Annotated in this window: 49 protein-coding genes (2 of these 49 cut by a window edge); 16 read left to right on the forward strand and 33 right to left on the reverse strand. The window is 64.8% G+C overall.

Annotated elements, in window-relative coordinates:
* Both ML401_RS32040 and ML401_RS32045 read left to right on the forward strand, forming a co-directional pair.
* A protein-coding gene (locus tag ML401_RS32040) for an SDR family NAD(P)-dependent oxidoreductase (RefSeq protein WP_285808050.1) crosses the window boundary here: on the forward strand, positions 1-33 show its final stretch. 669 nt of this gene lie to the left of the window's left edge; only the last 33 of its 702 coding nucleotides appear in the window; the start codon falls outside the window, past its left edge; its stop codon occupies positions 31-33.
* A 119-nt stretch (positions 34-152) separates the two neighbouring features.
* The gene (locus ML401_RS32045) at positions 153-983 is read left to right on the forward strand and encodes an enoyl-CoA hydratase (RefSeq protein WP_211415780.1); all 831 of its coding nucleotides are present in this window, start codon (positions 153-155) and stop codon (positions 981-983) included.
* A gap of 59 nt (positions 984-1,042) precedes the next feature.
* Here the strand turns inward: ML401_RS32045 and ML401_RS32050 are convergent, their stop codons facing one another.
* Together ML401_RS32050 and ML401_RS32055 are read right to left on the reverse strand one after the other, a co-directional pair.
* Entirely contained in the window at positions 1,043-1,666 is a 624-nt protein-coding gene (locus tag ML401_RS32050) for a GNAT family N-acetyltransferase (protein WP_212067806.1), read from the reverse strand.
* 68 nt (positions 1,667-1,734) lie between these two features.
* Complete coding sequence (locus ML401_RS32055; protein ID WP_194404574.1) at positions 1,735-1,938, reverse strand: DUF1127 domain-containing protein; 204 nt, start codon at positions 1,936-1,938, stop codon at positions 1,735-1,737.
* Positions 1,939-2,048: 110 nt separating this feature from the next.
* Between ML401_RS32055 and ML401_RS32060 the strand changes: the two genes are divergently transcribed.
* Both ML401_RS32060 and ML401_RS32065 read left to right on the forward strand, forming a co-directional pair.
* The gene (locus tag ML401_RS32060; RefSeq protein ID WP_194404575.1) at positions 2,049-2,948 is read left to right on the forward strand and encodes a transcriptional regulator GcvA; all 900 of its coding nucleotides are present in this window, start codon (positions 2,049-2,051) and stop codon (positions 2,946-2,948) included.
* A gap of 140 nt (positions 2,949-3,088) precedes the next feature.
* A complete protein-coding gene (locus ML401_RS32065; protein WP_194404576.1) occupies positions 3,089-4,420 on the forward strand; it encodes an MFS transporter in 1,332 nt (443 codons plus the stop codon).
* A 51-nt stretch (positions 4,421-4,471) separates the two neighbouring features.
* On the opposite strand, the gene ML401_RS32070 is transcribed toward ML401_RS32065, so the two are convergent.
* The 3 genes from ML401_RS32070 to ML401_RS32080 are packed head-to-tail and all read right to left on the reverse strand — an operon-like array spanning position 4,472 to position 7,077.
* The gene (locus ML401_RS32070; protein ID WP_211415777.1) at positions 4,472-4,885 is read right to left on the reverse strand and encodes a Rieske (2Fe-2S) protein; all 414 of its coding nucleotides are present in this window, start codon (positions 4,883-4,885) and stop codon (positions 4,472-4,474) included.
* Positions 4,885-5,994 (reverse strand): amidohydrolase family protein, encoded by a 1,110-nt coding sequence (locus tag ML401_RS32075; RefSeq protein WP_285808053.1) that lies wholly within the window; start codon positions 5,992-5,994, stop codon positions 4,885-4,887. The genes ML401_RS32070 and ML401_RS32075 overlap by 1 nt, the downstream gene beginning before the upstream one ends.
* A gap of 24 nt (positions 5,995-6,018) precedes the next feature.
* The gene (locus ML401_RS32080) at positions 6,019-7,077 is read right to left on the reverse strand and encodes an amidohydrolase family protein (RefSeq protein ID WP_285808054.1); all 1,059 of its coding nucleotides are present in this window, start codon (positions 7,075-7,077) and stop codon (positions 6,019-6,021) included.
* Positions 7,078-7,220: 143 nt separating this feature from the next.
* Here ML401_RS32080 and ML401_RS32085 point away from each other — a divergent pair, with 143 nt between their 5' ends.
* Positions 7,221-7,703: a CinA family protein gene (locus ML401_RS32085; protein WP_285808055.1), complete on the forward strand. Its 483-nt coding sequence runs from the start codon at positions 7,221-7,223 to the stop codon at positions 7,701-7,703.
* A 56-nt stretch (positions 7,704-7,759) separates the two neighbouring features.
* Here the strand turns inward: ML401_RS32085 and ML401_RS32090 are convergent, their stop codons facing one another.
* The 12 genes from ML401_RS32090 to ML401_RS32145 form a co-directional block, all read right to left on the reverse strand.
* Positions 7,760-8,056 (reverse strand): DUF1488 family protein, encoded by a 297-nt coding sequence (locus tag ML401_RS32090; protein ID WP_246776362.1) that lies wholly within the window; start codon positions 8,054-8,056, stop codon positions 7,760-7,762.
* A 58-nt stretch (positions 8,057-8,114) separates the two neighbouring features.
* A complete protein-coding gene (locus ML401_RS32095; RefSeq protein ID WP_285808057.1) occupies positions 8,115-9,584 on the reverse strand; it encodes an AMP nucleosidase in 1,470 nt (489 codons plus the stop codon).
* 87 nt (positions 9,585-9,671) lie between these two features.
* Entirely contained in the window at positions 9,672-11,006 is a 1,335-nt protein-coding gene (locus ML401_RS32100; protein ID WP_211415772.1) for an HlyD family type I secretion periplasmic adaptor subunit, read from the reverse strand.
* A complete protein-coding gene (locus ML401_RS32105; protein WP_194404583.1) occupies positions 11,003-12,751 on the reverse strand; it encodes a type I secretion system permease/ATPase in 1,749 nt (582 codons plus the stop codon). Before ML401_RS32105 ends, ML401_RS32100 begins: the two co-directional genes overlap by 4 nt.
* 260 nt (positions 12,752-13,011) lie before the next feature.
* Positions 13,012-13,281 (reverse strand): GlsB/YeaQ/YmgE family stress response membrane protein, encoded by a 270-nt coding sequence (locus tag ML401_RS32110; RefSeq protein WP_194404584.1) that lies wholly within the window; start codon positions 13,279-13,281, stop codon positions 13,012-13,014.
* Positions 13,282-13,394: 113 nt separating this feature from the next.
* Complete coding sequence (locus ML401_RS32115; RefSeq protein WP_259217747.1) at positions 13,395-14,372, reverse strand: ABC transporter ATP-binding protein; 978 nt, start codon at positions 14,370-14,372, stop codon at positions 13,395-13,397.
* Positions 14,369-15,784: an amidase gene (locus ML401_RS32120; protein ID WP_285808058.1), complete on the reverse strand. Its 1,416-nt coding sequence runs from the start codon at positions 15,782-15,784 to the stop codon at positions 14,369-14,371. Before ML401_RS32120 ends, ML401_RS32115 begins: the two co-directional genes overlap by 4 nt.
* Positions 15,781-15,978 carry a hypothetical protein gene (locus ML401_RS32125; RefSeq protein ID WP_211415770.1) on the reverse strand — a complete coding sequence of 66 codons (198 nt, stop codon included), beginning with the start codon at positions 15,976-15,978 and terminating at the stop codon, positions 15,781-15,783. Before ML401_RS32125 ends, ML401_RS32120 begins: the two co-directional genes overlap by 4 nt.
* A complete protein-coding gene (locus tag ML401_RS32130) occupies positions 15,975-17,036 on the reverse strand; it encodes an ABC transporter ATP-binding protein (RefSeq protein ID WP_285808059.1) in 1,062 nt (353 codons plus the stop codon). Before ML401_RS32130 ends, ML401_RS32125 begins: the two co-directional genes overlap by 4 nt.
* 2 nt (positions 17,037-17,038) lie before the next feature.
* Positions 17,039-17,941, reverse strand: coding sequence for an ABC transporter permease (locus tag ML401_RS32135; protein ID WP_194404589.1), 903 nt, complete (start codon positions 17,939-17,941; stop codon positions 17,039-17,041).
* Between the two features lies 1 nt (position 17,942).
* Positions 17,943-18,896 (reverse strand): ABC transporter permease, encoded by a 954-nt coding sequence (locus tag ML401_RS32140; RefSeq protein WP_211415768.1) that lies wholly within the window; start codon positions 18,894-18,896, stop codon positions 17,943-17,945.
* A gap of 197 nt (positions 18,897-19,093) precedes the next feature.
* Complete coding sequence (locus tag ML401_RS32145; RefSeq protein WP_285808061.1) at positions 19,094-20,752, reverse strand: ABC transporter substrate-binding protein; 1,659 nt, start codon at positions 20,750-20,752, stop codon at positions 19,094-19,096.
* A 200-nt stretch (positions 20,753-20,952) separates the two neighbouring features.
* Between ML401_RS32145 and ML401_RS32150 the strand changes: the two genes are divergently transcribed.
* Positions 20,953-22,548, forward strand: a complete 1,596-nt coding sequence (locus tag ML401_RS32150; RefSeq protein ID WP_285808063.1) for an ABC transporter substrate-binding protein — start codon at positions 20,953-20,955, stop codon at positions 22,546-22,548.
* A 122-nt stretch (positions 22,549-22,670) separates the two neighbouring features.
* On the opposite strand, the gene ML401_RS32155 is transcribed toward ML401_RS32150, so the two are convergent.
* Complete coding sequence (locus ML401_RS32155) at positions 22,671-24,902, reverse strand: CHASE2 domain-containing protein (protein WP_211415765.1); 2,232 nt, start codon at positions 24,900-24,902, stop codon at positions 22,671-22,673.
* Between the two features lie 131 nt (positions 24,903-25,033).
* Positions 25,034-31,267, reverse strand: coding sequence for a VCBS domain-containing protein (locus ML401_RS32160; RefSeq protein WP_285808065.1), 6,234 nt, complete (start codon positions 31,265-31,267; stop codon positions 25,034-25,036).
* Between the two features lie 655 nt (positions 31,268-31,922).
* Here ML401_RS32160 and ML401_RS32165 point away from each other — a divergent pair.
* Both ML401_RS32165 and ML401_RS32170 read left to right on the forward strand, forming a co-directional pair.
* Entirely contained in the window at positions 31,923-32,651 is a 729-nt protein-coding gene (locus ML401_RS32165) for a transglutaminase-like cysteine peptidase (RefSeq protein WP_285808066.1), read from the forward strand.
* Positions 32,652-32,741: 90 nt separating this feature from the next.
* Entirely contained in the window at positions 32,742-33,854 is a 1,113-nt protein-coding gene (locus tag ML401_RS32170) for a lysozyme inhibitor LprI family protein (RefSeq protein ID WP_285808068.1), read from the forward strand.
* A gap of 175 nt (positions 33,855-34,029) precedes the next feature.
* Here ML401_RS32170 and ML401_RS32175 read toward each other — a convergent pair whose 3' ends face one another.
* The 6 genes from ML401_RS32175 to ML401_RS32200 form a co-directional block, all read right to left on the reverse strand.
* Positions 34,030-35,229: an ABC transporter substrate-binding protein gene (locus ML401_RS32175; protein ID WP_194404595.1), complete on the reverse strand. Its 1,200-nt coding sequence runs from the start codon at positions 35,227-35,229 to the stop codon at positions 34,030-34,032.
* Between the two features lie 139 nt (positions 35,230-35,368).
* Complete coding sequence (locus ML401_RS32180) at positions 35,369-37,207, reverse strand: long-chain fatty acid--CoA ligase (protein WP_211415761.1); 1,839 nt, start codon at positions 37,205-37,207, stop codon at positions 35,369-35,371.
* 91 nt (positions 37,208-37,298) lie between these two features.
* Complete coding sequence (locus tag ML401_RS32185) at positions 37,299-38,087, reverse strand: ABC transporter ATP-binding protein (RefSeq protein ID WP_194404597.1); 789 nt, start codon at positions 38,085-38,087, stop codon at positions 37,299-37,301.
* Between the two features lie 3 nt (positions 38,088-38,090).
* Positions 38,091-38,849 (reverse strand): ABC transporter ATP-binding protein, encoded by a 759-nt coding sequence (locus ML401_RS32190; RefSeq protein WP_211415760.1) that lies wholly within the window; start codon positions 38,847-38,849, stop codon positions 38,091-38,093.
* Positions 38,846-39,997: a branched-chain amino acid ABC transporter permease gene (locus ML401_RS32195; RefSeq protein ID WP_285808070.1), complete on the reverse strand. Its 1,152-nt coding sequence runs from the start codon at positions 39,995-39,997 to the stop codon at positions 38,846-38,848. Before ML401_RS32195 ends, ML401_RS32190 begins: the two co-directional genes overlap by 4 nt.
* A gap of 5 nt (positions 39,998-40,002) precedes the next feature.
* The gene (locus ML401_RS32200; RefSeq protein WP_194404600.1) at positions 40,003-40,878 is read right to left on the reverse strand and encodes a branched-chain amino acid ABC transporter permease; all 876 of its coding nucleotides are present in this window, start codon (positions 40,876-40,878) and stop codon (positions 40,003-40,005) included.
* 261 nt (positions 40,879-41,139) lie between these two features.
* On the opposite strand from ML401_RS32200, the gene ML401_RS32205 reads away from it, so the two are divergent.
* From ML401_RS32205 to ML401_RS32225, 5 genes are all read left to right on the forward strand, one after another.
* A complete protein-coding gene (locus ML401_RS32205; RefSeq protein ID WP_212067790.1) occupies positions 41,140-41,889 on the forward strand; it encodes an ABC transporter ATP-binding protein in 750 nt (249 codons plus the stop codon).
* Complete coding sequence (locus ML401_RS32210) at positions 41,886-43,412, forward strand: permease (RefSeq protein WP_259217758.1); 1,527 nt, start codon at positions 41,886-41,888, stop codon at positions 43,410-43,412. Before ML401_RS32205 ends, ML401_RS32210 begins: the two co-directional genes overlap by 4 nt.
* A gap of 109 nt (positions 43,413-43,521) precedes the next feature.
* The gene (locus ML401_RS32215) at positions 43,522-44,337 is read left to right on the forward strand and encodes an MBL fold metallo-hydrolase (RefSeq protein WP_285808071.1); all 816 of its coding nucleotides are present in this window, start codon (positions 43,522-43,524) and stop codon (positions 44,335-44,337) included.
* A 65-nt stretch (positions 44,338-44,402) separates the two neighbouring features.
* Positions 44,403-44,924 (forward strand): hypothetical protein, encoded by a 522-nt coding sequence (locus ML401_RS32220; protein ID WP_285808072.1) that lies wholly within the window; start codon positions 44,403-44,405, stop codon positions 44,922-44,924.
* Between the two features lie 111 nt (positions 44,925-45,035).
* Entirely contained in the window at positions 45,036-46,088 is a 1,053-nt protein-coding gene (locus ML401_RS32225) for an amidohydrolase (RefSeq protein WP_285808073.1), read from the forward strand.
* A gap of 81 nt (positions 46,089-46,169) precedes the next feature.
* Here ML401_RS32225 and ML401_RS32230 read toward each other — a convergent pair whose 3' ends face one another.
* Entirely contained in the window at positions 46,170-46,625 is a 456-nt protein-coding gene (locus ML401_RS32230; RefSeq protein WP_194404606.1) for a cupin domain-containing protein, read from the reverse strand.
* A gap of 236 nt (positions 46,626-46,861) precedes the next feature.
* On the opposite strand from ML401_RS32230, the gene ML401_RS32235 reads away from it, so the two are divergent.
* A complete protein-coding gene (locus ML401_RS32235) occupies positions 46,862-47,416 on the forward strand; it encodes a hypothetical protein (protein WP_285808074.1) in 555 nt (184 codons plus the stop codon).
* An 89-nt stretch (positions 47,417-47,505) separates the two neighbouring features.
* On the opposite strand, the gene ML401_RS32240 is transcribed toward ML401_RS32235, so the two are convergent.
* Positions 47,506-48,762 carry an aminopeptidase gene (locus ML401_RS32240; protein ID WP_194404608.1) on the reverse strand — a complete coding sequence of 419 codons (1,257 nt, stop codon included), beginning with the start codon at positions 48,760-48,762 and terminating at the stop codon, positions 47,506-47,508.
* Positions 48,763-48,858: 96 nt separating this feature from the next.
* On the reverse strand, positions 48,859-50,235 hold the full coding sequence (pcaB, locus tag ML401_RS32245) for a 3-carboxy-cis,cis-muconate cycloisomerase (protein ID WP_285808075.1): 1,377 nt from the start codon (positions 50,233-50,235) through the stop codon (positions 48,859-48,861).
* Positions 50,236-50,699: 464 nt separating this feature from the next.
* Between pcaB and ML401_RS32250 the strand changes: the two genes are divergently transcribed.
* On the forward strand, positions 50,700-52,259 hold the full coding sequence (locus ML401_RS32250) for a winged helix-turn-helix domain-containing protein (protein WP_285808076.1): 1,560 nt from the start codon (positions 50,700-50,702) through the stop codon (positions 52,257-52,259).
* Between the two features lie 53 nt (positions 52,260-52,312).
* On the opposite strand, the gene ML401_RS32255 is transcribed toward ML401_RS32250, so the two are convergent.
* The 4 genes from ML401_RS32255 to ML401_RS32270 all read right to left on the reverse strand — a co-directional run bounded on the left by ML401_RS32255 (position 52,313) and on the right by ML401_RS32270 (position 55,349).
* Positions 52,313-53,044, reverse strand: coding sequence for a hypothetical protein (locus ML401_RS32255; protein WP_285808077.1), 732 nt, complete (start codon positions 53,042-53,044; stop codon positions 52,313-52,315).
* Positions 53,045-53,130: 86 nt separating this feature from the next.
* On the reverse strand, positions 53,131-53,850 hold the full coding sequence (locus ML401_RS32260) for a hypothetical protein (protein WP_194408465.1): 720 nt from the start codon (positions 53,848-53,850) through the stop codon (positions 53,131-53,133).
* 136 nt (positions 53,851-53,986) lie between these two features.
* Positions 53,987-54,235 carry a hypothetical protein gene (locus ML401_RS32265; RefSeq protein ID WP_194404612.1) on the reverse strand — a complete coding sequence of 83 codons (249 nt, stop codon included), beginning with the start codon at positions 54,233-54,235 and terminating at the stop codon, positions 53,987-53,989.
* A gap of 139 nt (positions 54,236-54,374) precedes the next feature.
* A complete protein-coding gene (locus tag ML401_RS32270) occupies positions 54,375-55,349 on the reverse strand; it encodes a nitronate monooxygenase family protein (RefSeq protein WP_285808078.1) in 975 nt (324 codons plus the stop codon).
* A 109-nt stretch (positions 55,350-55,458) separates the two neighbouring features.
* On the opposite strand from ML401_RS32270, the gene ML401_RS32275 reads away from it, so the two are divergent.
* A complete protein-coding gene (locus tag ML401_RS32275; RefSeq protein WP_285808079.1) occupies positions 55,459-57,021 on the forward strand; it encodes an AMP-binding protein in 1,563 nt (520 codons plus the stop codon).
* Between the two features lie 325 nt (positions 57,022-57,346).
* Here ML401_RS32275 and ML401_RS32280 read toward each other — a convergent pair whose 3' ends face one another.
* Positions 57,347-57,671, reverse strand: partial view of a thioesterase family protein gene (locus ML401_RS32280; RefSeq protein WP_285808080.1) — the 3' portion only. 449 nt of this gene lie beyond the right edge of the window; only the last 325 of its 774 coding nucleotides appear in the window; the start codon falls outside the window, past its right edge; its stop codon occupies positions 57,347-57,349.

The raw sequence follows: 57,671 nt of genomic DNA on the forward strand, positions 1-57,671 counted from the left end.
CTCGAACTGCGGCCCTGGGTGGAAAAGTTTTGAGGGCGAGCTGCCGTAGGGTGGGCAAGGCGCAAAGCGCCGTGCCCAAGATCTCCTCGAAATTGCGTAAAAGACGTGGGCACGCTTCGCTTTGCCCATCCTACAGAAGTCAGGGAGGCGATATGACCACCGAAACCACCATCGACACCGGCACCAATGAGCTCCTCTGCGTCATCCGTGACCGCGTCGCCATCATCACGCTGAACCGACCGGAGGCGCGCAATTCTCTGTCGGATGCGCTGACGCCGGCGCTGCGCACGATGATCCGGAGCTGCGGCGAGGATCGCGACGTCGGCGCGCTGCTGCTCACCGGCGCGGGCGATGCCTTCTGCGCCGGCGGCAACGTCAAAGGCATGGGCGCGCATCGCGACCCGAAGAAGCTGGAGATGTCGCTGGAGGATCGTATCGCCGATCTGCAGGAGCGGCAGCGGCTGCTCACGGGCGCGCTGGTGTCGGTGCGCAAGCCGACCATCGCGGCGCTGCCCGGCCCCGCGGTCGGCGCCGGGCTTGCCATCGCCATGGCCTGCGACATCCGCATCGCCGCGCAATCCGCTTTCGTTGCGACCGGCTATGCCCGCATCGCGCTCTCCGGCGATTACGGCATCGCCTGGCTGCTCACGCGCCTCGTCGGCACCGCGCGGGCGCGCGAATTGATGTTCACCGGCGACCGCGTCGATGCCGCCCGCGCCGAGGCCATCGGCCTCGTCAACCGAATCGTGCCCGACGACAAATTGCAGGCTGAGGCGTTTGCATTGGCGAAGTCGCTCGCCGAAGGCCCGCGCCTCGCGCTGCGCTACATGAAGGACAATCTCGACGAGGCCGTGCTGTTCGACTTCGAGACCGCCCGCGACCACGAGGCCGAGCGGCTGGTCCGCCTGACCACGACCGCCGATCACAAGGAGGCGGTGCAGGCGTTCATCGAGAAGCGCAAGGCGGTGTTCACGGGGAAGTAGGCGTTGGAACCACAAAAAAAGCCCGGCTCTGTTTGACCAGAGCCGGGCTCTCAGTGGTGTCAGGCCGAGGCTGAGGGGCGTTCGGCCTGACGGGAAAGCGCGGCGAGGCGCCAGCTCGCACAGGGAATGTCTTTCGGTGCGACCGAGATCTCCTTGTCGAAGCGCACCAGCTTCCAGTCATCGGGGTGATTGACGAAGGCGAAGCCGGATTTGCGGGCGAGCGAGACCATGGTCTCGTTGGAACGCAGCGTCTCGCCGAACATGTGCTCGGCGCCGAGCGCAGCCGCGCGGCATTCGAGATTCTTCATCAGCGCGGTGGCGATGCCGCGGCCCTGCCAGCGGTCGCCGACCGACAGGCCGAATTCGAGCGTCGCGGTTTCCGGGTGCAACGCGTAGCGCGCTTCGGCGACGATGGTCTCGAAGCCGTCGACCACCAGGGTCGCGACGACAGTGAAGCGATCGCGCTCACCGATGTCCAGGAAATCGCGCAGCAATCCTTCCGGCAATTCGCTGATGGCGCCGAAGAAACGGTTGTAGCGCGAGCGGGTCGAGAGCGAACGGAAGTAATGCTGCAGCTCGTCGGTGTCGCGCGGCTCTGCGAAGCGCACGTTCAGCGCCTCGCCATGCCGGGTGCGCAACGTGTCCGAATATTGCTTCAGGTCTTCCAGGCGGAGAGTGCTCATGACATGCCCCAAAAAGAAAAGGGACCGCCGGCGCCCCTGTGCTCAGGCGGCGCCGGCCTGGCGGCCAATCAGGCCCGCCAGAAGGGTTTGTCGGCCTCATAGGCGATGTCGCTCCAGGACAGTCCGACGTCCTGGAGATCACGCGCGGTCCATTGGGTGAGCTCGCGCCTGTTGCGATAGCGCTCGTGCCACAGATGGAGGGTCTCGCTGACCTGCTGGATCAGGCCTGGCGCATGATGATTTGTCATCGAGGTGTGGGTCAAAGTAGACATCTTGAGCTCCTAGAGCTAACTTGACCGCTAATATCTGCTTCCTACCGCACTGCGACAAACGACAATTTGTACCCGTTCGCATGAAATAACGTCATGTATCCTGCTGCCAAATGACTGCCAGATTGCCGTCCCTGAACGGCCTGCGGGCGTTCGAGGCCGCCGCGCGCCATCTCAGCTTCACGCTGGCGGCCGCCGAGCTGAACGTGACGCAGACCGCGATCAGCCATCAGATCCGCAGGCTCGAGGAGGAGCTCGGCATTCGCCTGTTCATCCGGCAGAACCGCGCGCTGGCCCTGACGCCGGAGGCGCGCGACTATCTGCCGGGCGTCCGCGCCGCCTTCAACGACCTCCGGCTTGCGACCGACCGCCTCTTGCGCAAGGACGACGACAAGGTACTGACGGTGTCGACGCTGGCCTCGCTCGCGGCAAAATGGCTGCTGCCGCGGCTGACGGATTTCCAGGAGCAGCATCCCGGCATCGACGTCCGCATCACCACGTCGACCAGTCTCGTCGATTTCCAGCGCGACAATGTCGATGCGGCGATCCGCTACGGCCGCGGCCAATGGCCGGGCCTGCGTGCCGACTGGCTGATGGCGGACGAGTTGTTTCCGGTGTGCAGTCCTTCGCTGCTGCGCGGCGACAAGCCGCTGCGCCGTCCTGAAGACCTGCGAGACCATCCGCTGCTGCACACCTCAAACGCCAACAGCGACGACTGGCGGCTATGGCTGACCGCAGCGGGCCTGCCGGCCGACATCGCAAAGCACCCCGGCATCACCTTCGACATGATCTTCATGACCATCCAGGCCGCCATCGACGGCATCGGCGTCGCGATGGGACGGACCTCGTACGTCCGGGACGACATTGCCAAGGGCCGGCTGGTAGTCCCCTTCAAGATCGCGCTGCCGACCGATGCCGGCTTCTACCTGGTCGCGCCGGAAGGCCGCCGGGAGGCGCCGAAGCTGACCGCCTTCCGCCAATGGCTGATTGCTGCGACGCAAAATAAGGCCTGAAAAATCAGCAGCTTCCTCCGCAAAACGGATTGACTCGTCGCGCCCCGCGCGGGAAGAGGCGTGGCAGATTGTCGCAGTCTGTCGCCTGACCGTGAGATGACGTCCCGGTCCGGCCACGCCTTTCCCAGGGGAGTAACGCCATGGCTGGACCGGCCACCTCGACCAATCCGCCCGCGATCAAGTCGCGCATCGGCGCGATCCTGCGCGCAACATCAGGCAATTTCCTCGAGCAGTTCGACTTCTTCCTGTTCGGCTTCTATGCCGCCGCCATCGGCAAGGCGTTCTTCCCGTCCTCCGACGAGACCGCGTCCCTGCTCAACACGTTCGGCGTGTTCTGGCTCGGCGCCTTGATGCGGCCCGTCGGCGCGATCGTGCTCGGGGCCTATATCGACCGGATCGGCCGCCGCCAGGGCCTGATCGTCACGCTCGGCATCATGGCCTTCGGCACCGTGGTGATCGCGTTCTGCCCGAGCTATGCGACCATCGGCATCGCGGCGCCGGTCATCGTGCTGATCGGCCGCCTGCTGCAGGGCTTCTCCGCCGGCGTCGAGCTTGGCGGCGTCTCGGTGTATCTCGCCGAAATCGCAACGCCCGGCAATCGCGGCTTCTACACCTCGTTCCAATCGTCGAGCCAGCAGGTCGCGATCTTCGTGGCCTCGATCCTCGGCTACATCCTGTCCGAGGTGATGCCGGCCGACACCGTCGCCGCGTGGGGCTGGCGCATTCCCTTCTTCGTTGGCTGCCTGATCATTCCCCTGATCTTCGTCCTGCGGCGGACGCTCGAGGAGACGCCGGCCTTCCTCGCCATGAAGAAGCACCCGACGGCGAGCGAAGTGTTCGCCTCCGCGCTCGCCAACTGGCGCATCGTCGTGCTCGGCATGATGATCGCGATCCTGACCACGACGACGTTCTACTTCGTCACCGTCTACACGCCGACCTTCGGCAAGACCGTGCTGAAGCTGTCGACGCAGGACGCGCTGCTGGTCACGTTGCTCGTCGCTGTCACCAACTTCTTCTGGAATCCGGTCGGCGGCGCGCTCTCCGACCGCATCGGCCGCAAGCCGGTGCTGATCGCGATCGCCAGCCTGTCGCTGGTGACGGCCTATCCGGCGCTGCACTGGCTGGTGGCGGCGCCGAGCTTCGGCAAGCTGCTCGCGGTCGAGATGATGTTCTCGTTCTATTTCGGCGTCTACAGCGGCACCATGCTGGGGGCGCTGGTTGAGATCGTGCCGGCGCATGTGCGCACCACCTGCTTCTCGCTCGCCTTCGCGCTCGCCGCCGCCTTGTTCGGCACCTTCACCCCGCTCGCCTCGACCTGGCTGATCGAGCGCACCGGCGACAAGGCCTCGCCCGGCTTCTGGCTGATGTTCGCCGCGCTGCTCGGCATCATCGCGGCGTCGACGGTGTATCGCGGCGGCGGCAAGGCGGTGCCGACTTATGATGCGGTGGCGGAGCCGGTTGCGGGGCATTAGCTGGATGTCGTTCCGGGGCGCCTCGCATCGTCCCGGAATGACGGCCAGCGCTTACAGCTCCACCACCACGTAATCGCTCTCGACCCGTACCGGGATCGTCTCCGCGACATACGGGCCCTTCACCACGCTCGCGCCCGGTTCGACATGGGCTGGATAGGCCCTCACGCGGAAGCGGCGGGGGTCGCAATAGGATTGGCCGGTGCGGATGTCGAACTCCCAGCCGTGCCAGGGGCAGCGGATGATCTCCCCGAGCTTGGTGTATTCGATCTCACCGGGCTCCCTTGACTGGGCAAGGCCAATCAACGGGCCTTCGCACAGCGCCGCGCCCTGATGCGGGCAGCGGTTCATCAGGCCGAAATATTCGCCCTTGATGTTGAAGACCGCGATCGGCCGTCCGTCGATCTCGAGGAATTTTCGCGTTCCCGGTGGCAGTTCATCCACGGCGGCAATCACATGACGCGCCATCAAGCAAGTCCATACAGCTTCTGCGCATTGCCGAGATAGAATGCCGCCCGGTTATCCTCGCTGACACCCGCCGGCAGAACGCGCGACGGCTCGTCGTAGTCCCAATGCGGATAGTCGGTCGCGAACAACAGCCGGTCCCAGCCGATCCAGTTGATGACGTCGAACAGATCCTCGCGCCTTTCGGGATCCTCCATCGGCTGCGTGGTCCACCACACCTGCTCGCGGATATATTCCGAGGGCGGCCGTTTGACATGCGGGACTTCGCTCCTGAGCCGCTGCCAGGCCTTGTCGAGCCGCCAGGCCAGCGACGGCGCCCAGCCGAAGCCGGCCTCGATCATCACCATCTTCAGTTTCGGGAAGCGCTCGAACACGCCTTCCAGCACGAGGCTCGCCAGCGCCGATTGCTGGCACTGCGAATGCCCCACCATCTCCTCGATGTAATAGGACGGCCAGCCCGAAGGCGTGATCGGATTGCCGCCGAAGCCGAAGGCGTGAACGCCGACAGGAAGCCCCGCTTCTTCCGCGGCCTGATAGATCGGCCAGTAGCGGCGCTGACCGAGCGGCTCGACATTGCGGCTGAGCAGCAGCACCTGCACGAAATTCTTGTCGCCGGCGCGCTCGCGAATCTCCGCAGCGGCTGACAGGCCGTCCTCATTGCCGACGACGATGGACGCCTTCAGCCGCTTGTCCTTGCTGGTCCATTTGTCGATCTGCCAGTCGTTGATCGCCGAGCACAGCGCAGCCGACAGCTCGTGATTGCGGATGCCCTGACCGGTGTTGAGCGGATTGAGCACGCCCAGCTGCACGTTGTTGGGATCGAGCAGCTGCTTCTGCATGAAGGACAGCGAGGAGCCCTGCGGCCCTCCCTCGGGCGGATAGGCGTCGCGGCGCGAGGCGTTGGGCTGGGCCTTCGGGTAGGGCGGGCCTTCCGTCATGCCCTGATAGGCATGGACGCCGTAGACTTCGAGATGATGCTGCCAGCGTTTGGCGAGATAGGGATAGAGCTCGGTGCGGGTGGCGCGCGCCGGATGGATGTCGCAGTCCGCGATCGCGGTTTTGACGGTCAGTGGGGAAGCGGCTTCTTGGTTCTCGCGGAACTGGATATTCATCGCCTTGCCTCCTCTGGCAGCGGCTCATTTCAGGCGGGGATAGGTTGCATGCGGATTGTCGATCATGATCTTGCGCACGAGATCGGGGGACAGACCTTCGGGCAGCGCATCCTGGCCGTCGAATTGCCAGTGCGGATAGTCCGTGGAGAATAAGACCAATTCGTCGGACTGCATATGATCAAACAGGCGATTTAATGTCGCCTCGTCCGGCGGTGCATCAAACGGCTGTAACGAGAAGCGGATGTTGCTGCGCACAATGTCCAGCGGCGCACGATCGACCCAGGGCGTTTCCATCCGCACCCCGCGCCAGAATTTGTGCAGGCGCCAGAGATAGGGCGAGATCCAGGAGACACCCGACTCCAGCAACACCATTTTCAGCCGCGGATATTTGGCGAACACGCCTTCGACGATCAGGCTGGTGAGCTGGGTCTGGAACGCCTGGGCCTGACCGACATAGTCCTCGATGTGGTAGGAACCCCATCCCACGGCGGTCGGCGGATTGTGATAGGCGGAACCCGCGTGGATGCCGATTGGCAGTTCCAGCCGTTCCGCGGCCTCGTAGATCGGCCACAGCGCGCGCTTGCCGAGCGGGGTGTCGCCCATGACCAGCATCAGTACTTGAACGAAGCGCTTGTCTTGCGCACAGCGCTCGATCTCGGCCACGGCCTTCTCGACGCCTTGCGTGGGAATCACGATCGAGCCGCGCAGCCGCGGATCGCGATCGAGCCACTCCTTCACGAGCCAGTCGTTCAGCGCGCGGCAGAAGGCCGCCTGCATGTCCTCGGAGAACACCATCTGCACGCCGTAAAGCGGATTGCAGATGGCATAGCTGAGCTGGAACGGATCGAGCACATGACGCTGCATGTCCTCCAGGTTCTCGCCGGGCTTGCCGCTCTCGGGGCGCCAGTCCGGTCGCGCCGTGATCGGCGACCTCTCCGGGTAGGATTGCGAGATGAGGTCGACCATGCCGCGCGTCGTCACCTGATCGCGCCAATAATCGGTCAGGTAGGGCAGCAGGCTGGTCAGATGCGGCACGGCCGGATGCACATCGCAATCCACCCCGCCGGCGATCAGGGACGCCATGACGTCTCCCTTCTCACGTTTCCTCGCACGTCTTTTTGTCCCCGCCATTCAAGCAGGCCTGCCGGTCGCCCGCAACTCGGCCAGAGCTGCTGGCATATGCTAGGAAGGCGCAGCTCGGTTGCGGGGACATCGGAGGTTCAGGAATGAAAGAGCTCGTCGGCATTGCGGAACAGGTTGCCGCCAAACTGATCGCGCGCAAACAGACCATTGCGGTGGCGGAATCCTCCACCGGCGGCCTGATCGCGGCGACCCTGCTCGCGGTGCCCGGCGCGTCCGCCTATTTCCTCGGCGGCGCGGTGGTCTACACCCGCGATGCCCGGCGCGTGCTGATGGATATTTCGGACGAAGGAATGAGGGGCTTTCGCTCTTCATCCGAGCCCTACGCGCAGCTGCTGGCCGGGCGGATGCGAACGCGCTTTGGCAGCGATTGGGGCCTGTCCGAGACCGGCGCCGCCGGCCCCACCGGCAACCGCTATGGCGATGCCGCCGGCCATAGCTGCATGGCGGTTGCGGGGCCTGCGTCAGAGGTGATGACGCTGGAGACAGGCAACAACGACCGGTTCGGCAACATGCAAATGTTCGCGGCGACGGCGCTGAGGTTGTTGTTGAGGAAGCTGGGGGAGTGACGCTGGCGCGGGATTCCCCGCCTTCGCGGGGAATGACAGCAGAGAGTATGGCGACGTCACCGCCCCAAATGCCGCATGAAGATCCGCACCACATAGCCCTGCACTCGCGGCGCCTCGTCATAGATATCCGACGCGATCCGCTCGATGGTCTCGCGCAGCGACAGGAATTGCGCCTGGCGGGCGCTGCTTTCGGTGCCCTGCATGCCCGCGAGCTCGTCCATCGCCGCGTCGCTGATCTGGCATTGCACCGCCTCGCCGTCGTTCAGCATGGTGAAGCGAAAGGCCAACCGTTCAAGGTCATGGCCAATGATCTTGTCGCGCGTCAGTGGCATCAAGTCGTCCCGGTCGAGCACCCCCGCCGGACAATGCTGAAAATCGCTCCGATTGTCAGCAGCAAAGAGCAATCTTGCCCTACTGGAACGCGACTTCGGCGAAACTGCGGAGCTTTCGCGAATGCAGCCGCTCCGATTCCTGCTGCTTGAGCCGCTCCAGCGCCTTCAGCCCGATCTCGAGATGCTGGCCGACGCGGCGGCGGTAAAACTCGCTGGCCATGCCCGCGAGCTTGATCTCGCCGTGCAGCGGCTTGTCGGAGACGCAGAGCAGCGTGCCGTAGGGCACGCGGAAGCGGTAGCCATTGGCGGCGATCGCGGCCGATTCCATGTCGAGCGCAACGGCGCGCGATTGCGACAGGCGGCGGATCACTTCGGGTCCGGAGATCTCCCAATTGCGGTTGTCGACGCTCGCCACCGTCCCCGTGCGCATCAGGCGCTTGAGCTCGAAACCTTCGAGGCCGGTGACGTCCTCGACCGCCTCTTCGAGCGCGACCTGCATCTCGGCCAGCGCCGGGATCGGCACCCATAGCGGCAGCTCGCGGTCGAGCACGTGATCCTCGCGCACGTAGCCGTGCGCGAGCACGTAGTCGCCAAGCCGCTGCGTGTTGCGCAGGCCCGCGCAATGGCCGAGCATCAACCAGGCATGCGGGCGCAGCACGGCGACGTGGTCGGTGACGTTGCGCGCGTTGGATGGGCCCGTGCCGATGTTGATCAGGGTGATGCCGCGGTAGTGCGGCGCGACCAGATGGAAGGCCGGCATTTGCGGTGCGCGAATAGGCGCGGTGCCGCTGATGGCGCCGCCATTGCGCATGATGATGTTGCCTGGCGCGACGAAGGATTCGAGGCCGGCCTCACCGGACTGGAGCCGCTCCTGGCAGGCCTGCGCAAAGGCGTCGACATAGAACTGGTAGTTGGTGAAGATGACGAAGTTCTGGAAATATTCGGGATCGGTGCCGGTGTAATGATAGAGCCGGCGCAGCGAGTAATCGATGCGGGCGGCGCGGAACAGCGACAGCGGCTCGGGCGCGCCGGGCTTGAGCTCGAACGTGCCGTCGGCGATGGAATCGTCCATGGTCGAGAGATCAGGCACGTCGAACGCATCGCGCAGCGATCGCGTCACGGGCGAGTTCTCGCTGGTAGTGATGGCGGCCTCGATGTTGATGTCGCGGCGATAGGCGAAGTGGATCGGGATCGGCTCGTTGGACTCACCGATCTCGACGGGCACGCCGTGATTCTGGATCAGGAGTCCGATCTGCTCGACGAGATAGCTGCGGAACAGATCCGGCCGCGTCACGCTGGTTTCATGCACGCCGGGCCCGGCGACGAAGCCGTAGGCGAGACGCGAATCCAGCCGCGCATGCGTCGCGGTGGTGATGCGCACGAAGGGATAATAGGCCCGCACCCGCGTCGTGATCGCCTCACCGCCGACATAGGCCTCGAACCGGTCGCGCAGGAATTTTGTGTTGCGCTCGTAGATCTCCTCGAGGCGGGCGACGGCAAGGGATGCGTTGGAGAAGGATTCGGTGGCTATGGCGGGGAGAGATTGCATGGTTCGACCGGCCGGGTTTCTGTTTGCAATGCCAGTATAGCAAACTGGCGGCCAAATCGTCATTGCGAGAGGACGCGCTTTCGCGCGTCACTTCTCCCTGAACGCCCGCATCAGCTGGTCGTGCAGCGGCTTCATCAGATAGGACAGCATGGTGCGGTCGCCGGTCTGGACGAAGGCTTCCACGGGCATGCCGGGAATCATCTTGACGTCGCCGAGGCGGGCGATCTCTTCGGCCGGCATCGTGACGCGGATGGTGTAGTAGCTCTGGCCGGTGCGCTGGTCGGTGGTGACGTCGGGCGAGACGCGGCTGACGAGGCCATTGAGCTCGGGCGTCGTGCGCTGGTTGAAGGCGGAGAGGCGCAGCAGCGTCTTCTGGCCGATCTGGAGCTTGTCGATGTCGACCGGGTTGACCTTGGCCTCGACCTGGAGATCGTCCGCCTGCGGCACGATCAGCATGAGCGCGTCGCCGGCGGTGACGACGCCGCCAACCGTGTGCACATTCGATTGCAGCACCATGCCGTCCTGCGGCGCGCGGATGTCGATGCGGCGAAGCTGGTCTTCAGCCGCGACCTTGCGCTCGATCAGCTCGCCGATCTTGTCGTTGGTCTCGCGCAGATCCTTGGAGACCTCGCTCACCACGTCCTTGTCGACCTGGATGATCTGCAGCTCGGTCTCGGTGATCTTGCCCTTGGCCTGCGCGCGCGAGGCGATGTACTGCGCGCGCTCGCCGTTGAGGCGCGCCGAGTCGCGTTCGAGCTGGGTCAGGCGCGAGATCTGCACCAGACGCTTGTCGTAGAGCTCCCGCACGCCGGTGAGCTCGTTCTGCACCAGCGCGATCTCCTGGTCCTTGGCCTTCTCCTGGGCGCTGAGACCGGCGATCTCCTCGTTGAGCTGCGTGATGCGCTCGCGCAACTGCGCCTTCTGTCCTGCGCGGCCGTTGACGCGGACGTCGAACAGCTTGGTTTCGGCGGAGAGCAGCAGCTTAACGTCGGGATCGCTGGCGCGATCGAGCAGACTTTGCGGAAATTCGATCCTGTCGACACCGCGCTGCTCGGCCTGCAATCGCGCCGCGCGCGCCTGCGCGGCGTCGAGATTCTTGCTGACGATGGCAAGGTTGGCCTTGGTGACGGTGTCGTCGAGCCGCACCACGATGTCACCGGCCTTGACCAGGTCGCCGTCGCGGGCGCGCACCTCGCCGACCACACCGCCGGTCGGATGCTGCACCTTCTTGACGTTGGATTCGACCACGATCTGCCCCGGCGCGATCAGCGCGCCCGAGATCAGCACGGTGGACGCCCAGCCGCCGAGACCGACGACCAGGACCAGCACGATGCCGAGTCCGAGCAGGAGGTGAAACTTGATCGAGTCCCGAACGGTCTTCTTCGCTGCGGGCTTCGGACCGCCGATGGCCATCGTGCTCATGGTTTGGCCACTCCGCCTTCGCTGACGATCTTGATCGGTGCCGGCGGCGTCACGCGCGGCTGCAGCACCTGGGCGAGCACCTGATCCTTCGGGCCGAACGCCTGCATGCGGCCGTCGCGCAGCACCAGGACCTGGTCGACCGCCTCGACGCCGATCGGGCGGTGCGCCACCACGATGACGATGGCGCCGCGCTCGCGCGCGGCGCGCACGGCGCGGGTCAGCGCCTCATCGCCTTCGGTGTCGAGGTTGGAGTTGGGTTCGTCGAGCACGATCAGGAAGGGATTGCCGTAGAGCGCGCGCGCCAGGGCCACGCGCTGCGCCTGGCCCGCCGAGAGCGCGGTGCCCTGCTCGCCGACTTGCGTGTTGTAGCCCTCGCGCATCTTGATGATCATCTCGTGCACGCCGGCTTCCTTCGCCGCCGCGATGATGCCGTCGGACGTCGCCTCGGGATCGAACCGGCTGATGTTCTGGGCGATGGTGCCGCCGAACAATTCGACGTCCTGCGGCAGATAGCCGATGTGGCGGCCGAGCGCGTCGGACGACCATTGATCGAGCGCCGCGCCGTCGAGCCGCACCTTGCCGCGCACCGGCTGCCAGACCCCGACCAGCGCACGGATCAGCGACGATTTGCCGGAACCGCTCGGGCCGATCACGCCGAGGCCGTTGCCGGCGGTGAGCGCGAAGGTGATGTCCTGCACGATGAGGCGCTGATCGCCGGGCGGCACCATGGCGACGCCTTCGACCGAGAGCCGGCTGGTGGGCGCCTGCAGCTGGGTCGGCATCGTCTGCGCCGGCATCTGCTCGAGGAGGCGCGTGAGGCGGTGCCAGCTCTGGCGCGCCGCAACGAAGGATTTCCAGTGCGCAATGGCGAGATCGACCGGCGCCAGCGCGCGGGCGGAGAGGATCGAGCCGGCGATGATGATGCCGGCCGTCGCCTCCTGGTGGATGACGAGATAGGCACCGACCGCGAGCACGGCCGATTGCAGCATCATGCGCAGCACCTTCGCGACCGCACCGAGGCCGCCGGCGACGTCGCTGGCGCGCTGATTGCCCGCGAGGTATTTTTCGTTGGCCTCGCTCCAGCGCGCGTTCATCCGGCCGGCCATGCCCATCGACACCATGACTTCGGCGTTGCGGCGGCTGGCCTGGGCGAGATCGTTGCGCTGGGCGGCAAGGCCCATCGCCTCCTTCGCCGGCTGGCGGGACATGAACTCGGTGACCAGCGTCAGGCCGACCAGGATGATGGCGCCGACCAGAGCGGTGACGCCGATCATGACGTGGAAGGCGAAGCAGATGGCGAGATAGAGCGGCAGCCAGGGCAGGTCGAAGAACGCGCTCGGGCCCATGCCGCCGAGGAAGGAGCGGACATTGTCGAGATCGCGCAGCGGCTGGAGGCCTTCGTTGCGACTGCCGACCAGCAGCGGCAGCCGCACGACGGTGTCGAACACGCGCTTGTTGAGCGCCTCATCCAGCGCGGTGCCGATCCGCCCCAGGATCCGGTTGCGGATCATGTCGAGCACGCCCTGCGCCATGTAGAGGAAGCTGGCGAGGATGATGAGGCCGACCAGGGTGGGAATGCTGCGGCTCGGCAGCACCCGGTCGTAAACCTCCAGCATGAAGATCGACCCGGTCAGATAGAGCAGGTTGATCATGCAGCTCATCAGGCCGACGCCGATGAACGCCGTGCGACAGGCGCGCAAGGCGTCACCGAGCTCTGAACGGCGGACGCCAGGACCGGCTGCCATCAGTCTGATCTCTTTCGGCTGGGGGGCAAAGCCCCTGATTTCACGGGCAATTCAGGCTACTCGCCCCGGATTAACATCATGTTGGCGCTGCGTCCAACGCGGGCCGAATTCATCCAGAACCCCCGAGGCCACATCTACCCCTGATGGCCCGTCGCGCAAGTCCGGTATTTCACAGTCTTTGCGGCTTTTTGGTGCAGCGACCGCCGCCTCTCCCCAGCTCTGAGAGGCGGCAAGTTCCGATCGATCGAACCGGGCGGCTGCTAGAGCCGGCCGCCACCCCGCACCAGCCGCACCACGAGCAGCAGGATCACCGCGCCGATGGCGGAGTAGACAATCTCGGAGACCAGGCCCGTGCCGAGACGAATACCCAGCTTCGGAAACAGAAGGCTCGCCACCAGCGCACCGCAGATGCCGATCACGATGTCGCCGATAATGCCGAACCCGGCGCCCCGCACGATCTTGCCGGCAAGCCAGCCAGCGACGAGGCCGACGAACAGGATGACGAGCAGGCCTTCGTTTGAAATGTGCATCGTTGAGATCCCTCTCCTTCAATGCCCGGCATGGAACGGGAACCGGGATGAATGGGGTGTGAATGGCAGGATGAGGCTCCCGTTGCCGCGACCTTGGTTCACCTCATCCGAAACTATGACACCGCGGTGACGGGCTCCGCCAGCACACATCGCGCCGCCCGGCCCGGCCCGACCTCCACATTGGCAGGCAACTGCTCCAGGCAACGCGGCTCGGCGAGCTTGCAGCGGGGGGCGAAGGAGCAGTTGTGCGGCTTTTCGGCCAGCGAGGGCGGCGTGCCGGGGATGGTTTCGAGGCGCTGTCCCCGCTTCGCACCGTGAACGGTCGAGGCAAGCAGGCCCTTGGCATAGGGATGCACCGGGGAACGGACGATATCGCGAAGGGTCCCCTGCTCCACGATCTGGCCGGCATACATCACCGCGACACGGTCGCAGATCTCGATGGCAACGCCGATGTCGTGGGTGACGAAGATCACGGACATCCCGAACTCACGCTGCAATTCGCGCAGCAACAGAAGGATCTGGATCTGCACGGTGGCATCGAGCGCCGTGGTCGGCTCGTCCGCCAGCAGGATTTTTGGCCGGCAGGCCAGCGCCAGCGCGATCATCGCGCGCTGGCGCATGCCGCCGGACATTTCGTGCGGATAGGCATCGAGCCGCCGCTTCGCCGAGGGAATGCGCACGACTTCGAGCATTTCCAGCGCGCGTGCCCTGCCCTCGGCGTAGCTTTTGCCCTCGTGGCGCACCACGCTTTCGGCGATCTGCGTGCCGATCGTGTAGACCGGATCGAGCGCGAGCGCGGGCTCCTGGAAGATCATCGAGACGGTCTGGCCGCGGAACGACGACAGCTGCTCGTCGTTCATGGCGAGCACGTCGCGGCCCATCACGTTGACCTTGCCCGAAATCTGCGTGCGTTTCTTCGGCAACAGCCGCATCAGGGCCCGCAAGGTCACGCTCTTGCCCGAACCGGACTCGCCGAGCAGCCCCAGCACCTCGCCATCACCCAGCGACAGGCTGAGATCGTTCACCGCATAGACCGTGCGCTCACCGGTGAAGCGAATGTTGAGGCCTGAGATCTCGACGAGCTTGGTCATGACGGCAGCTTCGGCAATCGATCGTGATAGTCGGTGACGCGCTGGAAGGCCGCGCCGATGGTGAGCAGGGTCGCTTCGTCGAAGGAACGGCCGATCAGCTGCATGCCGATCGGAAGACCGCTTCGGGTGAAGCCCGAGGGCACGGTGAGCGACGGCAGGCCCAGGAAGTTCACCGGGCGGGTGAACAGCGTCAGCCGCTGCAATAGCGCCGGCGCGTTCGGTCCGCCGCCGACATCGCTCTCCTCGATCGTCGGCGCCGGTACCGGCGAGGCCGGCGCGATCACCGCATCGACACCCGCGGTGGCAGCATGGTGCGCAGCCAGGGCCGGACCGCGCCAGCGCATCGCTTCGAGATAGGTGATGGCGGGAACGGCGAGGCCGTTCTGCAGCCGCATCAGGACCTGCGGGCCATAATCCTGCGGACGCTCGATCATCCAGCGCTTGTGGAAGGCGGCCGCTTCCGCGGCGAGCACGAGCTGGCTCGCCGAGGACAATTGCCGCTGATCGGGCAGCTCGACCTTGACGATGTCGGCGCCCTCGCGCTTGAGCACCGCGATGGTCTCGTCGAGCACGCGCGCGACCTCGGCGTCGAGATCGTCGACATAGAACGAGGCGGGCACGCCGATCTTGAGGCCCTTCAACGAGCCCTTGGTGGCAGCGACGTAGTCCGACAGCGGCTCGTGGCTGCAGGTGGAATCGGCGGGGTCAGCGCCGGCCATCAGCGCCAGCAACAGCGCGCAATCCTCGGCGGTGCGGGCCAGCGGGCCGACCGTGTCGAGCGATTGCGACAGCGGCATTGCACCGGCGCGACTGACCCGGCTCCACGTGGTCTTGAGGCCGGTGACGCCGCAGAAATGCGCGGGCATGCGGATCGAGCCGCCGGTGTCCGAGCCGAGCGCCGCATAGGTCAGGCGCGCCGCGACCGCCGAGCCGGAGCCCGAGGACGAGCCACCGGTGATATGCGCAACGTTCCAGGGATTGCGCACCGGACCGTAATGCGCGTTGTGGCCGGTCGGGCCATAGGCGAATTCGGCGAGATGCAGCGTGCCCAAGCGGATCTGGCCGGCGTCCTTCAGCCGCTGCAAGGCGGTGGAGGTCACGGTCGGCACGAAGTCGCGGCGGATCAGCGAGCCGCAGGTCGCGACGTGGCCCGCGTCGTAATACATGTCCTTGTGCGCAAGCGGCACGCCATGAAGGGGACCGCGGACCTTGCCCTTGGCAAGCTCGGCGTCGGCGGCCTCGGCCGCCTTCAGCGCAGCCTCCGCATCGACCGACATGAAGGCGTTGAGATGCGGCTGCCATTGCCCGATGCGGTGCAGCAGTGCGCGCGTCACCTCATGCGAAGAGACCTGCTTCATCGCGATCGCACGTGCGACCTCGGTGAGCGTCATGAAGGCTGGCTCAAGGCTCATTTCGACACCTTTTGCGTCTGCGCGATCGGATAGAGCGCGGGCTCGAGGTCGAACGGCAGCGTGCCGGCGATGGCCGCAAAGCCTTCGAAGGCAGGCCCTATCGAGTTGGAGATGCGGGTTGCGACCTCGTCGTCCACGGGCACGCCGGCGATCTGCGCCATCGGCCTGATCTCTTTCGGTGTCGGTCTCGTCATGCGGTTGTCTCCCTGGGCGCGCGGCTATGGCCTGAACCCGGTATCGCCATGTAGCACGCGGCCTCGTGGCCCATTCTATCGAGCGCGGTGAGCTTTGGTGTCGCATTTGCGCAGAGCGGCTCCGCAAACGGGCAACGGGTGTGGAAGCGGCAACCCGAGGGCGGATCGATCGGATTGGGCGGATCGCCCGTGATCGGCGGCGTCTCGGTGCGCCTGTCAGGGTCGGAGGACGGCATCGCAGCAAGTAGCGCGCGCGTATAGGGATGCGCAGGGCTATCCCAGACCTGATCGACCGGCCCGAGCTCGACAACTTCGCCGAGATACATCACCAGCACGCGGTCGCTAATGTATCGGACGACGTTGAGGTCGTGGCTGATGAAGAGATAAGTCAGTCCGAACTCGCGCTTGAGATCGGCGAGCAGATTGAGCACCTGCGCCTCGACAGATTTGTCGAGCGCGGAGACGGCTTCATCCAGGATCACCAATCGCGGCGACAGCGCCAGCGCCCGCGCGATGTTGACGCGCTGGCGCTGGCCGCCGGAGATCTCGTGCGGATAGCGGTTGGCGAAGTTTTCGGGGCGTAAGCCCACCTTACCGAGCAGCTCGCGCGCGAAGGTGCGTGCCGCGCCGTCGGCCATGCCGTGGACTTTTGGGCCAAAGGCGATGGAATCTTCGATCGTGAGGCGCGGATTGAGCGAGGCGTAGGAATCCTGGAACACCATCTGCATGCCGCGCCGCAGCTCGCGCAAGCTCAGCGACTGACCCACGGTCATGCCGTCATAGATGATGTCGCCGGTATCGCGCGGCATCAGGTGCATCAGGAGCCGCGCGGTGGTCGACTTGCCGCAACCGGATTCACCGACGATGCCGACGGTCTCGCCCTTGGCGACGGCAAAGGAGACATTGTCGACGGCGCGCACGGTGCGTTTGGCGGCGAACAGCCCGCCGCGCACGGGAAAATGCTTGGTCAGCCCGTTGACCTGCAGCAGCGGCTGCGCGGCGCCGCCGCGGTCTTCGACCGGCTCCAGCATGGAGACAGATGCGTTGCTCTCGCTCATGGCTAGTTCCTGATGTCCATGGCGCTGCGCAGGCCGTCCGAGAGCAGGTTGAAGCAGATCGACACCGCGAAGATCATCGCGCCCGGAAGCGCGGCGACCCACGGATTGACATAGATCGCGGTGCGCAAGGTGTTCAGCATCAGGCCCCATTCCGGCTCCGGCGGCTTGGTGCCGAGGCCGAGGAAGGACAGACCCGCCGCCAGGATCATCGAAACCGAGATCAGGCTCGTAGCGTAGACGAAGATCGAACCCAGCACGTTGCCGAGGATGTGCACGCGCATGATGGTGAAGGGCCCGGCACCCGAGGCGCGCGCGGCTTCGACGAAATCCATGTTGCGGACGCCTGTCGTGACGCTTTCGGCGACGCGGGTGATCTGCGGCACGAACACGACGGTCAGCGACACGATGGAGTTGAGGATGCCGGCGCCCAATGCGCCGGAGATCGCGATCGCCAGCAACACCGAGGGGAACGCATAAAACACGTCGATCGTGCGCATGATCGCGGTGTTGAGCTTGCCGCCGACATAACCGGCGACGAGGCCGAGCGAGGTGCCGATGCCGAAAGCGAGGATCACGGGCAGGATGCCGATCACCAGCGACAGCCGGCCGCCATAGACCAGCCGCGCCAGCATGTCGCGGCCGAGCTCGTCAGTGCCGAGCGGATAACCCGGCGTGCCAATGTGGCGCAGGCGGCGGATCATCGAGCCCTTGTAGGGGTCCTCGAGGCCCAGCCACGGCGCGAGGATCGCCGAGAGGAAGATCAGCAGCAGCACCAGCGCGCAGGCCATGCTGACCTTGTCGCGGGCGATGCGGCGGCCGACGGTCGCCCAATAGCCCCGCGCCTTGGTCGCAGGCGCGGCCTGCAGAGCGGCGTCAGTGGTGGCGATTAGCGGAAGCTCGCTCATCTCAGCCCCGCTTGATGCGCGGGTCGATCGCGGCTTGCGCGATGTCGACCAGGAGATTGAGGAAGACGAAGAACAGCGCGAGGATCAGGATCGTGCCCTGGAGCAGCGGCAGATCGCGCTGGAAAATCGCGGAGTTGAGCAGGAAGCCCGAGCCCGGCCATGAGAACACGGTCTCGATCAGGATGGAGCCGCCCAGCATGTAGCCGAGCTGGAGCCCCATCACCGCCAGCGCGGTCGGCGCGGCGTTCTTGATGACGTGGCGGAACACGCCGCGCTCGTGCAGCCCCTTGGCGCGCAAGGCCTCGACAAAATCCTGGCTGAGGATGTCGCCGGTGAGTGCGCGCACGGTGCGGGTGACGATGCCCATGGGAATCACCGAGGTCGTGATCGCCGGCAGCACCAGATATTTCAGATGGGCCCAGTCCCACGCCCAGGAGTTGGAGCCGTTGGGCCCGGCGCCGACCGCGGGGAGCCAGTTGAGCTGCACCGAGAAGATGATGACGAGCAGCATGCCGAGCCAGTAATGCGGCACCGACACGCCGGCGATGGCGAAGGAGGTCGCGACCTTGTCGATCCAAGTCTCGCGGAAATAGCCGGCGATCAGGCCGAGCAGGATGCCCATCGTGAAGCCGATGATGGCGGCCGCGATCGCGAGCGTCACGGTGTTGCCGACCGCGCGCATGACCTCGGCCAGAACGGGGCGCCCGGTAGCGATGGAATTGCCGAGATCGCCATGCAGGGCACGGAGCAGCCAAAGCCCGAACTGCACCGGCAGCGGGCGGTCGAAGCCATAGGCTGTGCGCAGCTGCGCGGCGAGCTCCTGCGAGGCATCTGCGGGGAGCACCGCAACGAGCGGATCGCCCGGCGTGATGTGCACGAGCAGGAAACACACCAGCGCGACGCTGATGACGATCGGGACGACATAGACGATGCGTCTGGCGATATAGGCGAGCACGTTTGGTTCTTTCTTCCTTCTCCCCTTGTGGGAGAAGGTGGCGCGCACTTAGCGCGCCGGATGAGGGGTTGTCTCCGCGGACGATCTTGCAACGGTCGAGGGGTCTGCTCCAGCGGAGAGAGACCCCTCACCCGGCTTCGCTTTGCGAAGCCACCCGCTCCCACAAGGGGAGAGGGTGCATCGCGCAAGCCGCTAGATTACTGCGCGATCGACACCGGCGAGAAGTCGATGAACCAGCTCTTCGGCTGCACGACGCCTGTGACCTTCGGGCTCATCGCGCGCGGGCCGACGTCGTGGGCGACGTAGAGGAAGGCGGCGTCGTCGACGGAGGCCGCGTGCAGCTCGGCGAGCGCGGCGTCGCGCGCGGCGGGGTCGAAGGTCTGCCGCGCCTTCTTCACCAGCTCATCGAACTTGGGATTGTTGATGAAGCCCCAATTGTTCGAGACCGGCGGCGCCATGCCCGACTGCAGGAAGCGCACCAGCGCGAAGAACGGGTCCATCGCGGCATAGGTGACGTTGGTGGCGTTCGAGCCGTTGGCGCTGGGATCCTTGGCGCCGCGGCGCCAGTTGGTGAACAGCGTGTTCCACTCGATGACGTCAAGCTTCACGTCGAAATAGCATTCGGCGAGCGCCTGCTGCAGATATTCGTTCATCGCCAGCGGCTGCATCTGGCCGGAGCCGGAGGCCGAGGTCTGCGTCTTCACCGTCAGCTTCTTGTTTGGGCCGAAGCCCGCTTCCTGCATCAGCTTCTGGGCGGCGGCCTTGTCGTATTTGATCTCGAAGCTCGGCTTGCCGCGCCAGGGATGACCGGGCTCGAAGGTGCCGGTCGCGGGCACCATCAGTCCGGCAAGCAGGCCGTCCTTGAGGCCTTCGCGATCGATGCAGAGATTCGCCGCCTTGCGCACGCGGATGTCGTTCCAGGGCGAGCCCTCGACGCGCGAGAATTGCCAGGGCCAGACATGCGGCTGCTCATTGGCGTAGAGCTTGAAGCCGCGCTGCTTGAGCTCGGGCAGCGCGTCCGGCGCCGGTGCCTCAACCCAATCGACCTGCCCGGAGAGCAGCGCCGCGGTGCGCGCGTTGGCTTCCGGCATCGGCAGCAGCACCATCTTGTCGACCTTGGGCACGCGTGCCTTGTCCCAATAGCTCGCGTTCTTCACAAGCTCGAGCCGCTCGCGCGGCGTGAAGCTCGCCATTTTCCACGGACCGGTGCCGGCGGCGTCCTTGGCAAACGCGGTCCAGGCCGCCTGCGACTTCGCCTTGGCGTCGGCGCCTTCCGCCTTGTCGTAGAAGTGCTGCCACTTCGCCGGGCTCGCCATGAACAAATTGGTGAGGTTGATCGGCAGGAAGCTGTCGGGCTCCTTGGTGGTGAGCTCGACCGTCATGTCGTCGATCTTCTTCGCCGAGGCCAGCGTCGGCATGCGCGAGGCCGTGACGCCGACCTGGCTGGCGTCGAATTGCGGCGCATCCTGCTTCAAGACCTTCTCGACGTTCCACACCACCGCATCCGCGTTGAACGGCGTGCCGTCGTGGAAGGTCACGCCGGGACGCAGCTTGAAGATCCACTTGGTCTTGTCGGCATCGTCGACCTTCCACTCGGTGGCAAGGCCGGGGATCACCACGCTTGCTTTGTCGGCAGACGACAGGTCCCAGCCGGTGAGCGCGTCGTACATGGTGAGGCCGGTGAAGCGATTGCCTTCAAAACCCTGATCGGGCTGGCCCAGCGTGCGCGGAATATCGGCAGCGGTCATGCCGATGCGCAGCACGGTCTCCGCGCTGACCGCACGCGGCCAGGCGGCCGCAGTCGTTAGAGCGAGCACCGCGATCAATGCCGCGCGTGTGTTCTTCTTCGTAAGCATCGCCTCAATCCTTTTCCGGCTTCGATGACTATTTTTGATGCAATCGTATGCAATGGCTATGCCAGAGAGAAACTTATTCTGCAATTTGGCCCTGCGACGACAAGTCCTTGTGTGCCGAAGGCGGGTGTACGCGCCGCGCTGCCTATTCTGGCATCAAGATTGCAGGTTCGCTCCCGCAAATCCCCTGGGAGCTCTAGGCCATGCGTATCCGTCTATCGATTTGTCTCGCCGTGCTTGCGCTGGCGTCGTCCGCAATCTCGACGCGTGCCGAAACCGTGGTGCGCTACGGCATCTCGATGGCGGACATTCCGCTGACCACGGGTCAACCCGATCGCGGTGCCGGCGCCTATCAGTTCACGGCTTACACGATCTACGATCCGCTGGTCGCCTGGGAGATGGACGTCGTCGACCGGCCCGGCAAGCTGGTGCCGGGGCTTGCGACCGAGTGGAAGGTGGATGACGAGGACAAGACCAAGTGGCGCTTCACGCTGCGCAAGGGCGTGACCTTTCACGACGGCAGCGCGTTCAATGCCGATGCGGTGATCTGGAATCTGGACAAGGTGCTCAACGACAAGGCGCCGCAATTCGACAAGCGGCAGAGCGCGCAGGTGAAGACCCGCCTGCCCTCCGTCGCCAGCTACGCCAGGATCGACGATTTCACGGTGGAGATCACCACCAAGACGGTCGATTCCTTCTTCCCCTATCAGATGCTGTGGTTTCTGGTGTCGAGCCCCGCGCAGTACGACAAGCTCGGCAAGGATTGGGACAAGTTCGCCAGCCAGCCCTCCGGTACCGGGCCGTTCAAGCTGACAAAACTCGTACCGCGCGAGCTTGCCGAGCTCAGCAAGAATCCTGACTATTGGAACAAGAAGCGCATTCCCAAGGCCGACAAGATCGTGCTGGTGCCGATGCCGGAAGCGCTGACGCGCACCAATGCGCTGCTCGCGGGCCAGGTCGATCTGATCGAGACGCCGGCACCGGACGCGGTGCCGCAGCTCAAAGCCGCCGGCATGAAGCTCGTCGACAACGTCACGCCGCATGTCTGGAATTATCACCTGTCCGTGCTGCCGGGCTCGCCCTGGACCGACATCCGCCTGCGCAAGGCGCTGAACCTTGCGATCGATCGCGATGCGGTGGTCGGGCTGATGAATGGCTTGGCGAAGCCGGCGAAAGGACAGGTTGACCCGTCCAGCCCGTGGTTCGGCAAGCCGAGCTTCGAGCTGAAATACGACCTCGCCGCCGCGAAGAAGCTCGTCGAGGAAGCCGGCTACTCCAAGGCGAAGCCGCTGAAGGCCACCTTCATCATCGCGCAAGGCGGCACCGGCCAGATGCTGTCTCTGCCGATGAACGAATTCCTGCAGCAGAGCTTCAAGGAGATCGGCATCGACATCGACTTCAAGGTGGTCGAGCTCGAGACGCTCTACACGCATTGGCGCAAGGGCGCGGCCGACGAGATCAACGCCGGCATCACCGCCAACAACATCGCCTATGTCACCTCGGACCCGCTCTACGCCATCGTCCGCTTCTTCCATTCCGGCCAGATCGCGCCCGTGGGCGTCAACTGGGGCGGCTACAAGAACCCGAAAGTCGACGCGCTGATCGACGAGGCCAAGCAGACCTTCAATGCCGCCAAGCAGGACGAGCTGCTGGCGCAGGCGCACGCTTTGATCGTCGACGATGCCGCGCTGGTCTGGGTCGTCCACGACACCAACCCGCACGCGCTGTCGCCGAAGGTGAAGCAATTCGTGCAGGCCCAGCACTGGTTTCAGGATCTGACCACGATCGGGATGGAGTGAAGGCGGCGATCACCGCTGCCGTACGGTGGGCAAAGCGTAAGCGTGCCCACCATTTCTACATTGCAGGATAAGATTGTGGGCACCGCGCTTCGCACCAGCGGGCTGGTTATACGCTCGAAACACTACTTCGTCAGCAGCGCATACGCCCCGGTCCAGCCCTCCGGCGGCGGGTTGAGCTGGAAATCCTCGATCCGCGCCTCGTAGAGCCTGAACAGCTTCTCCAGGGTGTCGGCGTCCTCGCTTCGGCGGCCGCGCTCGATCGCATCGAGCGCGCCCTGCCAGTCGCGGCCGCGGTAGCAGCCGAGCATCTCGATGGTGATGTTGCGCAGGCGCTGGAAGGCGGCCGAATGCATCACGTCCTCGCGTCCGGCGATGGCGTATATCACCTCCGGCTCGGTCTTGCCCTTGACCATGATGAAGTCGAGCTCGAGGATCGCGAACCTGTCCTTGGCGGCGAGCGCCGTGCGGGAGCCGACGATGATGGGAAAACCGTATTCCTTCGACTGGCCTTCCAGCCGCGAGGCGAGGTTCACGCTGTCGCCGAGCACCGAATAGTTCTTCTTCAGGTCGGAGCCCATGTTGCCGACCACGCCGATGCCGGTGTTGAGACCGATGCCGACATTGAGCGGGATGTAGACGCGGCCGCTTTCGGCGGCTTCCTCCTCGCGCTCCCTGTTGACCGTGTCGATCTTCTCCAGCATCTGGATCGCGGCCTCGCAGGCGTTGACCTCGTGCTCGGCATCGTCGAGCGGCGCGTTCCAGAACGCCATGATGGCGTCGCCCATGTATTTGTCGATGTAGCCCTTCCGTTCGATGATGACGTCGGTCAGCGGCGTCAGGAACCGGTTCATCAGCGCGATCAGGCCTTGCGGGTCGTGCTTGTAGCTCTCCGAGATCGTGGTGAAGCCGCGCACGTCGGAGAACATGATCGTCATCTCGCGCTCCTCGCCGCCGAGCACCAGCTTTTCCGGCGACTGAGCCAGCTGCTCGACCAGGACCGGCGACATGTATTGCGCGAACTGCCCGCGGATCTGCACGCGCTGGCGCTGCTCGCGGACGAAGCTGGCGAAGATCAGCGTCAGGTAGACCGCCGTGGTCGAAAGCAGCGGATAGGTGAAATCGATGAGGTAGCGGTACTGCGCATAGAAGAACCAGGACACGCCGACCAGGATGGCGGCGAAGGTCGCACCCGCGAGCACGAGGCGCACGGGACCGAGATTGGGCGTGAAGATGATCACCAGCAGGCCGATGATCAACGCCGCGAGCAATTCGACGCCGAGCGCGTAATTCGGCTGCGAGATCACCGCGCCGCTCAGCACGCTCTCCAGCACCTGGGCATGTATCTCGACCCCCGGCATGGTCGCGGACACCGGCGTGGTCTTAATGTCGTTGAGCCCGGCTGCGGAGGTTCCGACCAGCACCAGCTTGCCGGCAAACCTGCCCGGCGGCTCGCTGTTGTCCAGCACGTCGGCCGCCGAGACGTAGATCGAGGGATCCCGACGCGCGTAGTGCACCCAGAACTGGCCGTTCTTGTCGGTGGGGATCTCGGCGCCCTTGAGGCGGATCGACCTGACACCGGTCTTGTCGGTCCGGACCAGCAGCGTCGGCGTGCCCGTGACGACGCGCAGGATCTCGAGGCTGAGCGAGGGCATGATGTTGCCCTGTGCGCGCATGATCATCGGCACGCGGCGGATGAACCCGTCCCGCTCTTTCCTGATTGAAAACAGGCCGCGGCCGGCTGCAACCTTCTCGATGACAGGCACGTTGCGCAGCAAGCCCGGAAATTCGAACAGGAAGCGTTCGGCCCCCTCCTCGCCGACCGTCGCCACCCCGGTAAACGGCAGCGATTTGTCCAGCTCCGACAAGACCGACGGAAGCCCGGTCTCGCCCAGCACCACGCGCGAGCGCTTGATGGCGTCGGCGAGAATCTGGTCGTTGGTCGGCAGCTCGCGCAGCTTAGCGCGGGTGGCATCGTCGAGATAGCGCATCTGGTTCGCGACCAGATCCGGGTTGAGCCGGTCGGGTTCGGAGAACACCACGTCGAAGCCGATCGCCACCGCGCCGCTATTGGTGAGGTTCTGGATCAGGTCGGCGATCCGCGTGCGCGGCCACGGCCACTGCCCGAGCTTGGCCAGGCTCTTGTCGTCGATGTCGACGATCACGACCGGACGCGCCGCCTTGTGGCGCGGGTCGATCAGCTGGAACATGTCGAAGGTGCGCAGCCGCAATTCCTGGATCGGCGGCGGATCCCACAGGCGCGCGCCGGCGAACAGCACCAGCAGCGCAAGGCACATCAGCCGCGCGAAGCCCAGCTTCCGCGCAAACCACCGCCGCAGGATCTTGAGACGTTTCATTCCAATCGGACTTCCTGGCCTGCACCATGCCGTGCGTGCCGATCATGGAGCGTCGGCGCGCGGTTGGCTATTCCCCGAACGCCAGGAACTAAGGGTTTTTTGCTGCGGTCAAGGCGGCAAGGCCGCCGTCACTAGGTGACATGAGGACCGAAGATGAAGTCGCTGGCCTGCAGGTTCGCGCTGACCACGCCCTTCAGCAGGATAGTCTCGTGATTGTCCAGCGTGAGGAGCGTACCGCCATCCTGCGACGCCGGTGACAGATCGCCGATCGAGCTGATGCCGCTGAACTGGCGCAGGTCGATCTTGTCGAGGCCAATCTCGAAATCGTTCACGGTGTGCTGGATGGCATCCTGCGATGCGGCCGGCGCGAACACGAACTGGTCCTTGCCGCCGCCACCGATCAGCGTGTCGCTCGACTCGGTCGCGAAAATGACGTCCTTGCCGTCGGCGCCCGAAAGAACGATCTGCTGGCTGGTCTCTCCCTCGACAAAGATGAAATTGACCGTGTCGGAGTGGCCGGACGAGTCCGCGACGGTCAGCGTGATCTGGTCGAATTCGGGCGGCTGCGGGTAGTCATCGGTGCTGGCGCCCGTCGGATCGTAGACGACGCCGGTGCCGCCGCTCGCGAGGCCGGCGTTGATCTGCTCGAGCGAACCCGTCATCGGAGCGAAATAGACGCTGCTGACGTCCGGATGTGCGGTCGACAGCGTGACGGTGAACGTATCCGCCGCCGCGCCTGCATCTGTGTCGATGACGACGAGATCGTTGACGATGTCGTTGCCGTTCTCGATGATGTGCTCGACCTGGAAGCTTGCGGTATCGATGACCGGGCCGTTGGCATCGTTCGCCCCCGTCACGTCGACCGTGAGCGTGGCCGTGCCGGTCGCGCCGTGCACATCCGTGGTCTGGACCGTAAAGGTATCGGCGTAGGAACCTGCCGCCAGCGCATTGATCGCCGCGGCGTTCGGGACGTAGCTGTAGCAGCCGTCGGGATTGATCGTCAGCGTGCCGTACAATCCGACAGCCGTCGTTGCCGGGTGATGATCCGCATTGAGGACGGCATAGGTCAGCGTCGCCGTCTCGCCGGTATCGACGTCGTTCCCCGTCAGCGTCCCGTTCAGATCCGAGAAGGTGTCGGCAGCGGCCGTGTCCGTGAGCGGACCGATGTGGAGATCGGCGAGCGTCGGCGCATCGTTGCTGCCGGCGATGTTGACGGTGACGATCGCGCTGGTGCCCGCACCGTACCCGTCATCCGGAACGATGGTGTATTGCAGCGACAGCGTCTGGCCGGCGGCGAGGAAGTCGAAGGCATGGCCTTGCGAATCGAAATTCCAGGTGAGTTGCGCCTGCGTGGCCGTGCCGTCGAGGATATCGCCGGACGGAACGCTGAGATAGTTCAGGAGGTCCGCATGCGACAGCCCGCCGACGCTGCCGGACTGCGGCGCGCCGTCGAGAGCAACCTGCAGCTCGCCGACCGACACCGTGACATGATCGGTCGCGTCGACGTCGGAGAGCGCCAGCACGCCGTGCGCAAGCTGGCCGGCATTGGTTTCCACGAGATCGGCGACGGCGCCGCCCGGTCCTGACGTGCTGCTTGCCCAGTCCGCATCGCCCTCGATGGCGAGGCTCTTGGCGGGATTGACCGCATTGGCGGCCGTGGTCCCGCTGCCGTCGCCGAGCTGGTAATACGCGGCGAGGTTCGTCTCGCTGCCGGTGAGCGCCGTGAAATCGAGCGACTGGATCTGCGCCTGCGTCAGCGCGGCGTTCCAGACGCTGACATCGGCGATCGAGCCGAAGAAGCCTTCCGCGCCAAAGCCCGCCGCGCCCGGCTCGCTCGCGGCGCCGATCATCATGTAGGACGCCGACGGATTCGACGGACTGCCGTCGATGGGGTTGATCGACCAGGCCTGCGAATATTCGAGGTTGCCGTCGAGATAGAGCGAGAAGGTGCCGTTGTCGCGGGTCAGCGCGACGTTGTGCCATTGCGATGCCGCGAGCGCCACGCTGGTATCGGCGATCTGAACGCCGCCTGCGAGGATCTGCAGCTCCATCGTGCCATCGGCATTGACCGTACCGAGCAGGCCGAAGCCCGTCGTCGAAGTGTTGCCGTTGTAGAACAGGATCTGGCCATGACCGGCCTCTGCGCCCCCGTTCCAGTTCACCCAGCCGTCCAGCGTCACCTCATCGGAAGCGACCGTCGGCACCTCGCCCACCGCGATGGTCTGGCCGTCGAAATTCATGTAGTCCGACGTGACATAGGAGACCGCCGGCGCATCGTTGGTGCCGGTGATCGTGACGGTGACGTCCTGGCTGACCGTGCCGCCATGCTGGTCGTCGAATGTGACGGTGTAGACCTGAGTGATGGTCTGCCCTTCCGCCAGCGATTGCAGCACGGGATCGCTGTTGTCCAACGTGAAGTGCCAGCCGAGCATCGCAGCGTTGCTGGTATCCCTGCCGGATTCGGACACGGCGTCGATCGTGAAAGTGCCGATATTCGTGCTGTCGTCCTCGAAGCCCGGCAGGGCCGAGCTGACCGACGACGACTTGAACACCGCCTGCGCGGTGTGGGTGTCGATCAGGTCGACATCCTGGATCGCCAGCGTGCCGCCGGCCGTCAGCGAGGCGTCGTCATCCTCGGTCACCGCGCCCGTCGCCGCGGCGGCATCGCTGGTGATGGTCGGCGCATCGTTGGCGCCGTTGATCGTGACGGTCACGTCCTGCGAGACATACGCGCCGTGATCGTCGGTGAAGGTGACCGTGTAGACCTGGGTGATGGTCTGGCCCTGCGCCAGCGACTGCAGCACCGCATCGTTGTTGTCGAGGCTGAAGTGCCAGCCGAGCGTCGCACCGTTGCCGGTGTCATCATTGAACTCGGCGATTGCGGAATCGATCGTGAAGGTGCCGAGCGGCGTGTCGTCGTCGAAGCCCGGCAGATGCACGCTCGAGGTCGACGATTTGAACACCGTTTCCGCAGTGTGGGTGTCGACCAGATCGAGGTCCTGGATCGCCAGCGCGCCGTCGATCGACAGCGTCACGCAGGCGTCCTCGGTCACCGCTCCGGCGGCATCCGCGGCACTGCTGGTCATCGTCGGCGCGTCATTGGCGCCGTTGATGGTGACGGTCACGTCCTGCGAGACGTATGCGCCGTGATCGTCGGTGAAGGTGACCGTGTAGACATGGGTGATGGTCTGGCCCTGCGCCAGCGACTGCAGCACCGCATCGTTGTTGTCGAGGCTGAAGTGCCAGCCGAGCGTCGCACCATTATCGGTGTCGATGATGGATTCGAGGACTGACGGATCGATCGTGAAGGTCCCGAGCGGCGTATCGTCGTCAAAGCCCGGCAGATGCGCGCTCGACGTCGACGATTTGAACACCGCCTGCGCCGTATGTGCATCGATCAGGTCGAGATCCTGGATCGCCAAAGTGCCGTCGATCGACAGCGTCACGCTGGTGTCGTCCTCGGTCACCTCTCCGGCGGCGTCCGCGGCACTGCTGGTCACCGTCGGCGCGTCGTTGGTGCCGGTGATGGTGACCGTGACGTCCTTCGTGACCTCCGCACCGTGATTGTCGGTGAACGTGACGGTGTAGATCTGGGTGATGGTCTGGCCCTTGGCCAGCGACTGCAGCACCGGATCGTTGTCGTTGAGCGCGAAATGCCAGCCCAGCGTCGCGCCGTTGTCGGTGTCCCCGCTGGATTCCGTCACCGACGGGTCGATCGTGAAGGTCCCGAGCGGCGTATGGCCGTCGAAGCCCGGCAGATGCGCGTTCGACGTCGCCGACTTGAACACCGCCTCCGCGGTGTGGGTGTCGATCAGGTCGAGATCCTGGATCGCCAGCGTGCCGCCGGTCGACAGCGTCGGCGTGGCCGCATCCTCGGTCACGGCCCCGGCCGCGGCGTCTGCATCGCTCGTGATGGTCGGCGCGTCGTTGGTGCCGGTGATGACCACCGTGACGTCCTGCGTCACCGTCCCGCCGTGATGGTCGTCGACGGTCACGGTGTAGACCTGCGTGATGGTCTGGCCTTCCGCCAGCGACTGCAGCACCGGATCGTTGTCGTCGAGCGTGAAGGTCCAGCCCACCGATCCACGGGAGCTGACGCCCGGACTCTCGACCACCGGATTGAGCGCGAACGTGCCGATATGCGACGTGCCGTCGCCGAACCCGGGCAGGTGCGCGCTCGAAACCGTCGACTTCAGGACGTAGCTCGCAGTGTGCGTATCGGTGAGATCGGGGTCGTTGAAGGCAATGGTGCCGTTCGCCGCGAGCGTGGCCGCACTATCCTCCGTCACAGCGCCGGCCGGATTGGTGTCGTCCTCGACGATCGTCGGCACGTCGTTGGTGCCCTCGACATTGACGTCCGCACCGTTGATGGACACGGTGATCGGCGTGCTGACGACGCCGCCGTGTCCGTCATCGACCTGCACCACATAGTTGAGGGTCAGCGTCTCGCCTTCGGCGAGGAAATCGAAGAGATGGTCGGAAACGCTGTAGGTCCAGATGGCCGAGCCGTTGTTGCCGTTGCCCGCACCCTGCAGCACGGTGAGCGGCACCTCGACGGCGGCGATCGCCGCGAGTTGCTGCGGCGTCAGCGTCGCGCTGATATCGTGGCCCTGCGCATCGAGATATTTGAAGGGCTGGCTGGACGAGAGCGCCGCGCTCACGATGGGCCGGTCGGTCAGATCGACGTCGGTGAAGGTGACCGTTCCCGTGATGGTGTCGAGAGCCTCGTTGCCGGTGCCGATCTTCTCGATGACGGTTCCGCCCGACGTCGCGACGGTGGGCTTGTCGTTGGTCCCCGTGATCGTGATGGTGATCGGGATGAGCTTCGACTCGGGGCTCACCGAGAAATTGGTATCGACGCGGACCATGTAGGTCAGCGCCAGCGTTTCGCCGGCGGCGAGGAAGTCGAAGACGTTGTCCGGGATCGTGTAAGTCCAGACCGCCGAGCCGTTGTTGTCGTTGCCGGCGCCGGGGACGACGTTGATCTGGATCTGCGTCGCTGCGATGTCCTGCTTCTGGAGATCGGTGAGCGAGCCGGTGACGTCGTGCTGTCCGGCGTCCTTGTAGGCATAGTTCGGCGCTTCGGCGAGGCTGATGCTCACCGTCGGCCGGTCGCCGAGGTTTTGGTCGACGAACCTGATCAGGCCGGAGATCGTATCGGCATGGGTGTCGCCGGTCGCGTCAGCACGCTCGGTCAGCGAGAACGCCGTCTTCAAATTGCCGCTGGAGTCGAAGCTCTGCGCAATCGGTTGGCCGGGAATACGCAAGGCGGGCGGCGTGGAGGTGCTCGGCCCTTCCGATCCCTGCGTATTGAGATTGACGAAGGTCGCGGTCACGATGGGGCCGGACGCCGACTTGAACACCACGTCCAGGCTCATCGGCGTGAGCGTGTCGGTGAAGTTCGTGGTCAGCTTGGTGTTGGTGTTGTTGTCGGTGAACTTCAGCGTGAACACGTCCGTGATCAGCTTCTGAACGTCCGGCGACATCAGCGCATTGGAGATCGAGACGTTGCCGCCGCTGATCTGGATCATCTGGCCGGCCTGGTTGACCGTCGCGATCGGCAGCAGCGTGATCTTGTCGAACAGGATGTAGGAGCCCGTCGTGCCGTTCGGCTCGACCAGCACCTGGAAGCTGGCCTGCGGCTGCGGATCGCCGCCGCCTGCCGGAACGACGAAGTTGATCTGTGTCAGCACCGCCGTGCCGCGGATGCCCATGGTGGCGACCGGCGTGTCGATCTTCATGTCGCCGTGCTTGGCGGTCTCGCCGGCGACGAAGGTGATGGTGCCGGCGACGAGGCTCAGCAGCGAGGAATTGCTCGACCCGTTGGGGTCGTAGACCATCTCGTTCAGCACCATGCGCGCGTTCGAAGACAAGCCGAACACGGTGCCGTCGATGAAGGTGATGCCGAGGGTCGAATCGGCGCCGGTCGAAACCACGTCGCCCTTCTCGACATTGTCGCCGTTGTTCAGGATGACCGAGACGCCGTTGCGGATCGCGGTCGCGCTTCCGGAGAGCTTGGTGACGTGGCCGATGACCTGGGCCGCGGCAGCGCCGGGCGCGGCTTGCGCAACCTGGACATAGCCGGTGAGCGCGTTGACGATGTCGCCGGTGAGGTGGGCGCCATCGGGCGAGGCGAGCGCTGCGCGCTTGTCACCCCGGAAATAATCGTGAACGACGAATTCGTGCCCCTCGTGGGACAAGACGAGATCGAGGCCTGCGCGCTTGAACTCGCCGTTGAAGATCAGGTTGGGGTCGGGAACAACGAACGCGCCGTCAGGCACGTGACCGTGCGCCTTCGCGGTAAAGGAATCGACATGGGCATTGGTCGGGGCATTGAAGGGCGAGCGGGAACCCTGGCCGTCCAAGGAAATCGCGCCGTCAAATTGGCCAGCGTAATTCAACCGGGCACCGTAAAAAGGGTTAAAATTTAAGTAAGTATCGACTGCCTAAGCTTGCATAGCATTACCAAGTCCTTAGCGATACCACCTAATGCTTGTGTGATTTCGCATCACTTGGCCGTAGGCGCCCCTGCGGAGCGGCGCCTCCATAGAGAAGCCGAAGTAATCTTTCAAATGTTCTGAAGTCGAATTCGGCCTGTTTGCACGCATTTCCAGTCTTCCGAGGTAACCTGCCGTATAGTCACGGCACAGATACTTGCGTCATCTTTTGTTGGCGGGGTCCCGCCACATCCTGCGGTAAATACAGAGCTAAATCTGTGACCTAAGTAACAGACCCCGTGAAATAGCGGACTGTTAGGCATAGGACGCAGATTCGACGTCCCCACAACTTGTGCCTGCAATTGCCTCCATTTCGCGGCAGCAGAACACCTCCTAGCCCGAGAATCGTAAAATTTTACGCAATTTGGGCAGGTCGGTTTCAGCCTGTTCCCGGTTTTAGGAACCCCTGCCGGGCGCATTAAGCAGAACAAAACGGCCCGTCTCGCACTATCTCCCCGAAAGCAACAAAGCCCGGCGCGTCGAGGTCGAGGGGGACCCGACGAAGCCAGGAAGGGGATGTCAGATGGAGACCGCTGCTCGCTCGCGCGCCTGGCGCGCAATGCTTGTCCTGTGCGGATTGATCCTGTTCGGATCGGCCGCCGAGCTTCGCGCCGGCTCGCTGCTGTCGCCGGGAGCCGGCCTTCTCGTGCGCAAATCCGCCGAGCCGTTCGGCGTATTCGCCTTCGCGATTTCGTCCGGCAGCCTGCGGCAAAAATGGCTCGCGCTGAAGGACAGGCTCGACGACGACATGGTGCAGCTTGCTCTGTGCGACGGCGACCGCGACAATTGCGCGTCGACCGCGGCCCTGAAGCTGCTCGCCATCGTCGACCAGGCCCGTACTCGCGACGGCCGCGCGCGGCTCGGCGAGACCAACCGCGCCATCAACCTTGCCATCCGGGCTGCCAATGACGGCATGGACGACGTCTGGAGCTCACCGCTTGCGACCTTCGCCAGCGGCACCGGCGATTGCGAAGACTACGCCATCGCCAAGCTGGCCGCGCTGCGGCTGGCAGGAATCGCCGCCGAAGACCTCCGCATCGTCGTGGTGCGGGACGCCAGGGCCGGTGAAGAGCATGCGGTTGCCGCAGCAAAGCTCGACGACCGCTGGCTGATGCTCGACAACCGCCGCATGGCGATGGTCGAGGACGACGCCGCGCGCAGCTATCAACCGCTGTTCACACTCTACCAGTCGGCCGTGCTGAAATATGTCGACGAGCCCGCGCGGTTCTCGATGGCGTCCGGCGCAAATTGATCCTCTTGTAGACCAGACCTCCCCACACAACCCCATTCCACCACGCGATCCCAGACGTTAGCATGGCGCCTTCCATGCGGGGGCGAGGGAATGCGGTTCATCGTGCTGACTGTGATTGCGCTGCTGGCGCTCGCCTCATCCGCGTCAGCGCAGTCCGACCGCTCCATCGCCGACAGGCTGCCGCTGTTCGCCAAGAACAACTGCGCGCAGATCCGCGACCCTGGCAATCAATTGTTCTGCGGTGACGCCGCGCTTGCGGCCGCCGCCGAGACGTTGAGCACCGCGATCGAGGCGCGGCTTGCCCGCCTGCCCGATCGCCTGCCTGCGATCGAAGAGAATGCGATCTGGATCCGCCAGCGCAATCTCGGCTGCGGCATCGTCGGGCAGACCGCGGTCCGCCCCGACGAATTCGACCGGGTGAAGGCCTGCCTGCTCAAGGTGACCGAGGAGCGCGCTGCGATCGTGCGCGATCCCGACTTCGACTGTCTGGCGGCCAACACCGCAGCAGGCGCGCTGATCTGCGCGGACCCGTCGCTGACCCTGGCCGAAGCAGAGCTCAATGGCCTCGTGCTCGGACTGATCAGCAAGCTGGATCCGACCGCGGCGCGCTTTGCCTTTGCTGAATACGGCAGGTGGACCCGCGAGCGCGACCGCAAATGCAATTTGGTCGGCAAGGAGAACGTGCCGCTCGAGGAGCTCGAATCCGCGGAGGACTGTGTTGCGGAGCATTTGAAGCGCAAGACCGACGAAGTGCGCGCCGCGAAGGGAGATCCCAAGAAGGTGTTTGGCCGCCAAGTCGCGGCCCGCATCCCCGACACCGACGCGGTCGACTTCTGCGCCGCGCGTATCCATGCGGCCAATTCGTGCGGCAACTTCCTGCGCATCAACCGCGTCTACGCGCTCGACAGTCAGGTGACCGAGCAGGAGGCGCAGGTCACGGGCGAGATCGAAATGGCGGTGCTGGCGCCCTTCACTATGTGTAGCAAGGTCGCGACCACCTGCACCGGCACCTGCTGGGACGCCAGGACCGGTCGTCCGCAGCCAGGCGCCGCCAACAAGGAACGCTCGGCGGAAGCCTTCAACGTGACGCGCCGCCTCAGGATCCAGCGGACGTTCGCGTTCGTCAAAGCCGCCGACGGCTGGCGCTGCCGCGAGGACGAACTGGCGCCGGTGAATTCGGGGACGGCCGGCGGGGGATCGTAGCACTTACCCTCCCCTGGAGGGGGAGGGTCGGCTCACATCGAGCGCAGCGAAATGTGAGACGGGGTGGGGTGACGGACTCGGCTTTGCGGCACTGCCCGTGCTGAGAGATCACCCCACACCCGCTCGCGCTACGCGCGATCGACCCTCCCCACCAGAGGAGGGTGAAAGCGAAGCATCAGAACATCAGATTGTCCTTCACCAGCACCCAGCGGCCGCCCTTGACCTGCTGCACCTGGGTGATGGTGTTGGCGAGGTGGTCGGTCTTGGAGAACTTGGTCGGCGGCGAGTTGAAGATGTCGAGGAATTTTTCACCCGATTCGAGCGCATCAAGCATCTTCTGGCCCGTGAGGTCCTTGCCGGCCTTCTGCGCGTAGAAGGCGAAGGTCATCATCGCATTGTAGCCGATGATCGCCTGCGTGTTGGCGTCGGTGCCGAACATCTTCTTGTAGTTGACGAGCCAGTCCTTGACCTTGCCTTTCGCGGTGTCCTCATAGGGGATCTCGAAGCCGCTCGCGGCGTAGAGGCCTTCGACGGCGTCCTTGCCGAGCATCGGCACTTCCATCACGTTGGTCGGCGTTGCGCCGAGGAAGGTGACGTCCCAACCGAGCTTCTTGGCCTCGGTCATGGCGCCAATGGGTTCCCGCAGCACCGCGCCGAGCACGACGAGGTCACAGCCGTCGGACTTCATCTTGGCGACCTGCGCGCTGAAGTCCGAGGCGCCGCGCTTGTAGCTGGTGATCGAAGCCGGCTGCACCTTCATGGCTGTGAGCTGCTGGTTGAAGCCGTCGAGCACGTTTTTGCCGTACTCGTCGTCCTGGTGCATGATGCAGGGCTTCTTGAAGTTCTTCCACTCCATCATGTATTTCAGCGCCGCGCGCGTGCTCTCGACATAGGGCAGCAAATTGTTGAACTTGAGCCGCTCCTGCGGCTTGGCCGGATCGAACTTGAAGGTGAACTCGGCGGCCGTCAGCGGAAAGAGCTGAAGCACGCCGGCGTCGAGCAGGATGTCCTGCGCGGCGAGCACGGTAGGCGATCCCATCGCCCCGACCATCGCGAAGATCTTGTCGCGCTCGATCAGTTTTTGCGACGCCAGCACGGCCTTTTTCGGATCGTAGCCGCTGTCCTCAATGACGAGGCGGATCTTGCGGCCGTTGACGCCGCCGGCCGCGTTGATCTCCTCGGTCGCCATCTTCATGCCGTTAGAGACCGGAACGCCCCAGCCCTTGATCGGGCCCGAGAGATCCTGATGCGTACCGATGACGATCTCGCTTGCCGAGATGCCCTCGTTGGTGACCTTGGTTTGCGCCGCGGCCGGCAGACAGGTGAGCACCACGGCACTCACAGCAAGGCCGAACGCGCTGAACGATTTCGACATTGACGTCTCCTCTCCTAAAGGCCCGTGTTACGCGGAGGGCGGGGGCCGTCGCTCCTTCGCTTTCTCAGACGTGACTTTTCTTCAGCGCATGCCCCTTCTCCGAAAACCGGTTTCCACTCTTCCGGGGCATGCGCATGCCTCACGCCACCGCGCGTTGGCGATACATCGCTTCGATCTCGGCGGCGTAGCGCTTGTTCACGAAGCCGCGCTTCAATTTCATGGTCGGCGTCAGCTCTTCGTCCTCCGGCGTGAGCTGGCGCTCGATCAGGTAGAACTTCTTGATGGTCTCGACGCGGGCGAAATTGCCGTTGACCTGCTCGATCTCGCGACCGATCAGATCCTGAATCTCCGTCGCCCGGCACAGGCTCGCATAATTGGTGAAGGGAATGTCGTGATCCTGGGCGAACTTCTCGACATTCTCCTGGTCGATCATCACGAGGCAGGTCAAATACGGCCGCTTGTCACCGATCACGACGGCATCCGAGATGTAGGGCGAGAATTTGAGCTGGTTCTCGATCTCGGACGGCGTGATGTTCTTGCCGCCGGAAGTGATGATGATGTCCTTCATCCGGTCGGTGATCCGAACGAAGCCCTCGTTGTCGATGGTGCCGACGTCTCCGGTGTGCAGCCAGCCGCGCTGATCGATCGCCTCCGCCGTCTTCTCCGGCTGGTTGAGATAGCCCATGAACAGGAAGTCGCCCTTGATCAGGATCTCTCCTTCGGGCGACAGCGCGACCTCGCCCCAGGACACCGCGGTACCCACCGAGCCGAGCTTGATCCGCTCCGCCGGCATCATGGTGGCGACGCCGCAATTCTCGGTCTGGCCGTAGAGCTCGTGCATGTCGATGCCGAGCGCGAGATACCAGCGGATCAGTTCCGGCGCGATCGGCGCCGCGCCGGTGAAGGCGACGCGGCAGCGATCGAGCCCGATCATGCGGCGGATGTTGCGGAATGCGACCCGGTAGGCGACGCGGCTTGCGAGCCGCAACGACAGCGGCGGCGCCTTGCCCTCGAGCCTGTAGTCGACCATGCGGTAGCCGATGCCGATGGCGCGGCGATAGACCCATTGCTGGAGCGGCGTCGCATCCTTCAGCGCGATGGTGACGGCGGAATAAAATTTCTCCCAGATGCGCGGCACCGCCAGGAAGACGGTCGGCTGCACCTCGCGCAGATTGTCCGGCACGGTCTCCGGGCTCTCGGCGAAATTCATCACCGAGCCGAGCGCGACCGAGATGTAATAGCCGCCGATGCGTTCGGCGACATGGCAGAGCGGCAGGAAGATCAGGCGGTCGTCGTCCTCTCGCGCCGGGATGAAGTCATTGGCATGCCGCATCTGGTGCGTGACGCTGCGGTTGGCGTGCATCGCGCCTTTGGGCGGGCCGGTCGTGCCGGACGTATAAACGAGGATGGCGAGATCGCCGGCGCTGCGGCTGTCGATCATCTCCTGCCACAGCGCCTCGCGCCCGACCATGTGATTGCGGCCGAGCGCGCGAAACTCGTCGAGCGACATCACCATGTCGTCGGAGAAGCCGCTGAGCCCCTCCATGTCGAACACGATGATCTTCTGCAGGCTTGCACAGCGGGCGCGGCAGGCGAGGATCTTGTCGAGCTGCTCCTCGTCCTCGGCGAAGATCACCCTGGTTCGGGAATCGTTGACGAGATATTCGACCTGGGACGACGCGTCGGTCGGGTAGATGCCCGAGGAGACGCCGCCGGCGCACAGGATGCCCATGTCGGCATGGACCCATTCCGGGACGGCGTTGGCGATGATGGAGGCGACGTCGCCGGGCCGGAAGCCGATCGCATTGAGCCCGTAGGCGATCTCCTTGGAGATCTCCAGCCATTCGCGCCAGCTCGTCGGCTGCCAGATCCCGAATTTCTTCTCGCGGATCGCCGGCCGATCGCCGCGCGTCTCCGCAGCGCGCAGAAAGCTCTTTGCGATCGTATCAGCGACCGTCAGCACTGCCGGTCGGGCCATGCGCCTCTCCTCCTTGTCGCCTGCCTCCGCTGCCTGCCTTGCCGGCGGTCTATGTCGCGGATGGCAAGCTCATCTTACTGCCAGCTTGTCCTCACCGCCACGTCTTCTTCTTTTTCCAGCGCCGCTCGCCGCGGGCGCCCGCTTCCTTGGCGCCAAGGTAGAACTCCTGGATGTCCTGGGAATGCATCAAGCGGTCGCAGCTGTCGTTCATCACGATGCGGCCGATCTCCAGCACATAGCCGTAATGCGCCGTCTCCAGCGCCACCTTGGCGTTTTGCTCGACCAGCAGGATCGACATGCCCTGCTCCTCGTTGACGCGCCGGATGATGGTGAAGATCTCCTTCACCAGCAGCGGCGACAGGCCGAGCGAGGGCTCGTCGAGCAACAGCAGCGTCGGCCGGTTCATCAGCGCGCGTCCGATCGCGAGCATCTGCTGCTCGCCGCCCGAGAGCTGGCCGGCCGGCTGGTTGATGCGCTCCTTCAGGCGCGGGAAATAGCCGTAGACGCGCTCTAAATCGTCAGCGACGCCGTCGCGGTCCTTGCGCGGATAGGCCCCCATCATCAGGTTCTCGCGCACAGACAGGAACGGGAACACCTCGCGCCCCTCCGGCACATGGCTGAGGCCGAGCCGCACGATCCGGTCGGCCTCCATGCGCTGGATCGGCTTGCCCAGGAATTCGATCGAGCCCTTCTGCGGATCGAGGATGCCGGAGATGGTCTTCAGGACCGTTGTCTTGCCGGCGCCATTGGCCCCCAGCAGCGTGACGATGCGGCCGCGCGGCACTTCCAGCGAGATGCCGCGTATCGCCATGATCGGTCCGTAATAGCTCTCGATGTTGGAGAGCTTCAGGATGATATCGGGTGTCACCGCGGCATCCATGGGTCAGGCTCCAAGATACGCGGCGACGACGTCGGGGTGCTGCTGAACCTCGGCAGGCGAGCCCATCGCCAGCACGCGGCCGTAGTTCAGTGCGATGACGCGGTCGGAGACCCGATTGACCAGCGACATGTCGTGCTCGACCATCAGCACGGTGATGCCGAGCTCGCTCTTCATGTCCCGGATCCAGAACGACATGTCGTCGGTCTCCTCGACATTGAGGCCGGATGACGGCTCGTCGAGCAGGATCAGCTTCGGCTCCGAGCACAGCGCGCGGGCCAGCTCGATCACCTTGCGGACACCATAGGGCAGGCCGGAGATCAGCTTGTCGCGATAAGGTTCGAGATCGAGGAATTCGATGACCTGCTCGACCCTGCGGCGGTGCAGCTTCTCGTTGGCCCGCACGCTCGGCAGGAACAGCAGCTCCTGCCAGAGCTGCGTGCTCGAGTGCCGGTGGCGGCCGACCAGAAGGTTGGAGAGCACGGTCGCGTTCTCGAACAGCTCGATGTTCTGGAAAGTGCGGGCGATGCCGAGCTTGGCGATGTCGTAGGGCGGCTCCTCAGTGATGTCCTGATCCTCGAAGAAGATGCGGCCCGAGGTCGGCCGGTAGATCCGCGAGATCAAATTGAAGATCGAGCTCTTGCCGGCGCCGTTGGGCCCGATGATCGAGAGGATCTCGCCCTTCTCGACCGCGAAGGACACCGCATCGACGGCCTTGAGGCCCCCGAAATGCAGCGACAGGTTCTCGGCGCGGAAATAGCTCATCGGTTCCGCTCCGACTTCACATAGATCTTCTGCCGCTTGAAGGTGGCGCGCTTGTAGAGCGGGAACAGCTGGAAGAAGAGCTTGATCTTCAGCCAGCGGCCGTAGAGGCCGAGCGGCTCGAACAGCACGAACAGCACGATGATGATGCCGTAGATCGCGCCCTTCAGGCCGTTGAGCGAGGCGAAGGCCGCGACGTTCGACTTGATATTTCCCGCGACCGCCGGGCCGGCGCCAAGCGTCGCCGCAATGCCGGAGATCATGCCGGGCATGTCGTCCTTGAGGTAGGTGAGGAACGGATCGATCATCACGATGAAGATGGCGCCCAGCACCGCACCGTGCAGACTGAAGGTGCCGCCGATCAGGATCACGATGATGAACTCGATCGAGAGCTGCAGCGTGAACATCTCCGGCGAGATGAAGGAGAGCTTATGGGCGAACAGCACGCCGGCAAAGCCGGTGATCGCCGCCGAGATCGCAAAGGACTTCACCTTGTAGAGCGCGACGTTGACGCCCATGCTGCGCGCCGCCGTCTCGCTGTCGCGGATCGCGACGAAGGCGCGCCCTGTCGGCGAGCGCAGCAGATTGAGCGTGCCGACGATGGTCAGCACCAGCACGGCAAGGCAGAGGAAATAGAAGGCCGGGCTGTCGCGCGGCACCGTGACGCCGAGCAGCGACAACGTCTTGACCCGCATGCCCTCGTTGCCGTTGGTGACGCTTTCCCAGCGCGCCAGGATCTCCTCGACGATCAGGGCGAAGGAGATCGTGGCGATGACGAGGTAGATGCCGGTGAGGCGCAGCGCGGGAAAGCCGACCATCGCGCCGATGATGCCGGTCAGGCCGCCGGCGGCGAGGAAGTAGACCGGGAACGGCACGTTGTATTTCTGCAAATAGGCGGCGGTGTAGGCGCCGATGGCGAGGAACGCGGCGTGGCCGAGCGAGGCCTGGCCGGTGAAGCCGGTGAGGATCAGGAGCGCCACGCCGACGGTCGCATAGATGCAGACGAAGACGAGCTGGCTCATCAGATAGCTGGAGAGCACATAGGGTGCGATCAGCAGCAACGCGAGCAGGATGCCGTAGGAGACGAAGTAGCCCGAATGCGGGAACAGCTTGATGTCGTCCTCATAGTCGGTCTTGAACAGGAAGCGCATGGCGTTCAGACCTTCTTGCGGACGTGGTGGCCGAACAGGCCTTCGGGCTTCAAGAGCAGCACCGCGAGCAGCACGAGATAGGGCGCGACGTCCTTCCAGCCTTCGGGCAGGTAGAAGCCGGCCATGCTCTCGATCACGCCGATCAGGACGCCGCCGACCACCGCACCCGGAATCGAACCGAAGCCGCCGAGCACCGCGGCCGGAAACGCCTTCAGGCCGAGCACGAGGCCGACATTGGAATGGATGAAGGTGATCGGCGCCAGCAGCACGCCGGCGCAGGTCGCGACCGCCGCGCTGATCGCCCAGACGATCGACACCACGCGCTTCACCGGAATGCCCATGTAATAGGCGGCGAGCATGTTCTCGGAGCTGGCGCGCATCGCGGTGCCGAGCGTGGTCTTGTTGAAGAACAGCCAGAGCAGCGTGCACAGGATCATCGTCGCCGCGATCACCGACAGTTTGTCGTAGGCGAGCACCAGCGAGCCGATCCGCAGCACGCCCTGGCTGAACGGCGTCTCGATCTTCAGATCGTCGGTGCCCCAGATCATGCCGGCGATCGAGCGCAGGAAATAGCCGAGGCCGATGGTCGCCATGATGATGGAGAATTGCGGATAGCCGAGGATCGGCCGCACCACCACGCGCTCCGCCAGCATGCCGAACAGCGCCATCGCGGCCACCGCACCGGCAAAGCCGATCCAGTAGTTCAGGCCCATCATGCCGATGAAGGTGAAGGCGAAGAAGCCGCCGAGCATCATCAGATCGCCCTGGGCGAAATTGACGACCTCGGTGGCCTTGTAGACGAGCACGAAGCCGAGCGCGATCAGGCCGTAGACGCAGCCGAGCGCAACACCGCTGACCAGCTGCTGAACGAAATCCAGCATTGACGCGCGTCCTCCCGATACAACCGGCGGTTCTTCCCGACCGCCTTGCCGTATCTTGTGTCCAGTCGCTACGCAGTCGTTTCGCTGCGTTAGCGCCATTTGTCCGGAACCAATTCAGCCTGAACCACTCAGCGCTGTCAACAAACGGTGACTTGCCTTTAGTCCAATCCGGATGACGGAATTTGCTGCAGCGCGATTCACCGCGCCGAAACATCTTCGGGCCATGGTCCAAGCGATGCAAAACCGGATGGTGTGGCCGTCATGAAGCCGGACAGCTCGGCACTGGAAGTTAAGGGGTTAACGAAGCGTTTTGACCGTCTGGCGGTCGATAGCCTCGATCTCACCATCCACGCCGGCGAATTCTATGCGCTGGTCGGCCCCAACGGCGCCGGCAAGACCACGACTTTGCGCATGGTGGCGGGCCTGCTGCGCCCCGATGCCGGCGCGGTCTCGATCTTCGGCATCGATGCGCTCCAAAACCCCGTCGCCGCCAAGCAGGTGATGGCGTGGGTCTCCGACGAACCGATGATCTACGACAAGCTGACCCCGCTCGAATACCTCGAATTCGTCGCCGGCCTCTGGGGCATCGCGCCGTCGGTCTCCGAGCCGATCGCGCAGGACCTGCTGGATTCGCTCGGCCTCGCGCCGCACCGGCACGAGCGCTGCGAGGGCTTTTCCAAGGGCATGCGCCAGAAGGTGGCGCTGGCCGGCGCGCTGGTGCACGATCCCCGCCTCATCATCCTCGACGAGCCGCTGACTGGGCTCGATGCCGTCTCGGCCCGCCATGTGAAGGGCCTGCTCAGCGAGCGTGTCCGCGCCGGCTGCACCGTCATCATGACCACGCATATTCTCGAAGTGGCCGAGCGCATGGCCGACCGCATCGGCGTGATCGCCTCGGGCCGCCTCGTCGCCGAGGGCACGCTGAGCGAGCTGCGCCAGCAGAACGGCGATGCCGACACCAGCCTGGAGGATCTCTTCATCGCGCTGGTGACGCTTCCGGAAGCCGCATGAGCTCGGCGACCGCGCTCTCCTGGTTTGCCCGCCACGAGCTACGGCTCGCCTGGCGCGAATGGTTCGCCATGATGACCGGCGGACGGCGCAAGCGGACGCGCGCCGCTGTCATCGGCCTCGTCTGCTTCGCTGCGCTGCTGCACCTGCCGGCCTGGGCGGTGATCGGCCGTTTCGCCGATCTGCAGCTGCCGCTCGACAAATCCTCGCTGATCGTGATCTCGGCGACGATCTTTCTCGCCTGGACCCTGATGCTGTCGCAGGCGATCGAATCGGTGACGCGGGTGTTCTACGCCCGCGCCGATCTCGACCTGATCATGTCCTCGCCGGCAACGCTTGCCAATCTGTTCTCGGTCCGCATCGCCGCGATCGCGCTGACCGTCACGGTGATGGCGCTGCTGTTCTCGACGCCCTTCATCGACGTGCTCGTGATCGGCGGCGGGCCGCGCTGGCTCGCTTCATTCGGCGTCGTGGTCGCGATGGGCCTGTCGGCCGCGGCGATCGCCATCGCCGTCACCATCCTGTTGTTCCGCCTGATCGGCCCGGCGCGGACGCGCCTGATCGCCCAGATCCTCGCCGCGATCATCGGCGCCGGCTTCGTGATCGCGCTCCAGGTCGCCGCGATCATGTCCTACGGCACGCTGTCGCGCTTCACCATCCTGACCTCCGGTAGCCTGGCCGCTCACGCGCCCGACGTCGACAGCATCTGGTGGTGGCCGGCGCGGGCGGTGATGGGCGACAGCGAGGCGTTGCTGCTGCTCCTGGCGCTCGCTTTGGTGCTGCTCGGCAGCGTCATGGCGACGTTCTCTCACCGCTTTGCCGACACGGCGATCGATGCCGCGGCCTACGGCACATCGGGCGGCCGGCGCGCCAAGGAGCGGCCGTTCCGCGCCGGCTCGCGGCAACAGGCGCTGCGTCGCAAGGAATTTGCGCTGCTCTGGCGCGATCCCTGGCTGATCTCACAGACCCTGATGCAATTGCTCTATCTGGTGCCGCCGGCGCTCCTGCTCTGGCGCAATTTTGCCGACAGCTCCGCGGCGCTCACGCTGATCACGCCCGTCATCGTGATGGCGGCCGGGCAGCTCGCCGGGGGACTTGCCTGGCTGACGATCTCGGGCGAGGACGCCCCCGACCTCGTCGCGACGGCGCCCTTGACGCCCTCCAACGTCACCCGCGCCAAGATCGAGGTGGTGCTGATCGCGATCGCCGTGATCTTCTGCCCGCTGATCGCCGCACTCGCTTTCGCCTCGCCTTACCAGGCCGCAATCAGTGCCGGCGCGGTCATTACCAGCGCGGCCTCCGCGACCGCGATCCAGCTCTGGTTCCGGGTGCAGGCCCGGCGCAGCCAATTCCGCCGCCGCCAGACCTCGTCGCGGCTGGCGACCATTGCTGAAGCCTTCTCCTCGATCGGTTGGGCCGCGAGTGCAGCGCTGCTGCTCGCTTTGCCTCTGGCAGGCCTGATCAGCGGCCTGATCACCGCCGGCCTCGTCGCGGTCACCTGGAAGTTCAGCCCAAGACGCGAATAGAGGGCGGGAGCGACAGGTGCGACACTGACGCGCTGTTGATCGCTGGCAGTTGGCCACATGCAGCATTGCACGCTAGACTTTCCCGGAGGCGTCATCGGGGACGGAATTCATGTGGCGACTGGTTTCGGCGACTCTGGCGCTGTTCGGCGCAGTTCTCTCACCTGCCCTCGCCCAACAGCAACCACAGCGCAGCGAATGCCTGGCGATGGCCAACGCGACCCCGCGGGCCATGCCGGTCGCGTTCCGGCAGGCCGCCGGCACCGCCGAGGTCGGGATCACCTATGCCGGCCACTCCACCTATTTCATCGACACGCCCGGGGGCTTGCGCATCGCGACCGATTACAGCGGCGCCTATCAGGTGGGACGGCTGCCCGACGTCGTGACCATGAACCGGGCCCACAGCACGCACTACTCGCTGTTTCCCGACAAGCGCATTCCTCACGTGCTGCATGGCTGGGGCGAGGACGGCAAGCCGGCGCTCGTGTCGGAGCGCATCAGCGACACCTTCATCCGCAACGTCACGACCGACATCCGCCGCTATTTCGGCGACGATGCCGGCACCGACATGATCCGCGACGGCAATTCGATCTTCATCTTCGAGGTCGCCGGCCTCTGCATCGGCCATCTCGGCCACCTCCATCACAAGCTCGACGACAGCCATTTCGCCCAGATCGGACGGCTCGATATCGTGATGGTGCCCATCGACGGCACCTACACCATGTCGCTGGACGGCATCTCCGACATCACCAGGCGGCTGCGCGCCTCGGTGGTGCTGCCGATGCACCGCTTCGCCACCCCGCTCGACGACTTCATGCGCCGGATTGGCCAGCAATTCGAGATCGACCGCCGCTCCGGGCGGTCCTTCCGGATGTCGCGGGATGCGTTGCCCTCGAAGCCGACGGTGATCATCCTCGACGGGGTCTGAGGCGCAATTTTCTCCAAGCCGGTCGCCGGCGGAAAGTGCTGATTTCCTCTCAACAGGAGATCGACATGACCGACTTTGCCAAACTCTTGCACGCGGACGGACCGAATCCCGAGCACACGGCGGCGCTGCAGCTTTACGGCCGCTTTGTCGGCTACTGGGATGCCGAGATCACCGCCCATGGATCCGACGGCGCAAAACACACCGCAATCGGCGAGATCCATTTCGGCTGGGTGCTGGAGGGCCGTGCCGTCCAGGACGTCTGGATCATTCCCCGCCCCGCGGGCTCTCAAGCGTTTCCGATCGCCGGCAACTGGTACGGCACGACGCTGCGTGTCTACGATCCGACCATCGACGCGTGGCGGATTTCCTGGTTCGATCCCGGCCGCAGCGTCTTCCGCCAGCAGATCGGCCATTCGCGCGGGCAGGACATCGTACAGGAAGGCACCACCGAAGCCGGCGAACTGACGCGCTGGAGCTTTACGGAGATCACCAAGGACGCCTTCCATTGGCTCGGCGAGGTCAAAACGGCCAATGCAGCCAATTGGCGACTGGTCGTCGACGTGAGGGCCAAGCGGCGCAAGAGTTGACGACAGCGCCGCATTGCCCGCGGCGACGGGTGCGGTTGCGCAGCGCGCGCTGCTGCGTGGCGAGACGAGATGATAGGCTCCCGGCAAAATAACATGAGGGAGCGAACGCCGATGGCTGCAAGCGGGTTGCCCACCAACACGAGCGGGTTGTTCGTCGAGCCGCGCGAGGACTGGCTTGCGCTGCATCAGGAGGAGATCATCGATCCCGCGCGGCCGATCGTCGATCCCCATCACCATCTCTGGAATCGCGGGCACCGCTATCTCATCGAGGAGATGGCTGATGACATCGCCTCGGGCCACAACATCATCGCGACCGTCTATGTCGATTGCCGCTCGATGTATCGCGCCCACGGACCGGAGGCATTCCGGCCCGTCGGCGAGGTCGAGTTCGCAAACGGGGTCGCGGCGATGAGCGCGAGCGGCGCTTACGGCAAGGCCGCGATCTGCGCCGGCATCGTCAGCCACGCCAATCTGCTGCTCGGCGACGCCGCAAAACCGGTGCTGGAGGCCGAGATCGCGGCCGGCAACGGCCGCTTCCGCGGCATCCGGCATTCCTCCGCCTGGGACGAAGATCCTGTTGTCGCCGGCATGTATGCGAACAGGCCGAAGGGGCTGTTGCAGGACCCGGCCTTTCGCAAAGGCTTTGCCTGCCTCGCGCCGTTGAACCTCAGCTTCGACGCCTGGCTATTCCATCCGCAGATCGGTGAGCTCACCGCGCTGGCACGAGCCTTCCCCGACACCAGGATCGTGCTCGACCATTGCGGCGGCCCGGCCGGGACAGGTCGCTTCGCGGGACGGCGCGAGGAGGTGTTCGCGCAATGGCGTGCGTCGATCCGGGAGATCGCGAGATGCGAGAACGTGGTGGTCAAGCTAGGCGGGCTCGCAATGTGCCTGCTCGGCTACGACTTCCATTTGCGCGAGAGGCCCCCGACATCCGAGGAGCTCGCCGCGGCCTGGCGGCCCTATGTCGAGACCTGCATCGAGGCGTTCGGCGTCAAGCGCGCGATGTTCGAGAGCAATTTCCCGCCGGACAAGGGTCAGTGCAGCTACCAGGTGATCTTCAACGCTTTCAAGCGTATCGCCGCACCGCTGAGCGAGGACGAGAAGACGGCCCTGTTCTCGCAGACTGCAACAGAAGTCTACCGGCTCGAGTTGCCGTCATGACGAGAAGAGGGGCCGGGATGTTATCCCGCCCCCTCTTCGTCGTGGTCGCTGGGAAGCGTCCTTGAAACCTGATTGGTAGCCCTAGCCTGCGCCCATCAGCGAGGCCGGGCGGCGCTCGCCGGTGGCGGTGAAGATCTTCTTGAGCTTGTTCACGACCCGGATCAGGAAGCCGATCATCACGGGATTGGTCTTGCGGCAGAAGGCGATCTTCTTGACGTAGCCTTCGACATGCCATTTGGCATGCGCGCCGTCGCGGAAGAAGATGACATCGCCGGGGCCGTAGCGCTTCGGCGGCATGCCGTCGCTTTCGAGCACGATCGATCCTTCCATGATCATGATCGTCTCATCAATATCGTAGTACCAGTTGAAGCGCCCTTCGGTGCAGTGCCAGATGATGGTCGAGGCGGTGCCGTCGGCGCTGGTGGACAGGATGTGCGAGCGCGACACCGGGTTGCCCTCGATGATCCAGGACGGCTCGATCGGCCGCAGCTCGAGGTCGACATTGCAACTACCGATTTCAATCAATGAGCGCGACATCTTCTTCCCCAGGGGATATAATAAGTATGGCCGGGTCTCGGCCCGGATTGTTTCGAAAGAAGTTGGAACGCTAGTCATCGGTTTTTAATTCTTTCTTACGCAGGCCTCGAAAATCAGCCGGAAGTTGCAGCCGCAACGCGGTTAACGCCGCGATTTCCCTGCAAATTCGCGCACATGAACCGGTCCCTTTTGGGGTGCGACAAAGTGCGCGGAAGCACCAAAACGGAGCCACTCCGATGCCCCTCACGCCCGAGGTTGTGACAGCCAATCGCGCGGTCGTCGCCCGGCTCGCCAGCCTCGACGTTTCCTTCGTGCCGGACGAGGAGCCTTGGTTCACCATCGACGGTATCGACACCCCCCGGCAGATCGGCAGTGACGGCTCCGGAGGCGCGCTCGTGCTTCTGCCGTCGCAGACTGTGCTCTACGTGTCGTCGGAGGGCCGCGCGGGAATTATCGCGGACAGTTTCGAAGCATTCGTCCAGCTCGTCGTCGCCCGCCCCTATTGGCTCGACATCCTCAAATTTTCCGCCGGCGGTGACCTCCAGGAGATGCGGCGCGCGGCGGAGGCACTTGAGGCGACGCTCGACGACGAGGACGAGATCAACGAGGCCCGTGAGGAGATCCGCAAGAACCTCGAGTTCAGCGAGGCGGACGATCCCGTCGGCGCGCTCTACGAGGCAATCGCTGCGTCCGACGCCATCGTGCGGGCCACCGACGGCAGCCCGTTCACGACGCTGTTCAACCGTTTCAGCATCGACAACAATCCAATGCTGCGCAACGCGGCAGAGTGAGAGGTAGCGAGACTGTCGCGAAGACCTCCACCTCTCCCTGCGGAAGAGGTGGGCCACGCCTCGGGCTACCTATTGGATCGAACTGGCTACTACTTCGCCCACTCGCCCTTGCGGAACACCGGGACCTTGCTGCCATCGGGCAAGATGCCGTCGATATCGGTCTCGGCCGAGCCGATCATCCAGTCGATATGGATCAGGCTCTGGTTGCCGCCTTGCGCCGCGATCTGCTGCGGGGTGAGCTGCGCGCCGTTGACGAAGCACTTCGAATAGCACTGGCCGAGCGCGATGTGAGACGCCGCGTTCTCGTCGAACAGCGTGTTGTAGAACAACAGCCCGCTCTGCGAGATCGGCGAGGAATGCGGCACCAGCGCCACCTCGCCGAGGCGGCGGGCGCCCTCGTCGGTGTCGAGCACCTTGTTCAGCACCTCAGCACCGCGCGAAGCCTTTGCGTCCACAATCTTGCCGTCTTCGAAGCGCACCGCGATGTTGTCGATCAGCGTGCCTTGGTAGGACAGCGGCTTCGAGCTCACGACATGGCCATAGACGCGACGGCAATGCGGCGTGGTGAAGACCTCTTCGGTCGGGATGTTGGCGTTGCAGCTGATGCCGTTCTTGGACAGCGAGGCCCCGCCCTCCCATTCGTGGCCGTCGGCAAGACCAATTGTGAGGTCGGTGCCCGGTCCCGAATATTGCAAGGCACGAAAGCGCTGGCCGTTGAGCCAGTTGGTCCGCTCGCGCAGCACCGCATTGTGGCTCGCCCAATTGCCCATCGCGTCCTCGCGATCGACACGGCTTGCTGCGAAAATCGCATCCGCCAGCTTGCCGATGGCAACGTCCTCGGGATCATCGGGGAAGACCTGCTTGGCCCAGGACGGGCTCGGATAGGCGATGATGTTCCAGTTGGTGTCGAAATTGACGATCTTCTCCAGCGCGGGCTGATAGGCCATCGAGTTCGCCTTGCTGGCGCGTGCCACCTTGGAAGGATCTTCGCCCGACAGCAGCATCGGATTGTCGCCGACGATGGCGAGCCGCGCGGTGTTGTCAGCGAATGCCTTGGCCATGCCCTCGTAGAGCCAGCCGGCGGCGCGATCGAAGCTGTTGTCGTGGCCGTGGCGGTAGCGCGCCAGCGTCATCTCCTCGTCCGACAGGATCGGCGTCACGATACCGGCGCCGGCCTTGTAGGCATGCACGGCGATCCGCCTCACCAGCGGCAACGCGATCGCAGGCGCGGTGAGAAGAAGATCCTGTCCCGGCCGCAAGCCCAGGCCCACCTTCACCGCCACCTCGGCCAGCCGGTCGAGCTTCACGGGATCAATGGAAGCGGTGGAATTGCGGTGGTCGGTCATGCGGGGCCCTCTGCCGAAGTCTCTCGTTCAATCTAAGTCTAGCATCGCGAGGCGCAAGTGCGCGAGCACCTTGCGGCACCGAGAAGATACGCAGTTTCACGCATATTGGTTTTCAACGCGTTGCCGATTCAGCACCCGGTCAACCATGTCGGGCGCGAGCCCGAGGTAATTTTTCGGTGAGGTGAGCGCCTCGATTGTGGCGCGATCGATGCGGCTCGCGATCCGCGAGTCCGCCGACAGCGCATCGGCCAGGCTCATTCCCTTGTCGTTGGCCTGACGGCAGGCGTCGTAAACCACGTCATGGGCCTCTTGCCGGCCGAGCTGCGGCGCGAGCCCCATCATGACCGCTTCCGCCACGATCAGGCCGCGGCTGACCGCGAGATTGTCGTTCATCTTCACCTCGTCCACGATCAGGCCGGCGAGTGCGAACTTCGCCTGATGCAGCGCGCCGGCGGTCAGCACGAAGCTTTCGGGGATCGCCATCCATTCGGCGTGCCAGGGCCCCGTGGCGCGCTCGAAATCCTGAACCATGGCGTCGAGCATCAGGCCGGCATGCTGGCGCACCGCCTTGGAGGCCGCCAGCATCAGTTCCGACGAGATCGGATTGCGCTTCTGCGGCATGGTCGAGGAGGCGCCGCGCCCCTTGACGAAGGGCTCGTAGACCTCGGCGAACTCGGTCGAGGCCATGATCATGATGTCGAGCGCAATCTTGCCGAGCGAGCCGGTGACGAGAGCCAGGAAGTTCACGGCTTCCGCAAATCCGTCGCGCGCGACGTGCCAGGTCGAGGCGGGAACGCCGAGCTTCAACTCGGCGCAGAGTGCCTCCTGCACCTCGAACCCCTTGTCGCCGAGCGAAGCCAGCGTACCGGCTGCGCCGGCGAACTGGCCAACCAGCACGCGCGGCTTCAGCTGCCTCAGTCGCTCGGCATGGCGATCGAACATGGCGAGCCAGATCGCGGTCTTGTAGCCGAAGGTCACCGGCAACGCCTGCTGGAGATGGGTGCGGCCGGCCATCGGCGTGTCGCGATGGCGTTTCGAGAGGTTCGCCAGGATGCCTCGGAGTTCGTCGATGTCGCGCGCGACGATCTCCAGCGCGGCGCGGAGCTGCAGCACCACGGCGGTGTCCATGATGTCCTGCGTGGTCGCGCCCCAATGCACGTAGCGGCCGGCCTCCCCGCACTGCTTCGCCAGCTGATGCACCAAAGGGAGGATGGGGTAGCCGACGATGTCGGTTTCCTGCCTGAGCAGATCGAAATCGAGCGCGGCGACGTCAGTCCGCGCCGCGATCTGCTCGGCAGCGTCTCGCGGAATGACGCCGCATCTCCCTTCCGCCCTCGCCAACGCCACCTCGACCTCCGCATAGCGGGCGACCGTCGCGACGTCGGAAAACACCTCGCGCATCTCCGGCGTGCCGAAGGCATCGCGGAACAGCATGGAATCGAGCACAGTGGTGGAAGCGCTAAAGGCGGGCATGGGCGTTTCTTCGTGGTTGGTGTTTTGTATGGGCGATAGCTTATGCAGGCCGCGCGGTTCAGGAAAGGACATTCACGGCTCATCGCATCGACCGCACGACGACATCATGACGGCACTTCCCGTTAATTCGTCATCCTGAGGCGCGGGCGAGCGATGCTAAGCAGCGCACGAGGAGCCTCGAAGGATGAGCGGCCGCGCTGCAGCCGGGCCGTGCATCCTTCGAGGCCTCCGCTGCGCTCCGGCACCTCGGGATGACGATGTTGGATATGCGAAGATGATCTTTCTTGGTGATTTGCTCAGCGCAACATCCTGGCAGTGGTTGTATTCCCTCCGACAAGGGCATGGCTGCCATCACACGATGGCGGTGAACCAGGCGCCCCTCTCGGCAGACTCACAATTTTCGACCCAAATTTCCTTTTTGTCGTTTGCTTGCCCGATGTCGTTGTGAAGCCTGAGTTTTCGACGTGCAGTTTCTGTTCCGGGACCACCTCCTCGATACCGACTTGCGCGAGCTGAGCCGCGAGCAGGTTCCAATTGCCGTGGAGCCGCAGGTCTTCGACCTCGTCGTCCACCTCATGCAGAACCGCGACCGCGTCGTCAGCAAGAACGAGCTGATCGACAAGATCTGGCACGGCCGCAGCGTCTCCGAATCCACTCTGACCAGCCGGATCAACGCCGCGCGCAAGGCGATCGGCGACAGCGGCGCGAGCCAGACCCTGATCCGCACCATCGCCCGCAAGGGTTTTCGCTTCGTCGGCGATGTCGAGGCCAAAGGTGGTGCGATCCTGCCGGAACACGGCCGCGCCGCCTTCATGCCGCGGGCTGCGCTGGCGCTTCCCGAGCGGCCCGCGATCGCCGTGCTGCCCTTCACCAATATGAGCGGCGAGGACGGGCAGGATTATTTCTCGGACGGCATCAGCGAGGACATCATCACCGCGCTGTCGAAGCTGCGCTGGTTCTTCGTCGTCGCGCGCAATTCCTCCTTCGTCTACAAGGGCCGCGCCGTGCACATCCGCGAGGTCGCGCGCGAGCTCGGGGTACGCTACGTGGTCGAAGGCAGTGTGCGGCGGAGCGGCGAGCGGGTGCGCATCTCGGCCCAGCTCAACGATGTCTCGACCGGCAGCCATCTCTGGGCTGAGCGCTACGATCGCGAGCTCGCCGACATCTTCGCCGTGCAGGACGAGATCACCGAGGCGATTGTCGCCGCGATCGAGCCACAGCTCTATGCCGCCGAAAACTTTCGCGCCCAGCAGAAGCCGCCGGGGAGTCTCGACGCCTGGGACCTCGTGATGCGCGCGCTGTCGCATCATTGGCGCATCACGCGCGAGGACAACGCCGCCGCGCAGGGGTTGCTCGAACAGGCTGTCGCGATCGATCCTGCCTATGGCAAGGCGCTGGGCCTGCTCGCGACCAGCCACATTTTCGGTGCGCATATGGGCTGGGCCGACATGGCGACGACAGTGCCGATCGCCGAGCGCGCGGCGCTCGCGGCGGTGGAAGCCGATCGCGAGGACGCCTTCGCCCACCACGGGCTCGCCTACACCTATCTGTTCCGCCGCCGCTTCGACGACGCGCTGGCCGAGTTCGAGCTGGCGCTGCAGCTCAATCCGAATTTTGCAATGGCGCACGCCTTCCATGGCGTGACGCTGTGCTACGCCGGCCGGTGGCAGGACGGCGACGCCGCCGCGCGCCGCGCATTGCGGCTCAGCCCGCGTGACCCGCTCGCGGCGATCTATTGCGGGGTTGCGGCCTATGCCCGGTTCGTCGCCCGCGACTATGAGGGAGCCGTGCAGATGGCGCGGGAGTCGATGCGGCAACGCGGCGATTTCGTCGGCGCGCACCGCGTGCTGACGGCTGCCGCCGGGATGTCAGGAAATCCGGCGCTCGCGGCGACCGCCCTGGACGGTCTGCGCCGCGCTCAGCCCGGCATCTCGCTCGGCTGGATCACACGCGAGCTGCCGATGCTGCGAGACGAGGATCGTGCGCATTATTTGGAAGGGTTTCGGCGCGCCGGAATGACGTGACGGCGGCGCGACAGCGCACCTTCTTTGCTGGCAGCCGCGATCGCGGCTAAGCGCTAATCGTCGTCGGAGCCGAACAGCCTGATCTGCGGGAAGCCACCGCGCGGCCGGCCGGCGTAATCGCGGGAATCCGAGTCCTCGCGGACGTTGCGCGCGACGTCGTCCCAATCGGTGCGATCGCGCACGCCGCGCTGCTCGCGGCCCTCGTAATAATGGCGGCGCTCTGCCCAACGATCGCGGCGCTCCATTCGGCGCCGCTCTGACGCTGCGCGCTTCACGTCGGAATCTTTCGCCTTGGCATAGGCATTGTCAGGCGAAGCGGCGGGATCGACCGATGCTTGCTGCTCGCCCGGTTTTGCGGCCTTTGGTGCCGATGCGAGGGCCGGTTTGGACTGTTCCTTGAACTGTTCCTTGGGTGGCTCAACCGCGGCCGCCTGTGACGGCGGCGGCGGTGCCGGCGGTTCGGCATTCGCTTGAGTGGGCTGCGGGTCAGGTTTGGCCACTTCGGGCTTGGCCGCTTCAGGTTTGGCTTCAGCCTGCGCCGGTGTGGCGATCATCCCGCCAAAGGCTTGCGAGCCCGTGAGATAATTCACGCGTTCCGACGGCGCGTTGGTCGCCGCCGGCACGCCAGCGGATTCGGCGCGTTGCGCCATCTTGCTGGTGTCCGGGCCGTGCTTGGACGTGACCGGATTCATGATATTGCCGGCGACGATGCCGCCGCCCAGACCAATGGCGATGGCTGCGACAATGGTTCCGGCACCGACGAAATAGGCTGTCGAGGCGCGCATTGATCCACTCCCTCTTTGGGGCGAGCAACGCGCGTTGATTGCCGGATGTTCCTGGTGGGAAAGCAGTTCCTGAAGGAACTTGAGCGTCAGATCTGCTGCGCGACCTTCTCGAGCCCGATGAGGCGAGCGAGCTTGCGCACTTCCTCTTTCTGATCGTCACGCAGCTGGAACAGCAGCGGCATGGCCGCCGACTTCAACTGCTGGACCTCATCGCAATTCGGGTCGATCTGCGCGCTGGGCGGCGCGTTCGGATTGGAGAGCTTGTTCGCCGAAATCTTCCGGACGACGTTGCGCAGCGCGCTCTCAACCGAGGGCCAGTAATATTCCTGCGACGAGGACAGTTTCAGGCGGTCCCGGATGCCCGCGATCTGTGCGTCGGACAGCAGGGTGTAATGTTTCTGCGGCTGCGGCTTCGCCACCACCTTCGGCTTGGCCGGAACTTCGACGGCGGGAACCTCCGCGGCGGCGGGCGCTTCGGACACGCTTGGCGCGGCCTTCGGCATTGGGAAGTCGGTGGGCGTTGCAGCGGCAAAGGCCTGGCGCAGTGGCTCGGTCAGCACGGGCGCCTGGGAAAGCCTGTCAGCGGGAACCTGCACCGGCTCGATCGCGGCCGAAGCCAGGGCAAGGGTCGGGACCAGGCGGTCGGCCTTGGCGGCGCGGTTGGTTGCGAGCGGCTTGGGTGGAGGCGTCTGGGCGATCATGTCTTCGCTGACGCTGGGTACGCTGTCGCGGCCAAGGATGGCGGTGGTGGCGGCGCCCAGGACGAGGAAACAGGTCAGCACAACGATGGTGATGGCTTTGGACAAACGTCTCTCCGGAAACGGACGCTTCACGAGTTTGTTAACGATGCCCGGGAAAAGGGCACGAATTATGGCTTGAGTGTGCCTTCGTTGCGACAATCAGCATGCCTGCAGCGACATCCCGCGCAAAAAGCCAAGGAAATCAGGCTGCTGCCGACAGGTCGTAGGCGTCCTGGATGTCGGCGACGATCTCCGAGGCCTCCCAGACCGCGCGCGGCTCGACCGATTGCAGCGCCACCGTCCAGTTGCCGCCCCGGCGGGTGCGGGGGACGCTGACGATGTCGAAGCGGACGTTGCGGCACAGCGGGTGGCGGGCCAGGGCATGAGCGACGCGGACGCGAATCTCGTCCAGAGTCGCGGCTGTCTTGCTGTTGAGATAATCGAAATCCATCGCCTGTCCCTCTCGTCCTGATTGGCGGCCGTGAGGGGATTCTTGGCGGGCGTTGGTTAATCTGCCGTTAAGTGAGGCGTTTCGAGCGAGCGCTCGATTAACTGTGATCGAGACCGGCGGGCCCTGCCCCTCCGCAATTCTACGGGGATGGACGCGTCCTCGCCTCGCGATATTCGATCACGGTCCGCGCAACGAGATCCTCGACAGCGAGCACGTCGGTGACACCCGAGGTGGAATGTCCCCCGCTCCAGATGTCGCGCCAGCGTTTCGGACGATTCTCGCGCTTGGCGACGTCGATATCCTCGGCGATGTCGATCGCGCCGCGCGCCGGCAGATCGTCAGGATCAAGCCCGGCGGCCACGATCGACGGCCGCAGCATGCTGGTCTGCAGGCCCGTGAATGCGGTGGTGAGCAGGATGTCGTCGGCGCTGCTGTCGACCAGCATCCGCTTGTGGCGGTCGTCCGCCATGCTCTCGCGCGTCGCGATGAACTTGGTGCCCATATAAGCGAGATCGCAGCCGAGCACTTCGGCCGCATGCAGCGCATGGCCGTCGCTGATGCCGCCGGCGAGCACGATGATGCCGTCATAGAACGCGCGCACCGCGCGGACGAAGGCGAACGGGTTGAGCCAGCCGGTCTGCCCGCCCGCGCCCGCGGTGAGCAGCACCAGCCCGTCGGCCCCTGCTTCCGCCGCGCGTTCGGCGTGGCGGATGGAAGCGACGTCCGCCAGCACCAGCGCACCCGCATCGTGCAGCGGCTTCACCACGGGCGCGGGCGAGCCGACCGACGTGATGACGATCTCGGGTCTGTGCCGCAGCAGCACGGCGAGATCCTGCTCCAGCCGCGCATTGGAGCGATGCACGATCAAATTCGGGCAGAGCGGCGCGGCCTTGCGGCCGGTCTGGTCTTCGTGCTGGCGCAGCCGCGTCTCGATCGTGGTGAGCCATTCATCGAGCTGGTCCGGACTGCGGCAATTCACGGTCGGGAAGCTGCCGATCACCCCGCTCTGGCAGGCCGCGGCCACGAGCTCGACGCCCGACACCAGGAACATCGGCGCCGCGATCAAAGGCAGCGCGAGACGATCGCGAAAGCGTTGCAGTCGATCGGATGTCACGCATGCCTCCCCTCGCGCGGGCTTTGTCGTTTCCTCCCGCAGTCTCTGTGCTAGCGTCATCCGCAACATTGGCACGTCAGAAGCCGGTGACAAAGCAACGAGGAAACATATGTCCGATCCGCTCCACGCATCGTCCCCGACTTGTGCGCAGACGCTACGGGCGCTGTCGCGCTATCCCGGCCGCACCGCCTTCGCCTGGCCCGGCGGATCGCTGAGTTACCAAGGCACCATCGACCTGATCGGACGCATCCAGAATGTATTCACGCGGCTCGGCTTGCAGCCGGGCGCGCGCGCCGCCTTCCTCACCGCGAACCGTGCCGACACCTGGTGCGCGGGCGTCGCCGCACAATTGTCGCGGCTCTGCATCACCTGGCTGCATCCGCTGGGATCGCTCGAGGACCAGCTGTTCCAGCTCGACGATTCCGAAGCCGAGATGCTGGTGGTCGATGCGGCTGCCTTCCGCGATCGCGGCGGCGAGCTTGCGGCGAGAGCGGGCCGGCTGAAGGCGGTCTTCACCATGGGGCCGGCCGGCTACGGTGTCGATCTGCTGGCCGCCATCGAGAGCACGGGACATGCGAGCGCGCAAAACCTCGCCAGCCTCGACGATCTCTCGACGCTGAACTACACCGGCGGCACCACCGGCAAATCCAAGGGCGCGCTGCGCTATCACCGCGAGAATGCCGGAGCAGCCGCCGCGATCCTCGCCGATTTCGAAATCCCCGACGCAGCGCGCTACCTCACGGTCGCCCCGATCAGTCACGTCGCCGGCACGAAAGTGCTGCCGACCCTGATGCGCGGCGGCACCGTGCACATGCTCAAGGGATTTGATCCCGAGGCGGTGCTGACGACGATCGCGCGCGAGCGCATCAATTTCACGCTGTTCGTGCCGACCATGATCTACGTGCTGCTCGACCATCCCGCGCTTGACAGGACCGATCTCTCCTCGCTGGAGCTGGTGCTCTACGGGGCGTCGGCGATGTCGCCGAGCCGGCTGGTCGAAGGCATCGAGCGGATCGGCCCGGTGTTCTCGCAGCTCTACGGCCAGACCGAATGCTATCCGGTCTCGGTGCTGCGCAAGGCGGATCACGATCCCAAGACGCCGGAGCTGTTCCTGTCCTGCGGCTTCCCGATCGCAGCCTGCGAAGTCAGGATCCTCGACGACAACGACGAGGAGGTGAAGACGGGCGAGGCCGGCGAGATCTGCGTGCGCGCCCCGCATGTCATGGCGGAATACTGGAAGCGGCCGGACATCACCGCCGAGACGCTGAAGAACGGCTGGGTGCACACCGGCGACATCGCGCGGAAGGACGAGCGCGGCTACATGTTCATCCTCGACCGCAAGAAGGACATGATCGTATCAGGCGGCTTCAACATCTTCCCGCGCGAGGTCGAGGACGTGCTGTCGCAACATGCCGATGTCGCCATGGTCGCGGTCGTCGGCATTCCCGACGAGAAATGGGGCGAAGCCGTCACCGCCATTGTCGTGCCGCGCGAGGGCGCAAGGCCGGATCCGGACGAGCTGATCAATTTGGTCAAGACCCGCAAAGGCTCGGCGCATGCGCCCAAGCAGATCCAGTTCGTCAAGCAATTGCCGATGACCGGCGTCGGCAAGGTCGACAAAAAAGTGCTGCGCGCAGGCTTCTGGAGCGGCCGGGATCGGATGGTGGGGTAAAACACCCCGGAATTCTACGGGGATGTTGTGGCCCGGACAGCACAACGCGCAACGGAGTGTGCGCGCGTGGCGCCCACACAATTGCCGGCGAATCCGGGAATCACCTAGACCGCTGATGGGGCTGGGAAGCGGAGTGGGACATGAGAGTCGCTTCCCTGGAAAGTGCAGTCGCCGCGGTCACGTTGATCACGGCTATCATCGTGGTGCTGTGGGAGATCAAGATCTTCTACGGACTATGAACTGGCAGGATGCCCGGGTCGAACACGACCACGCATCCCTTCCGCGGCGGCGGAAGCCTGCCCGTTCAATCGCGCGATCCGTGCCCTCACCGCTTCTCGATCACCAGACTCTGCACCGCGCGGCCGAAATAGCCCTGGCGGTCGGCGAGGCGCGACATTGCGAGGCCTGTGCCGTCGGCACCGATCCAGGATTCCCCGTCGAGCAGGATCCATTCGCCGACTGGCTGACGCGCGAAGCTCACGGTGAGGTCGGCATTGATGTAGGTCCAGGCGCGGAAGTCGAGCGTCGAGGCGGTGCCGTTGGAGAAATCGGCGGCGACCACGGCGCGCATGGCCTGCGAGATCGCCTCCCCCTCGATCAGCGGATCATCGACGCGAAACCAGATCGCGCCGGCGCCGGCCTGACCGAAG

Source organism: Bradyrhizobium sp. 62B, assembly GCF_030272265.2.
In the GTDB taxonomy this organism is placed as follows: domain Bacteria; phylum Pseudomonadota; class Alphaproteobacteria; order Rhizobiales; family Xanthobacteraceae; genus Bradyrhizobium.

What these genes read in the sequence shown, in the direction of transcription:
- ML401_RS32055 (WP_194404574.1), bottom strand. Translation starts at nt 1,938, where the DNA reads ATGTCTACTTTGACCCACACCTCGATGACAAATCATCATGCGCCAGGC.
- ML401_RS32190 (WP_211415760.1), bottom strand. Translation starts at nt 38,849, where the DNA reads ATGAGCTATTTCCGCGCCGAGAACCTGTCGCTGCATTTCGGGGGCCTC.
- ML401_RS32185 (WP_194404597.1), bottom strand. Translation starts at nt 38,087, where the DNA reads ATGGATGCCGCGGTGACACCCGATATCATCCTGAAGCTCTCCAACATC.
- ML401_RS32205 (WP_212067790.1), top strand. Translation starts at nt 41,140, where the DNA reads ATGAAGCCGGACAGCTCGGCACTGGAAGTTAAGGGGTTAACGAAGCGT.
- ML401_RS32220 (WP_285808072.1), top strand. Translation starts at nt 44,403, where the DNA reads ATGACCGACTTTGCCAAACTCTTGCACGCGGACGGACCGAATCCCGAG.
- ML401_RS32275 (WP_285808079.1), top strand. Translation starts at nt 55,459, where the DNA reads ATGTCCGATCCGCTCCACGCATCGTCCCCGACTTGTGCGCAGACGCTA.
- ML401_RS32070 (WP_211415777.1), bottom strand. Translation starts at nt 4,885, where the DNA reads ATGGCGCGTCATGTGATTGCCGCCGTGGATGAACTGCCACCGGGAACG.
- ML401_RS32060 (WP_194404575.1), top strand. Translation starts at nt 2,049, where the DNA reads ATGACTGCCAGATTGCCGTCCCTGAACGGCCTGCGGGCGTTCGAGGCC.
- ML401_RS32150 (WP_285808063.1), top strand. Translation starts at nt 20,953, where the DNA reads ATGCGTATCCGTCTATCGATTTGTCTCGCCGTGCTTGCGCTGGCGTCG.
- ML401_RS32240 (WP_194404608.1), bottom strand. Translation starts at nt 48,762, where the DNA reads ATGACCGACCACCGCAATTCCACCGCTTCCATTGATCCCGTGAAGCTC.
- ML401_RS32180 (WP_211415761.1), bottom strand. Translation starts at nt 37,207, where the DNA reads ATGGCCCGACCGGCAGTGCTGACGGTCGCTGATACGATCGCAAAGAGC.
- ML401_RS32230 (WP_194404606.1), bottom strand. Translation starts at nt 46,625, where the DNA reads ATGTCGCGCTCATTGATTGAAATCGGTAGTTGCAATGTCGACCTCGAG.
- ML401_RS32215 (WP_285808071.1), top strand. Translation starts at nt 43,522, where the DNA reads ATGTGGCGACTGGTTTCGGCGACTCTGGCGCTGTTCGGCGCAGTTCTC.
- ML401_RS32155 (WP_211415765.1), bottom strand. Translation starts at nt 24,902, where the DNA reads ATGAAACGTCTCAAGATCCTGCGGCGGTGGTTTGCGCGGAAGCTGGGC.
- ML401_RS32235 (WP_285808074.1), top strand. Translation starts at nt 46,862, where the DNA reads ATGCCCCTCACGCCCGAGGTTGTGACAGCCAATCGCGCGGTCGTCGCC.
- ML401_RS32110 (WP_194404584.1), bottom strand. Translation starts at nt 13,281, where the DNA reads ATGCACATTTCAAACGAAGGCCTGCTCGTCATCCTGTTCGTCGGCCTC.
- ML401_RS32145 (WP_285808061.1), bottom strand. Translation starts at nt 20,752, where the DNA reads ATGCTTACGAAGAAGAACACACGCGCGGCATTGATCGCGGTGCTCGCT.
- ML401_RS32075 (WP_285808053.1), bottom strand. Translation starts at nt 5,994, where the DNA reads ATGAATATCCAGTTCCGCGAGAACCAAGAAGCCGCTTCCCCACTGACC.
- ML401_RS32225 (WP_285808073.1), top strand. Translation starts at nt 45,036, where the DNA reads ATGGCTGCAAGCGGGTTGCCCACCAACACGAGCGGGTTGTTCGTCGAG.
- ML401_RS32165 (WP_285808066.1), top strand. Translation starts at nt 31,923, where the DNA reads ATGGAGACCGCTGCTCGCTCGCGCGCCTGGCGCGCAATGCTTGTCCTG.
- ML401_RS32065 (WP_194404576.1), top strand. Translation starts at nt 3,089, where the DNA reads ATGGCTGGACCGGCCACCTCGACCAATCCGCCCGCGATCAAGTCGCGC.
- ML401_RS32045 (WP_211415780.1), top strand. Translation starts at nt 153, where the DNA reads ATGACCACCGAAACCACCATCGACACCGGCACCAATGAGCTCCTCTGC.
- ML401_RS32085 (WP_285808055.1), top strand. Translation starts at nt 7,221, where the DNA reads ATGAAAGAGCTCGTCGGCATTGCGGAACAGGTTGCCGCCAAACTGATC.
- ML401_RS32265 (WP_194404612.1), bottom strand. Translation starts at nt 54,235, where the DNA reads ATGGATTTCGATTATCTCAACAGCAAGACAGCCGCGACTCTGGACGAG.
- ML401_RS32210 (WP_259217758.1), top strand. Translation starts at nt 41,886, where the DNA reads ATGAGCTCGGCGACCGCGCTCTCCTGGTTTGCCCGCCACGAGCTACGG.
- ML401_RS32120 (WP_285808058.1), bottom strand. Translation starts at nt 15,784, where the DNA reads ATGAGCCTTGAGCCAGCCTTCATGACGCTCACCGAGGTCGCACGTGCG.
- ML401_RS32095 (WP_285808057.1), bottom strand. Translation starts at nt 9,584, where the DNA reads ATGCAATCTCTCCCCGCCATAGCCACCGAATCCTTCTCCAACGCATCC.
- ML401_RS32105 (WP_194404583.1), bottom strand. Translation starts at nt 12,751, where the DNA reads ATGGCAGCCGGTCCTGGCGTCCGCCGTTCAGAGCTCGGTGACGCCTTG.
- pcaB (WP_285808075.1), bottom strand. Translation starts at nt 50,235, where the DNA reads ATGCCCGCCTTTAGCGCTTCCACCACTGTGCTCGATTCCATGCTGTTC.
- ML401_RS32080 (WP_285808054.1), bottom strand. Translation starts at nt 7,077, where the DNA reads ATGGCGTCCCTGATCGCCGGCGGGGTGGATTGCGATGTGCATCCGGCC.
- ML401_RS32130 (WP_285808059.1), bottom strand. Translation starts at nt 17,036, where the DNA reads ATGAGCGAGAGCAACGCATCTGTCTCCATGCTGGAGCCGGTCGAAGAC.
- ML401_RS32050 (WP_212067806.1), bottom strand. Translation starts at nt 1,666, where the DNA reads ATGAGCACTCTCCGCCTGGAAGACCTGAAGCAATATTCGGACACGTTG.
- ML401_RS32135 (WP_194404589.1), bottom strand. Translation starts at nt 17,941, where the DNA reads ATGAGCGAGCTTCCGCTAATCGCCACCACTGACGCCGCTCTGCAGGCC.
- ML401_RS32200 (WP_194404600.1), bottom strand. Translation starts at nt 40,878, where the DNA reads ATGCTGGATTTCGTTCAGCAGCTGGTCAGCGGTGTTGCGCTCGGCTGC.
- ML401_RS32125 (WP_211415770.1), bottom strand. Translation starts at nt 15,978, where the DNA reads ATGACGAGACCGACACCGAAAGAGATCAGGCCGATGGCGCAGATCGCC.
- ML401_RS32255 (WP_285808077.1), bottom strand. Translation starts at nt 53,044, where the DNA reads ATGCGCGCCTCGACAGCCTATTTCGTCGGTGCCGGAACCATTGTCGCA.
- ML401_RS32100 (WP_211415772.1), bottom strand. Translation starts at nt 11,006, where the DNA reads ATGAGCACGATGGCCATCGGCGGTCCGAAGCCCGCAGCGAAGAAGACC.
- ML401_RS32195 (WP_285808070.1), bottom strand. Translation starts at nt 39,997, where the DNA reads ATGCGCTTCCTGTTCAAGACCGACTATGAGGACGACATCAAGCTGTTC.
- ML401_RS32175 (WP_194404595.1), bottom strand. Translation starts at nt 35,229, where the DNA reads ATGTCGAAATCGTTCAGCGCGTTCGGCCTTGCTGTGAGTGCCGTGGTG.
- ML401_RS32170 (WP_285808068.1), top strand. Translation starts at nt 32,742, where the DNA reads ATGCGGTTCATCGTGCTGACTGTGATTGCGCTGCTGGCGCTCGCCTCA.
- ML401_RS32115 (WP_259217747.1), bottom strand. Translation starts at nt 14,372, where the DNA reads ATGACCAAGCTCGTCGAGATCTCAGGCCTCAACATTCGCTTCACCGGT.